This window comes from Chthoniobacterales bacterium (assembly GCA_036569045.1).
Taxonomy (GTDB): Bacteria; Verrucomicrobiota; Verrucomicrobiia; order Chthoniobacterales; family JAATET01; genus JAATET01.
In genome coordinates, this window is record DATCRI010000067.1 from 1 (window position 1) to 54,390 (window position 54,390).

Genomic DNA, 54,390 nt, shown 5'->3' on the forward strand with positions numbered 1-54,390 from the left:
GGTCTGTTGCTCGACCGCCCGCCGACGCCGCTGAACAGCATCGGCGCGGCCGGCCTCGTGATCCTGCTCGGCGACTCGAGCCAGCTCTTCAACTCCGGCTTCCAGCTCTCCTTCGGCGCGGTGACGGCGATTATTTTCTTCGCCCACCCGCTCCGCAGCCGCATCACCGCGCGGTTCGAGCCGGATCCCTTCCTGCCCACGCGTCTCATCGGGCCGCTGCACCACCTTGCGCTGAAGCTCGCCGGCGTGGCGGCCACTCTCGTCGCGGTCTCCTTCGCCGCGTGGCTCGTCTCGCTCCCGCTCACGATCTGGTATTTCCACCTCGTCTCGCTCTCGTCGATTCCCGCGAATCTCTTCGCCGTGCCGCTCTCGAGCGCCGTGCTCGGCCTCGCGGCGATCTCGATCGTGAGCGGCATCGTGTCGCCGTGGCTGGCGACGGTGTTCAATCACGCGAACTTCCTGCTCGCGAAACTGCTCCTCGTCATCGTGCAGGCCTTTGCCGCGATTCCCGGCTCGTCGTTCTACGTCGGCCCGGCCGCGCCTGCCGGCACCTTCGCCACGCTCACCGTGCTCGACGCCGGGGCGGGCGGCAGCGCCGTGCTTCTCGCGGACGGCCTCTCGTGGGTGATCGACCCGGGCGGCGAGTTCTTCGCGGACACGGTGACGATTCCCTTCCTGCGCATGCACGGCGTGAACGCCCTCGACGGACTCGCGCTCACCCACGGCGACGCGAAGCACATCGGCGGCACCGAGCGCCTGCTCGACACCATCCCGCCGCGCGAGGTCCTCGACTCCGGTCTGCCGGACCGCTCGCCGAACCGCAAACGCGTCCTCGCCATACTTGCCGCCCGCGACATTCCGCTCGTTCGCGCGCAGACCGGGCTCACGCTCCCGCTCGCTCCGATCCCCCCGCCCGCGCGCCTCACGGTGCTGTATCCGCCAGCGAATGCGCGCGGCATCTCCGCCGACGACAAGGCCCTCGTTCTCCGCATCGAGGCGGGCGGATTCACCGCGCTGCTCATGTCCGACGCGGGCGTCGCCACCGAGCAATGGCTCCTCGCCCATGCGCCGAAGGAACTCGCCTGCGACCTCCTCGTGATGGGCCGCCACATCTCGGGATTGTCCGGCGATCCCGACTTCCTCCGCGCCGCGAAGCCGCAGGCCCTCATCGCCAGCGTCGCGGACTTTCCGCCGACCGAACGCCTCCGCCCCGGCTGGCCGGAGGCCGTTCACGCCCTCGGCATCGCCCTCTATCGCCAGGATGAAACCGGCGCCGTCACCGTGACCGTGCAGCGCGGGCAATTCACGGCAACACCTTTCCTTGCCACGGGCGGAGCGCCGCGCATGTTTCCCCTCTCGCATGCACCCGATCCTCTCCGTTGAAAATCTCTCGATCCGTCGCGGCGCCGCCACCCTCGTGGAATCCGTCGACTGGGCCGTGCGCCCCGGCGAACATTGGGTGATCCTCGGCGCGAACGGCTCCGGCAAGACGTCGCTTCTCCGCGCTCTCGGCGGCTACCTCACGCCCACCGAAGGCGAGGTTCGCCTGCTCGGTGAGACCTTTGGCGAGGCCGATTGGCGCGAACTCCGCACCCGGCTCGGCTTCGTCAGCGCCAGTATCGCCCAGCTCCTCCACGACGAAGACCCCGCTCTCGAGATCGTCGCCGGCGGCCGGCAGGCGATGGCCGGTTACTGGGGCGAACTCCCCCCGGCCGATCGCACCACCGCCCAGCGCCTCCTGCGGGAGCTCGACGCCGCCGACCTCGCCACGAAGCCCTGGCAAATCCTTTCGCAGGGCGAGCGCCAGCGCGTGCTCATCGCTCGCGCCCTCATGGCAAATCCCGGCCTGCTCCTGCTCGACGAACCCTGCGCCGGACTCGATCCCGTCGCCCGCGAGCGTTTCCTCGCCATCGTCCAGCGCCTCGGTTCCCGCACCCGCGCCGTCCCCCTCGTCCTCGTCACCCACCACGTCGAGGAAATCCTCCCCGTCTTCACCCACGCCCTCATCCTTTGCCATGGCCGCGTCTTCGCCACCGGCCCCGTCGCCAGCGTCATCACCGAGCGCATTCTCTCCGACGCCTTCAAGGCCCCGCTACGGCTCATCCGCCGGCAGGGCCGCTTCCGCATCCAACCCCTTGCGACCGAAGCGTAGTTTTTTCCTTGTCTCGACTCCCGCCCCTCCCAACCGTAAACTGACACAACAATGGAACTCACCCAGCTTACTCCCGCCGCTCTCAGCGAGCTCATCCAGCTCGTCGAAAAGAAACAGAGCCTGCTCGATCAGATCGCCAAGATCGAAGCCGACATGGAAGCCGTCGTCACCGGCAAGGCTCCTAAGACCGCTGTCGCCAGGGCCCCGCGCACTCCGGCCCCGCCGAAAGCCGCGCCCGCTCCCAAGGAAGCCCCCGCCCCGAAAGCCGCCGCCCCCGTCCGCGCCAAACGCGGCGCGTTGAAGGAAGGCATCCTCGCCGCCCTCGAGGCCGCCGGCCCGGAAGGCCTTTCCGTCAGCGAACTCTCGAACAAGCTCGGCGTCGAACCCGCCAACGTCCACGTCTGGTTCTCCACCACCGGCAAGAAGCTCACCGAGATCAGCAAAGTGGCCGCCGGCCGCTACGCCCTTGGCGCCGCCGCCCCCGTTGCCGCTGCCGCCGTCGTTGAAGAAGCTCCCGCCGCCACGCCGGAGCCCGCGCACGAACACGTCGCCGCCGTCCTCGAAGCTCCCGCCGAATCGAAACCCGAAGCCGTCTCGACTCCGGAGCCCGCTCCAGCGGCCCCCGAGCCCATCGTCGAGGAAACGCCGGTGATCGACCCGGTCGTCGAAGAGGCCCCCGTCGCCGAATCCACGATCGAACTCGAGCCCGAGGCCGACGCTCCCGCCCCTGAAGATGTCGAGGATTCCGCCAGCAAGCGCGACGAGCTTCTCCTCTCCTCCGACTAATCGCCGAAATCTCGAACGAGGCCGCCGCGCAAACCGCCGGCGGCCTTTTCCGTTTTCCGAGACCGCGAACTCCCCCGAACCGCCGCCCAAAAAATTTCCTCACGCGGCACGCTTGCAATCGGCGGCGCAGTCCGTATTCTAACCGTCCCTTCCCGAAGGCTGGATAGCTCAGTTGGCAGAGCAGAGGACTGAAAATCCTCGTGTCGGGGGTTCGATTCCCTCTCCAGCCACCACTCTCAACTCTCTGGAGAGTGCCTTAAATACAAGCTCTACAGGCTTTTCACTGTATTTCACCCGTTCCAACAGAAGGCGCACGAAATCGACGAGAAGGGGCTGAATTTATACGCCACTTCTCCGCCCGATTCGAAAATTGTCCGCCCGCGATCGACCGAGCGGCCACCGAGAAAAATCACTCCAGTCGATAACTACCGCGGCCGCGTGTAGCGGCATTGGGGAAATGCCGAGCACCCCAGAAAAATTCCGCCGGCATTTCGGCCGCGCCAGGCGGTTTGCTCCGCCAAGGCTCCGCCGCATTTGAGACATGGCTGCCAGATCCTTTGCAGGCAGGCCAACAGGTTCTCAGATTTCCCGGTGGCCTGATCCAAAGGCGGATGGCTCTCGGGACGGGAAGTTTCGGCTTCATGCGCAACGATGTGCACGAAATCCAGAGCGCGTGAAGCGGGCATGGCCGCCCCGTGGCATGTCGAGTGCTGAATGTTCACCCGACAGCGCGACCCGATGGTCGTGCGGAAAATTCAACACAACCACTCACACATCATGCCCACTGTAAACATTCCGGCCTACAAAAACGGCGACATCCTTGTCGATTACGAGGAGAAGGTCTTCGAAGACGTCAAAGCGAATCCCGGCGAGAAGGCGCTCGTCACGTTTCACGGCCTGGCGATGGAAGGCTCCATCGGCCTCGTGAACACGCTCAACGCCACACGATTGCTCCGCAAGGGCTACGAGACCTCGATCCTGCTTTACGGGCCGGGCGTGACGCTGGGTTTCCAGCGCGGCTTCCCGACGCTCGGCGACGAGGCATTTCCGGGGCATCTCGTCATCAACCAGCGTCTTGCGAAGTTCATGGAGGAGGGCGGCAAGGTCTATGCCTGCCGGTTCGCGGCGCAGGCTCTCTACGGGCAAACGGAGAAGGCGTTCATTCCGGGAATCCGCCCGATCAACCCGCTGGACGTGCTCGACATCGTGCTGCTGCACCAGCGGGCGAATGCCGTGATGATCCATTCCTGGAATCTGTAGGCCGCGGGGGTGTCGCTTCCATGAGCAAGGCCACCATTCGCGCCGCGGCGGTGCAGATCGCCCCGGTGCTCCAGAATCGCGACGGCACCACGGAGAAGATCCTCGACGCCATGTCGAGGGCGGCGGGGCAGGGCGCGCAACTCATTGTCTTTCCGGAGACATTTGTTCCGAGCTACCCGTATTTCTCCTTCGTGCTGCCGGCGGTGCGGATGGGCGCGCCCCATCTCGAGCTTTACGAGCAGGCCGTGGAGGTGCCAGGGCCGGTCACGGAGGCTGTGTCGGCGCAGGCGCGCCGGCTCGGGCTGGTCGTGGTGCTGGGCGTGAACGAGCGCGATCACGGCTCGCTCTTCAACGCGCAGCTTGTCTTCGATGCGGACGGCACGCTCGTGCTCAAGCGCCGAAAGATCACGCCCACGTATCACGAGCGCATGGTCTGGGGACAGGGCGACGGCAGCGGCCTGCGGGCCGTGGAAACGGCGGTGGGGCGCGTGGGCGCGCTGGCATGCTGGGAGCATTACAATCCCCTGGCGCGGTATGCGCTCATGGCCGGGCACGAGGAGATTCATTGCAGCCAGTTTCCCGGGTCCATGGTCGGGCCGATCTTCGCCAGCCAGATGGAGGTGACGATCCGCCATCACGCGCTGGAATCGGGCTGCTTCGTGGTGAACTCCACGGGGTGGCTTACCGACGAGCAGATCGGCGCGATCACGCCGGACCCTTCGCTGCAAAAGGCCCTGCGGGGCGGCTGCCACACGGCGATCGTCTCGCCCGAGGGCGCGCATCTTTGCGAGCCGATCACCGAAGGGGAAGGTATCGCCATTGCCGATCTCGACATGGCGCTCATCACGAAGCGCAAGCGCATGATGGATTCCGTGGGGCATTACGCGCGGCCGGAGCTGCTTTCGCTCGTTGTGGACCGCACGGCCTACGCGCCGGTGAGCGCCGCGCCGGCGGCCGGTGAAATTTTGCCCGGCTTCCCGCCGGCGCAGGGCATCGAAGAACTGGAGGTTTCCAATGGTTGATTTCCCAACAGTGCTGGCCGCGAGGAAGCAGACTCTTCTTTCCGAGCTGCAATCGCGCGGGTTGCGCCTGGAGAGCGGCATCCTGGGCGCGCCCGGGCGGAAAGGCGGTGCCGGCCCGACCGATCACAAGGCGGTAACGGTGCTCGGAACCACGATCATGGCGCCGATTCACACGGACGGCGCGGCGCGGTCGCCGTTCGTCGCGACGGCGCCGGACGCGAAGGGCGTCTCGCGGCTGGAGCAGGACGGAGAGCCGCTCTGCGAGGTGAGTTTTCCGCCCGAGCCGGCGTTCTACGGACTGAGCACGGCGGAAGGCGTGCCGTATTGGCAGATCGCGCAGCTTCACTCCCGTGACACGCTGGCGACCACGGTGCTGCAGACGTGCATTCGCTACGGGAACGCGAGCACGAAGTGCCAGTTCTGCGCGATCGGCGAGTCGCTGCGTGCCGGACGCACGATCGCGCGCAAATCCCCGGCCCAGCTCGCGGAGGTCGCCGCGGCCGCCCAGCGGCTCGACGGCATCCGCAATGTCGTGATGACGACCGGCACGCCGGCCACGGACGATCGCGGCGCGGGCGTGCTCGCCGAGTCTGCGGCGGCGATCAAGGCGGCCACGGGGCTGCCGATCCAGGCCCAATGCGAGCCGCCGGCCGACTTTGCTTGGTTCCAGCGATTGAGCGACGCCGGCGTGGATGCGCTTGGCATGCACCTCGAGGCGTGGGACGAGTCCGTACGCCGGCGGATCATGCCGGGCAAGGCCGAGGTGCCGCGCGCCTTTTACATGGAGGCGTTCGACGCGGCGGTGGAGGTGTTTGGCCGCGGACAGGTGAGCACGTATCTGCTCGCGGGGCTGGGAGATTCCGCCGCGGATCTTCTCGAGGCCGCGAGGGAGTTGATCGCGCGCGGGGTGTATCCCTTCATCGTGCCGTTCGTCCCCGTCACGGGCACGCCGCTGGCGGGTCACCCGCCGCCGAGTCCCGAGTTCATGCGCGCCGTGCTCGCTCCGGTCGGCGAGTGGCTGACCGAAGCAGGCATGACGTCCGACACCGCGAAGGCCGGCTGCACCAAGTGCGCCGCCTGCTCGTCGCTTTCCGCCTTTGAAAATCGCACCGCCTGCGCGGCCTGAACCCGAAAATCACCCACACCATGCCCGAAATTGTTCTGACCATTGAACTCCCCGACGGGAAAGCACTGCCGTGCTACTCGCCGTCCACCATCATCCGCTCGCATTTCCAGGTCGGCGAGACCCTCACCGTCCACGAGTTTGTGCAGCGCAGCCGCGTGGCTTTCGCCGCGGCCTCCGAGCGCGTGCGTGCGCGCTACGGCTTCGCCTGCTCGGCCGCCGCGGGGCAGCTCGCCGAGATCGAGGCGCAATCCTCCCTCTACGCCGGCGACGCCGAGGTGCGCATCCTTTCCATCACCTGAACCCCTGCTTCAACCCACCACCATGACTCCGCGACTTTCCGAGGCGACCCGCCTCGCCCAGCCCGACAACCACTACACCGTCATCATCATCGGCGGAGGCCAGGCCGGCCTCTCGATGAGCTACTGCCTCAAGCAACGCGGCATCGACCATCTCCTCTTCGAGAAGAAGCGGGTCGGCGAGGCGTGGCGCTCCGAGCGCTGGGACACGTTCTGCCTCGTCACGCCGAACTGGCAGTGCGCCCTGCCCGGCTTCGACTACCCGGGCGACGATCCCAAGGGGTTCATGAAGAAGGACGAGATCGTGGCCTACATCGAGGATTACGTGAGATCGTTTTCCCCGCCGGTGCGCGAGGGCGAGGCGGTCTCCCGACTCTGCCAGCTCGGCGATCACGAGTTCGAGGTCACAACGGACAAGGGCGTCTATACGGCCAACCACGTCGTCGTGGCCACGGGCGGCTTTCATCGGCCGGAGATTCCGCGAATGGGCGAGCGCCTGCCCGGCGGGATCGTGCAGATGCACTCGCTTCGTTACACGAATCCCGAGTCGCTGCCGCCCGGCGAAGTCCTCGTGGTCGGCTCCGGCCAATCCGGCTGCCAGATCGTGGAAGACCTCCATTTCACGGGTCGCCGCGTCCACCTCTGCGTCGGCGGGGCGCCCCGAACGGCGCGGCGTTACCGCGGTCGCGATGTCGTGGAATGGCTGCACGACATGGGCTACTACGACAGGCCCGTGCACGAGCATCCCGACCGCGAGAACGTGCGCCTGAAGACGAACCACTACGTGACCGGCCGTGACGGCGGGCGCGACATCGACCTCCGGAAACTCGCGACGGAGGGCGTGCAGCTCTACGGCACCCTCACCGATATCCGCGACGGCAGGCTGCGTTTCGCGCCCGATCTCACGAAGAACCTCGACCATGCCGACGCCGTCGCCGAGAGCATCAAGGATTCCATCGACAAATACATCGCCGCGCAGGGCATCGCCGCGCCCGAAGAGCCCCGCTACACCCCCGCCTGGGCGCCGCCGGCCGATCCCCTCGAGCTCGATCTCGCCGACGCGAACATCAGCGCCGTGATCTGGTGCACGGGCATCCCGACCGACTACCGCTGGGTGGACATCCCGCTCTTCGACGGCAGGGGCTATCCCAGCCACGTTCGCGGCGTGACCTCCGTGCCCGGCGTCTATTTCGTCGGCCTGCCGTGGCAATACACCTGGGGCTCGGGACGGTTCTCCGGCGTCGCCCGCGACGCGTGGCATGTGGCCGACGTGATCACGAACCGCCAGCAGGCGCCGAAAATCGCCAGCGAGCAGGCCCTCAATGTCTGGGCCCTTGGCTCCTGAGGCCGCACCCCATTTGGCATGAACTTTGCGTCAACCACGAAGTGAAGGAGTTTGCACCATGATTCTCGAACGCGTCCCGCCCTACCGTCCCGCGGATTTCGTCTTCAAGGTTGCCCGGTCGCCGCACGAGCTGGCGGGCTACTGGAATCTTCGCCAGGAGGTCTTCTGCGAGGAACAGCACGTCTTCGGCGAGCACGACCGCGACGCGATCGACGAGCGCGCGATCCCCATTATTTGCGCCACGATCATCGCCGGCATGGTGGACGAAGTCGTGGGCGCCGTGCGCATCGACGAGCGCTCGCCGCGCGAGTGGTATGGCAGCCGGCTGTGCGTGAGCAGGCCGTATCGCCGCCTGCTCGAGCTCAGCCCCGGCGTGAGCCTGCGGAATCACCAGCCCGTCTACAAGGGCTTCGGCGCGCTGGGAGCGGGGCTCATCTACAAGGCGGTCTCCCTCGCGAACGCCCTCGGCTGCGACCGCTTCCTCGCCAACGTGCAGGAGCAGAACGCCCGCTTCTTCCAGCGCCTCCACTGGCAGACGCTCGGCGAGCAGATGCTCTTCGGACGGCGGCACATTCACATGGAAGCCCAGCTCGACCGCTATCCGCCAGCGAAGCTCGTCGAGTTCGAGGCGTGTGTCGATGCCCGGGCCAAAGCCGCTTGACGAACTCGTTCGCGCCCTGCGCGCGCACCCGAACGTCCGCGAGAAGCTCCACATCGCCTCCGCCTACGCGCCGGCGCTTTCCGTCGCGGGCTCCGTGGCGGTTGGCGACGACGCGTCCGCGATTCCCGACGGGGACGGCTACCTCCTGCTGGCCGCGGAGGGCATGATGGAGGCATTCATCGAGCGCGATCCGTGGTTTGCGGGGTATTGCGCGGTGATGGTCAATATCAGTGACATCGCCGCCATGGGCGGGCATCCCACCGCCATCGTCGATGTGCTTTGGGCCCACGAAGATTCCGTCGTCGCGCGCGAGATCTGGGCCGGGATGCAGGCGGCCAGCGTCGCCTATGACGTGCCCATCGTGGGCGGGCACACCACGCGCTTTCCAGCGGAACGCACGCCGCTGCTTGCCGCGGCGGTGCTTGGCCGTGCGCGAAAGCTGATCAGCAGCTTCGCCGCACGCCCGGGCGACGACCTGCTCATGGCCGTGGATCTGCGCGCCGCCTACCGCGGGGAAGGGACGCTTTTCTGGAACGCCAGCGTCGGCAGCCCCGCCGGGCGTCTGCGCGGCGATCTCGACCTGCTGCCGGAGCTCGCGGAGGCCGGCCTCGTCACCGCCGGGAAGGATATCAGCAACGGCGGCGTGCCCGGCACGCTCTCCATGTTGCTTGCGACATCACGATGCGGCGCGACGCTCGATCTCGACGCGCTCCCGCAGCCCGATGGCGTGGAACTCGAGCGCTGGCTGCTCTCCTTCCCGAGCTACGGATTCCTGCTGACCGCGGACCCCGCGCATACGAATGCCGTGGCCGAGAAGTTTCGCGAGCGCGGACTCACCTGCGCGCGCATCGGCCGGCTCGACTCCGGCCCGGCCATCCATTTCACGCAAGGCGGAGCGACCGCCGAATTTGTGCGTGTCCACGGGGAGCCATGGCGAAATCCTTGAACATGGCCGAGGTGGCCCGCACGATGGGCGTTTCGGCCTCCACCGTCTCGCGCGCCCTGCGCAACGACCCGCGCATCAGCCCCTCGGTGCGGGAACGAGCGCGGCTGATCGCCGAGGAAATGGGCTATCGCCCGAATCCCCTCGTGAGCGCGCTCATGTCCACGCGCCGGCGGCGCGCCGGAAACGGCGAGGTGGACGTCATCGCTCTCGTCACGCATTACGGCGGCCCGCAGGACTGGCGGGCAAAGGACGTGTGCCGATGGGAGTTCAACGGCATCCAGGCGCGCGCCGACGCGCTTGGGTTTCGCATCGAGATATTCTCGCTCAACGCGTATCGCGGGAATGCGGATCGCCTGGCGGCCACCCTGCGCACGCGCGGCATCCGCGGCGTGTTGCTGGGCTTCGCCCGCGAGGAGGAGGAAATCGCGTTTCCAATGGAGGGATTCGCCGTGGCGGGACTAAGCGCGTATTTTCGGAACATCACCGTCGATCGCGCGAACTTCCACGGCTTCTTCAACGTCCAGCTCGCGCTCGACGAAATCCGCCGCGCCGGCTATCGCCGTCCCGCGCTCGCCGTGCCCGAGTTCAACAATCGCCTCTCGAACAATCTCTGGTCAGGCGCCTTCCTCGACTGGCAGCGCAGCGTGCCGAAGAAGGATCAATGCGCGCCTTTCATCCCCTCGGGAGATGTCGATCCCGCATGCTTCTACGACTGGCTCTATCGCAACAATCCCGACGCCCTGCTCGTTTACAAGCTGCCGCTCCGCAGTCTGCTCGCAAAGAAGAAGATATGGGTGCCTCAGGACATCGGCCTCGCCTACCTCTACCGCACCGCTGACGAAATGGGTGGCGCGGCGGGCATCGATGGCAACCTTTCCGCTGTGGGCGCGGCCGCGCTCGACCTTGTCGTCGAGAAGCTGAATACGAACGCACTCGGCGCGGGTCCCCTCCCGAAGGAAGTGCTCATCAAAGGACGCTGGCAAAGCGGTGACACGCTGCCATTGGTGAAATAACGCCCTCGACGAACAGTCTAAGCCCGTTCCTTTCTGCCGGAAAAATTTTGTAAGGATCTCTCGTCCGGACCGACCAATCGGCGGGATGGCTGAAACGATTGTCAGTGGGTTCTGGATAGGCGTCGCGATCTACGCGGCGCTGGGTATCGGATTTTCGATTCCGTTCGTGCGTCATTGGTCTGGAAAACTGGACCCCTCGGCGAAGGCGGGTTCCCGGGGATTTCGCCTCGCGATCCTCCCGGCCACGGTGGCGCTCTGGCCCCTGCTCCTGCGCAAGGTGTCTCGGCGATCGGGGCCCCCTCTCGACATCGAATGGCCCATCCCGCCGGCGGCTCAGCGACGCCTCCACGGACTCGCCTTTATCCTTATCGCCCTGTTTGTTCCCTTGATCGGCATCGCCGCTCTGAGGTTCCGAGTCGAGCCCCCGTCGTCCCGCATCCCTCTCAACGAGGCCGCAAATTCCACCGAAGTCGCCATCGCCTCCCTCGCGGCAACGAAGCTTCCCATTCGCGCGGAAACCACCCTCGTCGCCGGCCGGCGGACCCTGCGACTGGTCATCTCCCGTCCCCTCGCCGATCCGGTTGTGGCCGTCTATTGGAGCCCGGCCGCCATCGCCGACGGCATCAGTCCCGAGGCGGTTTTTCTTGGCACCATCTGGGGCCCAGCCCGTCTCGCCTTTCCTCTCCCATCCGGAGCCGAGGGCGGCGTCCTGACCTTCATCGCTCTCGCCGGAGAGCAGCGCGTCCTCGAGATCCTTCCCCTTCCCTGACCCATGTCCGTCTCCTACCTCGCCGTCGGCTGGAACCGGCAAAAGCGGCGCTACGACCTCGCCCTCGGGCTGGCCCTGGCCCTCGGCGCGATTGTCTACGCAGCCATCACCTTTCTGCTGCGCCCCGCGACCACGGTCGAAACGTTCGTGATTCGCTTCACCGCCATCGCCGCGCTCGCATTGCTTCATGTCATCCTCGTAATCGGCCCGCTCACCCGACTGGACCGCCGCTTCCTGCCGCTGCTCTACAATCGCCGCCATCTCGGCGTAACGATGTTCCTGCTGGCCCTGGGGCACGGAATCTTCGCCATCGTCCAGTTCCACGCCGGCGGCGATGTGAATCCCCTCGTGAGCGTGCTCACCGCCTGTCGCCGCGATTATCTATCCGGAGACATCGGCCAGTTCCCATTCGAGGCGCTGGGACTCACCGCACTCGTCATCCTGTTCGTCATGGCCGCCACCAGCCACGACTTCTGGTTGAAGAACCTCGGCCCGTCGTTCTGGAAGACGCTCCACATGCTCGTCTATGCGGCGTATGCGCTCATCCTCGCGCACGTCTGTCTCGGTGCATTGCAATCCGAGCGCGCCCCGGCGCTGGCGATTCTGCTCGGCTCCGGCTTCGCGGTCGTTGTCTCGCTCCATCTCGCCGCGTTCGCCCGGGAACGCCGCATCGATCGCCAGCGAATCCTTGCCCGCGACGACGGATTCGTGCCCGTTCTGCGCGCAGATGGCCTCGAGGAAGGCATCGGCAAGGTCGTCATGGCCGGCCATCAGCGCGTCGCGCTCTTTCTTCGCGAAGGCCGCATCTTCGCGCTGTCCAACGTCTGCCGGCACCAGGGCGGTCCGCTCGGCGAAGGCCGCATCGTCAGCGGCTGCCTCACGTGCCCCTGGCATGGTTACCAATACCGCGTCGAAGACGGCTGCAGCCCGCCCCCATTCACCGAGGTCGCGCCGACCTATGCCGTGCGCGTGATCGACGGCGAGATTTTCGTGCAAGCCAAGGCCCTGCCGCCCGGCACGAAGTCCGAAGGCGTCCCCGCCCCGGCGTCCGGCGTGCCATCCGCGCCCCCGGATTTCTATATCGGCTGGCAGGCAAAAGCGGCACCGGCGCAACGTCGCTTCACGCGCGCTGTCGTTGTCGTTCTCCTGCTTTTCGCCGCGGGCGTGGCCAGCATGACCGCGTGGTTCCAGGCTCCCGTGGATGCAGGCATCTTCGAGTTCGGAGTGGTGCGCACTTTCGAAGGCACCCTCCGCGAAACGCCGCTCCCGCTTTTGCAGGTGAATGCGGGCCCCTCCGCCGACGGCATGAACTTCCTCCTCGTGGGCGCGGGAAAATTTGGGCCACCGTCCGTCATCCGCGGCCACGACGGCGATCGCGTGCGCTTTCGCGGCAGCCTGATCTCGCGCAACGGTGTGGCGATGATCGAAATGAACGACCCGGCCTCGTTCACCGTGATCGGTCGCAACGCGGCCCCGCTATCCGTCGAACGCGTCACCCCTCTCGGAATCGGCACGTTCACCGGCGAGCTCGTCGATACGAAGTGCTTCTTCGGCGTCATGCGCCCGGCGGTCGGGAAGGTTCACCGCGCCTGCGCCATTCGCTGTCTGAGCGGCGGCGCCCCTCCGGGGCTGCTCGTGCAGGACGAGGCCGGAAACACCGTCGTCGTCCTGCTTGTCGGGGCGCCCGGCCGATCCCTCGACGTGCCCGTGGATCTCGCGGCTCACGTGCTGGATGTCGAAGGTGCGCTGGAGCTGCACAACGGCACGCCCATCCTCCGCGTGCAATCCTGGAAGCTTCGCAACTAGGCCTTCCGTGCACGAAAAAGCCGCCGCCTGAGAACTCAGGCGGCGGCTTTCGTTTCGACGGAAGCCAGCCGGTTAGTGAACCTTCGGATTCGCGCCCTTCTGGATGGCCTCGAGCTTGACCTCGATGGCGTTGTCCTTCGTCGCGCGGGCGAGCACGTGATACTCCGCGCCGCACGCCTGGCAGCGAACGGTATTCGGAAAGGTCGTGTAGCCCTTGCTGGAGCTGGCGTCTTCCGCGAAGGCGGCGGCGGCGAGCCCGACGATGCCCAAGGCCGCGAGGGTGAGCGCGTTGATGGATTTTTTCATGATGTGTGGATTTCGGTTCGAGATTTTTCGGATTGATGAGACATCAGCTGCCGCGCGGATTGCCCGTTGCGGAGCTGCGCTTGAGCTTGATCTCGAGCGTGTTCTTCTTGCCGACCGTCACGACGACGTCGTTCGGAGCGCCGCAGACGGAACAGCGAACCGGATGCGGCAGCGTCACGGTGTTGATGTTCGTGGTGGCGTCCACCGCGAAGGCGGCGGAGCTGAGGCTGACGAGCGCGATTGCGCCCAGGAAGAGGATTTTCATGGATTACGATGTTGAGTTTGGGTTTCCGCGCGCACTTCACGCGCTTACCCATTAGTCGCAGAGCCGCTTGATTCCTTACGCCGCAGCGCACGGAATCTGCCGAGACAGTCGCAACGCCTTCACGAACCGGGGGCCGCGTTCACAGGCCGGCCCCGCATGATACGACATCGTCGCGGAGCTCCCGGTCACCGAGAGTTCGGTGAAACTCACCGTGCACGCATCGATCCGATGCATGCAGATCGAGAGCGCGCCCTTGGAGGGATGGTGCGAACGATGGAGATCACGCAGCCAGGCCGGGGAAGCTGGCGGCGCCAGCCGCGAGGCCCGCGCACAGGTGAGCGCCCGCACGCGATTCGCCGCCGCCTCGTCGAAGCCGGAGGAAAACCAATGTCGCCGCTCCCAGGAAAACGAGGTCCCTTCCAGATTTCCGCCGCTCGACTTCCACTCGCACAACGCTCGCTCCCGACGGGAAATCACGATCAGACGAAACGGATTCATCGACGCGACAGGGAGCGCTCCAAAATGAGCCTCCGCATCCGCGACTGTCGCCGCCCCGAGCAGGGCCGGGATCACCTCTCCCCGACTGACCGTGCCGGCCCGAAGGCGCTGCGGCTCGGAATACCAGTTGATCAGCGCGAAGGTGAGCCCGACGGCATTGACACCGATCCACGTCCCCCCGCTCCATTCGTGCGGGTAGAGCGCGCGGAAGGCGCCGCATTTCGCAATCCGTGGAGGCAGCGCCGCTCTTCGGGAAAGCTGCTCGTCGCGATTCATCGCGAGATGGAAGCCGTCGCCGGCGGGAAGAAAGGAAACCGTGCACATGGTCGTCAGTCCGCGAGGGGATGGCAGGTGCTCCGCTGCCGGTAGCGGCGAAGTTCCGTCCAGAGCGCGCCGAGGGAATCCGCGCGATGGCCGGCCCGGCGATTGGCGGCGCCGATGGCGAAGACGAGTTCCCATTGCTGAAAGAGCAACCGATAGGCCTCGCCGAGCGACTTGCGCGCGTCGTAGGCACTGGTGGCCTCGGACGCCGCGCCATTGAGCTCGAGAATGGAAAATCCGCCTCCGCTCTGCAGCTCCGCGACGGACTCGAATCGCACATCGTAACGGCCGATGAAAAAACCCGGCAGCGCCCGCGAGATGTCGTCGATGCGCCTCTCGAGGCCCGCGCTCCACAGGTGCATCCCGTCCTGGAAAATGCAGCCCTGCGCGTGATTGCCCGCCTCCACGAGACGCACCGCTTCGCCGAATGCCGGCACGCGCGCCCGTTCGGAAGCGAAACGCCGGAGGTAAACGTCGGCGAGCAGCACGGCCCGCGCGTCCGCAAGAATCAACTCCTCCAGCGTGCGCCGCCCGTCGCCGAAAACCACCGGAAAGATTTTTTCCGTGATGGCGAAGATACGACCCTCGTGCTCGTGCGGCAGCCGGTAATAGAAAATGCCGATTTCCTGCGGCCCGCGAATGTATTCCTGGGCGACGATGGCGACATCCACGGTGGAAAGATACGCCCCGGCGTCCGCCATCGACCGGACGACCTTGAATCCGCTCCCGCGCTGGGCCACATCGGGCTTCAGCACGAACGGAAACGATAGCTGACCCGAGGCCACAAGCGCCTCCAGATGCGCAAGACGTTCCCCACCCTCCGCGAGGAGAAAGCTGTTCGCCGTCCACTCCGGGCTCGTGCGTTGGAGATCCGCCAGCGTCGCGAATTTCGATTCGCCGATCAGTCCGCCCGTGAACATCCCGGGATTCGCGCAGGTCGGAACGTTGAAGCCGCCATATTTCAGAGCGAGGCGGACGTAATTCGCGCCGATCGGCAGATAGAAAAGCCATGCGGGCCAGAACTCCCACTGCACCCAGCGCTGCACGCGGGGCGATCCGAGGCGGCGCCGGAGCACGGAGCCCCAATGCCCCGCGCAGACCGCGAGAAGGCCGAGAGCGATCGCGACGACGCCTCCGACGATCGCTCCATGCGAGCTCCCCGCGAACATCCCGACCGCGGCTCCGAACTGGCGCACGAGCCCAAACACCAGCCCCACCCAAAGCACCGCCAGCGCGGCGGTGATCGCCGTGAACTTCGCGACGGGCATGCGCAACAATCCGGCCGTGGCGAACGTGGGCAGCCGCGATCCGGGAACGAATCGGCACAGCACGAGAGCCCAGCCGCCGAATCGCGCGAACCAGGTCTCGCTTTGCTTGATCTTCTGCGCCGTCTGCGCTTTGCGCAGCCAAAGGCGCTCGAGAATCGGGCGTCCAAAATTGCGCGCGAGCAGGAACAGCCCGAGGTCGCCAAGCCAGATGCCGAGCACGCAGGCCAGGAACGCGGTGTCGGGGGACATCCGGCCGAGCGAAGACAGCGCCGCGCCGCCGAGAGTCGCGGCATCCTCCGACACGAAGGTCAAAAGGAACAGGCCGACGGCGCTGGTCGTGTCGAGATTCATCGACGTCAGGCGGCCAGCCGCTCCTGCTCGTGCTTGATCGTGGAGGGCGCGACGCCGAATCCATCGGGAAGCGTCGCGCCAAGCATCTGCGCCATCACGCCAACGAGCGCGTAATGATGGATGGCGTGGACGATGCCGAACATGATCTCGCGCCCAACGGTCGACTCCGCCGTCGACGATTCGCCCGCAGCGTAGGAGACCTTCGCACGCACCCGGATGGGGCGATCGAGCACCGCCGCATCGAGCGACTCGATCTCGCGCAACTGTCGACGCGTGGCCGCCAGCGCCGCGATCCGGACATTCTCGATGCGAGGGTCCCGCGTGCGGGCGTCGTAGTTGATCTCGTCGGCATCGAGTCCGTCCAGCACGCTGCGGAAATGGTCGAGGCAATGGCGAACATGGCCGCCGATCGAGGCATTGAAGGCAGCCGGAAGTCGGGTCGCGTAGGCGACATCGTCCAGCGCGAGCAGGAGCGCGGAGCCCTGCGCAAGCACTTCGCGGGCGGATTCGAGAAGCGCGTTCATCGGGCGATCAGACTGCCGACGACCGGAATGGAGCGGCGATAAATGAGAAGGAGAATCGCGGAGCAAAGCGCGACGACCAGCGCGAGGCCGAAGAGCAGCCCGTGATCGCCCTGCACCTCGATGCCGAGCACGGTGAGATGGCTCATGATCGCGCCGCCGATCACGCCCAGGGCGAGCGCCGCGCCGAGCCAGGTGAGACCGGGCACGAAGAGAAGAACGGCCGCAATGAGCTCGAAGACGCCGGAGCCAATGCGCCCCCACGGCTCGAGGCCGACCCTGGTGAAGATGTAGACGGATTCCGGCGCGGCCGTGAATTTGAAGAATAGCGTCTGCAGCAGAATGACGGCGGCGACGACGCGACAGATCCAGGCGATGATGATTTCGGGTTTGGTGATGGAGTTCATGGGTTTGGTGATTGGTCGAGGGACGGAGCGATTCCTTACACTCGCGGGCCCGTCATTTTGGGAGCCACCCGCCGGTGGCCTGGATGGGCGCGGGGTCGCCCGCGGCGTGCACCCAGACAGCCACGGAGGAAATCGGAGCCGGTGTTTTCCTCGGCAGGTCGACTGCCGCGGTGAATTCCCCCTCGTGCGGCTCGTGCGGCTCGTGCGGCACCGAGAGGAGCGCGAGGGCGACGAATTCGTGAGCGAGCTTGCGGCCCGCGTTCTCCCCGCGACGCACGTCGACCGCGATGTCGTTGGCCAGCGGCGCAATCTCGGCGACAAGCGGACCGGGGACCTTTCCTGCCGCACGGAAGGTGATCGCGATCCGCCCCGACGGATCGACCGTGGCGCGGAGTCTTCCTTCCCTGGCGGAAGGCAGAACGACGAGGCCTTCCCGCCCGTTGCTCACGAAGGCGGGCGTGTAGATGGTCTCCGCGCGCCAGCGGGCCGCGTAGTTACGCTGGCGCTGCGCGAAGGCTGGCGACGCGAAGCGATCAGGCCAGCCGAGGTCGTCCCAGTAGTTCACGTGGAAGGCGACCGGAACGACCTCCGACCAAAGACCGGGATCCCTGCGAAGGCCGGCCAGACTCTCCTCCGCCGGCGGGCAACTGCTGCATCCCTCGGAGGTGTAGAGCTCCACGAGCGTGGCCCGATCCTCTCCGCTCTCGAAGACGACAGGCCCGGCCATCATCGCGAGGAGCACACCGATCAGCCACATGGCTATTTCCCCTTCTTTTCGACGATCCCGGGCCAGTTCGCGTCGGCCTTCTTCAAGTTGCCCGCGGTATCGGCGCTGAATTTCTCGCGGACATCGAGATCGTATTGGAGAAGCAGGCGCCCATCCACGATCTGGAAGGCCTCCGGGGTGATTCCCGCCGTGGAATTCTTCGAGACCGCGTAGGCGCAGAAGCCGCCGAACTGCGGCTCGTATTTCGCGGGATCCTTGTCGAACGCGGCCTTGTGGTCCGCCGATGCGAAGTAATAGATCGCGCCCTTGTCGGAGCTCTGGAACTTCGCGTCGCCCTTCACGGCCTTGCCGTCGGTGAAGTAGGCGACGGGATCGTAGCCCCTGATGGCGACACCGCTCCAGTTGACGTTGACGAGGTCCTTTGCGAAAGCGGCGGTGGCTAGCGCAAGCAGCACAGCAGTGGTGGTAACGAGACGTTTCATGATGTGGATTTCGAGGGTTTGCGGGTTGGGTTTATTCCGGGGAAATTTTTCAATGCCGCGAGAACTCGCGGAGAAGCCGGGCGTGGCGGCCTGGCCGTGGCCGGGCGATGTTCACGGCGTGCGGTGGCGTCTTCGCGCGCGCAGGCGCGGCGATGGCGAGCGGAATCCTCATCCGAGCCGCTCCAGCAGATGGTCGCCGACGCGCAGGGCGTTCGCGATGATGGTGAGGGCGGGATTCACCGCGCCGCTCGACGGGAAGAAGCTGCCGTCCACGACGTAGAGGTTGTCGACCTCGTGCGCGCGGCAGTTCACGTCGAGGGCGCTTGTCGCGGGATCGAGTCCGAAGCGGATCGTGCCATTCTGGTGCGCGACGCCGGCCAGCGGGATGCGCTGGCCGATGAAGAGGTTTCGCGCGAAGAGGCCCTGATGGCAGTCGTGGCCGTGGTGCGGGCACGAGGTCTGCGCCTGCATGAGGTGCTCGAGCCGCTTGATGAGGCGCTTGTGGCCGGCTTCGTTGTTCGGCTTGTAGGCGAGGACGATGTTCCCGTCGCGGTCGAGGGTGACGCGATTCTCCGGGTCGGGCAGGTCCTCCGACGTCAGCCAGAAATCGAGCGAGTGCCGACCCATGAGGTCGAGCGTCCAGCCAGGAGCGACCGGTGGCGCGCCGGCCTTCAGCGTGTCGCCGTCGAGCTTGCCAACGAACGAGATGTGGCCCATCGGGAATTCGAAGCTGTCGTCCCCAAAATAGAAATCATTCACCGAAAGCGTCTTTTGAAAGACCGTCGGGTTCTCGCATTTCGAGAGCGCGACGAGCACGGAGTTCGTGTGGCCCATGTAGTGGCGACCGACGACGCCGGAGCCGTTTGCAAGGCCCTGCGGGTGTTTGTCGCTCGCGGAGCGCAGGAGCAGCGCAGCGGAATTGATCGCCCCGGCGGAAAGCACGACGACGTCCGCGGAGAAGCGATCCGTTTTTCCGCCACGTTCGACCTCGACGCCCTCGACGACGCGCGCGCTGCCGTTCGTGAAAAGGCGAGTGACCTTCGTGTCGGTGAGCAGCGTGACGTTCGGATGCTCGAGTGCGGGCCGCACGCAGCAGACGTGCGAGTCGGCCTTCGCGTTGACGAGGCACGGATGCCCGTCGCACGTGCTGCAGCGGATGCACGGGCTGGCATGCGGGTTTTTCTCGTCGAGCATGATCCCGAGCGGCGTGTGAAACGGGCGCAATCCCTGCGCCGCGAAATCCTCGCTGAGGAATTGCATCCGCCGCTCATGGCTGACCGGCGCGTAGGGATACGGCGCGCTGCGGTGCGGCTCGGTGGGTTCCTCGCCCGCGACGCCATGCACGTGATAGAGCCGCTCGGCCTGGCTGTAATAGGGCTCGAGGTCGTCGTAGGAGATCGGCCACGCGGGCGAGATACCACCATGATGCGCCAGCTCGCCGAAGTCGCGCTCGCGCAGGCGGAAGAGCGCGGCGCCGTAGAACTTCGTGTTGCCGCCGACGTAGTAGTTCGTGTGCGGGTGGAGCGGCTTGCCGTCCGCGCCGCGCCAGCTTTCCTTCGTGTTGTAACGGCCTTCGAGGTTGACCGCCTTCGTGCTCCAGTTGTCCTTCTCGCGGGGAACGTAAGGGCCGCGCTCGATGAGGAGGATGCGCTTGCCGCTTGGCGCCAGTTTCCAGGCAAGCGTGCCGCCGCCCGCGCCCGTGCCAATGATGATGACGTCGTAGTGCTCCATGCGCCATTCGTCGACGCCTGGAGCGATTCCTTACACGGAACCGCGAGGCGGCGGTGAGTCTGGACGCGCGACGCCGAGCGCCCGGATGCGCGACGCGAGCGTCGTGGGCTTCATGCCGAGGAGGGCCGCCGCGCCGTCCGGGCCAAAAACCCGTCCGCCGGTCTGCGCAAGAGCGGCGGCGATGCTCTCGCGTTCGCGCTGCTTCCATTCGGCGCGTGTGAGCACGGGCGCATCCGCGGAGATTGGAGCGAGGGTTCGAGAGGAGACCGCGGGCGCATCGAATTGCAGCGGGCCGCCCTGCGCGAGGATGACGGCGCGCTCGACGGCATTTTGCAGCTCGCGCACGTTGCCGGGCCAGTCGCGCGCGGCAAGCTGTCGGGCGGCGGCCTGCGTGAATTTCGGAGCGCGGCGATTCATGCGTTTCGCGGCGGTGCGGATGAAGTGATCGGCGAGGCGCGGAATGTCCTCACGGCGCTCGCGCAGCGGCGGGTTTTCGATGGGAAAGACGCTCAGCCGGTAGAACAAATCCTGCCGGAATCGCCCGGCCTCGACCTCGGCCTTCAGGTCCCGGTTTGTCGCGGCGATGATGCGCACGTTGACCTTGCGCGGACGCGGATCGCCCACGCGTTCGATCTCCTGTTCCTGCAGCACGCGCAGCAGCTTCGCCTGCATCGGCAGCGGGACCTCGCCGATCTCGTCGAGGAAGAGCGTGCCGCGATCGGCGAGTTCGAAGCGGCCGGCCTTGTCGCGCACCGCGCCGGTGAACGCGCCCTTCACGTGGCCAAAAAACTCGCTCTCGAACAGCGCCTCCGGCACGGCGCCGCAATTCACCGCGATCATCGTCCGCCCCCGCCGCTCGCTGCGCTCGTGGATGGCGCGCGCGACGAGTTCCTTGCCCGTGCCGCTCTCGCCGGTGACGAGCACGGTCGCGTCGGTCGGCGCGACGAGCTCGACCTGCTGGAGCACCTTGCGCAACGCGGCGCTTTCGCCCACGAGATCGTCCGGCCCGCGGGCGGCGTCCACCTCCTCGCGCAGGTAGCTGTTTTCCTCCTCGAGGCGCTCCTTGAGATAGGCGATCTCCTCGAAGGCGTTCGCGTTCGCGATGCTCACCGCTGCGTGATCGGCAAAGACGCGCAGCCATTCGAAATCCGCCTCGCCCAGCACGGCGCGGTCGAAAAGGCCGAGCACGCCGAGCACCTCGCCGCGAAAGACGAGAGGCTGCGCGGCAAACGTGCGGATCTTTGCGTCGCGGAACCAGTCTGGATCGGCGATCCATTCCTCGTCGCCGCGCAAGTCCGGCAGCAGCAGCGATTGCCCGCTCGCAGCCACGCGGCCGATCTTGCGCCTGCCGAGCGGAAACCGCCGGAATCCGCCGTCCGTGCGCGTGAGATTCACCGCCGGATCGTCGGAGTTTCCCGCGCTGGCGACGAGATGCAGGCACCGCGTCTGGTCGGGACATTCCTCGCGGAATCGGCACCTCGCGCAGAGATCGCCGGCATTCAGCAGCCAGATGCGCACGAGGGCGACGTTCCCGCACTGGGCGATTCCGCTCGTGATCGCCCGCAGCACTTCCGGCAACGTCCGATTCTGCGCCGCCGAGACCATCACGTGGGGAAATGCGGCGACGTTCATTCCGTTTCACTACGAGAACTCGTCCCAATCAGAAACGAGTTTTCGTATTCCACGAAACTTCGTAGCGCCCGCATGGCCCACCATGCGGCGCGTTTTACTCTGGGAAATCCGCATTTTCGGCCGTTGGCACGCCACATGAGATAGAGAGACCCGTCGAAACCATTCGGCGAGAACCTCAAACATCCGAAGACCATGAACCGCATCCATCAGATCGATCCCATCCAATCAACCGGCAAATCGAAGGCTCTCTTCGACGCCGTCCAGTCCCAGCTCGGCTTCGTGCCGAACCTCATGCGCGTCCTCGGCAATTCGCCCGCCGCGCTCGAGGGCTACCTCGGCCTCAACCGCCCCCTCGCCGCGGGCGTGCTCTCCGCCAAATTGCGCGAGCAGATCGCGCTCACCGTCGGCGAGATCAACGGCTGCGACTATTGCCTGAGCGCCCACACGCTGCTCGGCAGCCACGCCGGATTGAGCGCCGGGGACGCCCTCGCCGCGCGCCGCGCCACAGCCGCCGACGAGAAATCCGACGCCGCGCTCAAGCTCGCCCGCGCCGTCACGCTCCAGCGCGGCCACATCGCCGACACCGACCTGCAAGCCGCCCGCAGCGCCGGCCTGAGCGACGCCGAGATCATCGAAGTCGTGCAGCATGTCGCACTGAACATCCTCACGAACTACACGAACAATGTCGCCCGCACGGTGATCGATTTTCCCGCCGTCGAGCCCGCCATGGCCATCGCCGCGTGATCTCCGAAGTTTCCCGAAAAATCCTCATCCCAACAATCATGACCATGAAATCATCTGACCTTGCCCAGCGCCCGCCCCTGCCTCCCTTCACCGAGGAGACGGCACGCCAGAAAGTGCAGCTTGCCGAGGACGCGTGGAACTCGCGCGATCCGGAGCGCATCGCCCTCGCCTACACGCCCGACACGGAATGGCGCAACCGCGTCGAGTTCGTAAACGGCCGCGCGGAAGCCATCGCGCTCCTTCGCCGCAAATGGGCGAAGGAGCACGACTACCGGCTGCGCAAGACGCTCTGGGCCTTCACCGGCAATCGCATCGCCGTGCGCTTCGAATACGAGTGGCACGACGACGCCGGCCAGTGGTGGCGCAGCCACGGCAACGAGAACTGGGAATTCGACGCGCACGGCCTCATGGCTCGCCGCTACGCCAGCATCAACGACCAACCCATCGACGAGTCCGAGCGGAAATTCCGCTGGGCCCGCCCATGAACCTCAACCAGCAACAATCATGAACTCCACCCAAGCCCAAAGGAACGCGCCCGGCCGCTGGCGCGAATACCTCATGTATCCGCGAATTCTCTTCACCATCGTCCTGTGCGCGATCACCCTCGTGCTGCACGTGGCGTTCGGAATCTACGTGTGGCTCTTCGAAAAATAAACGCGCCATGGCCGCCCGATTCATGCAGATCGCGCTCACGCCCGCCGTCCAGGCCGCGCAGGAGCGCTCCTTCGGCAAGCATCAGGAGGTCGCCACCGCGCCCGAGCGGGACGCTTTCACCGAGGACGAGGCCGCGTTCATCGCGAGCCGCGACAGCTTCTACCTCGCCACGACGAACAGCGACGGCTGGCCCTACATCCAGCACCGCGGCGGCCCGCCGGGGTTCCTGAAGGTTCTCGGCCCGCACCAGCTCGGCTTCGCCGATTTCAAAGGCAACCGCCAGCTCCTCAGCACCGGAAACCTCGACGGCAACGACCGCGTCGCGCTCTTCCTCATGGACTACCCGCGCCGCGAACGCCTGAAGATCCTCGGTCACGCCCGCGTGCTCGACGCGCGGGAGGATTCCGCGCTCGCGGACGAGCTCAGCCCCGCCCCGGAGCTGCGCGACAGGGTCGAGCGCCTCTTCCTCATCGACGTCGTCGGCTTCGACTGGAACTGCCCGCAATACATCACGCCGCGCTACACCGCGGCCGAGGTCGCGGAACTCGTCGCGCCGCTGAAGGCCCGCCTCGCCGAGCTCGAGGCCCAGGTCCGCTCCGCGAAAGACGGCGCCTAGCGTTGCCCCGTCTCCCGGCGAATCAGCTCGCCAAACGCGCAGCGGAAGATGCAGCGCTCGCCGTTGTGGTGGTGCAGCTTCGCGCAATACACAGCCCGCCCGCCTGTGAGCGAGGTAAACGTCGCCGCCGAGATCATGAAGGCGCCGAGCAGACAGCCCTCGATGAGGTATTCCGGCCAGTGGTTGCGGAACGAGGAGATCATTTCCCTTCGTCGCGAGGCGGCGGGGTTTCCTTACGCGCGGCGGCCAGCGCGGCCTTGATGCGCGCCGCGCGCTCCTTCGCAAGGCGTGGTCCCGGAGCCCTTTCGCGCAACGTGCGCATCCATCGCCGCATGGCTCGAATCTGTCGCGCGTAGGCCCGGCACCAGCGGCACAGACCGTAGTGGCAGATCAAGGTGAAGCGCTCCCGCGCCGTCAGCCTCCGCTCGAGGGCCTGCGAGGAAAGACGCACGGCCTCCCGGCAGTTCATCCCGTGGAGATCCCAGATCCAGTCGAGAACGCGCTCCCACATCTCAGCGCCACCTCCCGGTCGCGCATCCGGCTCGCCGAGGCGCCGATGTCTGGACACACTTCATCAACAGTGGAGTCGTCCAAAAGCGCGATTCCTTACAGCGCACAGCCCTCGACGCACGCACCGGCAGCCAGAACGAGATCTTCACGCCACGGCGCAGCGGCGACCTGGACGCCGATCGGCAGCCCCGCCGCGGTCTTCGCCACGGGAACCGAAAGTGCGGGCCAGCCGGTGAGATTGTGCAGCATCGTGTGCGCGAATCCAGGAAAGCAGTCATCGTCGAACGAGCGCCCATGCCGGAGCGCAGGAAACGGACAGACCGGCGAAACGAGCACGTCGAACGCCCGTGCCGCCTCCCCCATGCGCCGCCGGAAGGCGCGCCACCGGGCAAGCACGGCTTCGACATCGGTCGCCTTCCCGCGCTCGCAGACGCCGAGCACGATTTCCATGAACGGCGAAATTTCCGTCGTGCCGCTCGCGGCGAGAACCTCGCGGAACGCCTCGCCTCCATCGGCCGTCCACATCGCCAGCGTGAGGTCGAAGGTCTCCTCGACGCCCGGGAGCAGGACGGGTTCGACGCAAGCGCCCGCGGACGCGAGTGCCCGGCATGCTGCGTTCACGACCTCGCCAATCTCGGACGTCGGCGCGGCAAGACCGCCGCTCGTGAAGAACCCGACACGAAGCCCGCCGATCGAGACTTTTCCCGGATCGGGCACCTCGCTCTCCGACAACACGGGCAACAGGAGCACGAGGTCCTCCACGGTGCGCGCCATCGGGCCGAGCTGCGTCGTGAGGTCGGCGGGCGCGCCTGGCGGCACGATGTGGCCGGCCTTGGAAATGCGGCCGTCGGTCGCCTTCAGCCCCGCCGTGCCGCAGAAATGCGACGGCACGCGGATGCTCCCGCCCGTGTCGCTGCCGATGTCGAACGCCGCTCCGCCGGCCGCGAGGATCGCCGCCGCGCCGCCGCTGCTGCCGCCGGGCGTGAGGTTCGCATCGAGAGGATGGTTCACCCGTCCGTGCAGGAGATTCGCGGTCTCGTAGGCCATCGTGAGCTCGGGCGTGGTCGTGCGGCCGAGCAGGATCGCCCCGGCGTCGCGCAGCCGGCGCATCACGGAGGAATCCTCGCGCGGCACGAAATTCCGCCGTCCCTGCGTGCCGCCGGTCGTCACCACACCGGCCACGTTGAGGTTGTCCTTGAGCGTCATCGGCACGCCGTGCAGCGGCCCGAGGAGTTCGCCGCGCGCGATGGCGGCGTCTGCCCGGCGGGCGGCGTCGAGAGCCGCATCCGCCGTGAGCAGGCATACGGCATTGATCGCCGGATTCACTGCCTCGATGCGACGCCGGTGCGCCTCGACGACCTCGACGACGGAAAGTTCCCGATCCCGAATCGCGCGCGCGATCGCCGTCGCCGATTCGAAGATCCCGCCGCTCATTCCTCGCCGCGGAGTTTCCGCTTCATTCGTTCCTTCGCGTCGTCGGGCATCGTGAACGTCTCGAGATTGCTGACGCGTTCGGGGAAGTTGCGGCTGAAGCGGCGGAGCAGATGGAGCTGCTGCTCGTAGCGCTGGCACCAGCAGCAGATGAGGTAGTGAAAGCGGAGCTGGATGCGCGTGCGCAGCGGCAGCGGCCCGTCGAGCGATTGCGAGAGGATGCGCACGACATCGCGGCACTTCGGCGTGTGGCGACCGATGAACTTCACGAGCTGCGTCTCGAGCCAGCTGCGGCGCTTGAGCAGGGAGGGGTTGCCGATGGGCGTGGGATTGTATTCGTCCGCCATCAGTGGCCCTCCGGCGGGTTCTCGCGATCGAACCAGTTCATCTCCAGGCACTCGCGCAGCGCCATCCGCGCGCGGTGGAGCATCACCCAGAGATTGCTCTCGGTGATGGACAGCATGCGGCAGATTTCCTTGCTCGGCACCTCCTCCATCTCGCGCAGCGAAAATACGTCGGCCACGCGCTGGGGCAGCTTGCCCATGCAGTCGCGCATCGTCTGCCAGAACTCGTCCCGGTGCGCGACCTCGTCGGCCTGCTTCCAGTCGTGCGGGCCGCGGTCGTGATTCCAGAAGCCCTGCTCGACGAACTTGTGCGCGCACTCGTCCTTGAGGAATTCCATGTCGGTGAACGTCGTCTCGCGCCCGAGCTTCCGGTAGTGATCGACGATCTTGTTCTTCAAAATGCCCACGAGCCAGCTCCTCTCGGAAGATCGTCCGGCGAAGCGCTCCTGCGTGCGCACGGCCGCGAGCAGCGTGTCCTGCACGAGATCCTCGGCCACTTCCTGGGTGCGCACGCGGACGAACGCGTAGCGAAACAGGCAGTCGCCGTGGTCATCCACCCAGCGGGTGGGGTCGGCAGCGGACGGGTGCGATTCCATGAATTCTCCCTGGACGAAAAGGTTCGCCGGCGCACTTCCTACTCCTCCCGCTCGCGCGTTGGAAAGGCTTTTGTAAGGAATCCCGCGCGGCAGCGACGAATCGGGCGAACTTCCATTTGCCATGACTCCAACCACACCCACCTTCCCCGAGCCCATGCTCCCCAGCTGCCCGGCCCTCAAGCTCCTCAAGGGCCAGCGCGCCCTCGTCACCGGCGCCAGCTCCGGCATCGGCAAGGCCATTGCCATCGCGCTCGGCCAGGCCGGCGCCGATGTCGTCGTGAACTACGTGTCGAATCCCGACGATGCGCAGGCGGTGCTCGACGAGATCGCCCGCTGCGGCTGCGGCCACGGCCGCTCCTACGCGTATCGCGCCGACATTTCCAAGGAGGACGAGGTGCAGGCGATGTTTGCCGACATCGACGCGAAGCTCGGCGGCGTCGACATCCTCGTGAACAACGCCGGCCTGCAAAGCGACGCCGCGTTCGACGAGATGACGCTCGCGCAGTGGAACAAGGTCATCGGCGTGAACCTCACCGGCCAGTTCCTCTGCACGCGCGAGGCCGTGCGGCGCTTCAAGCGGCAGGGCGTGAACCCCAACGTCTCCGTCGCCGCCGGCAAGGTGATCTGCATCAGCTCCGTCCACGAGGTCATTCCGTGGGCCGGCCACGTGAACTACGCAGCATCGAAGGGCGGCGTGATGCTCATGATGAAGAGCGTCGCGCAGGAGGTCGCGCCCTGGCGCATTCGCGTGAACAGCATCGCCCCCGGCGCCATCCGCACGCCGATCAACATGGAGGCCTGGGACACGCCCGAGCACTACAGCGAACTGCTGAAACTGATCCCCTACAAACGCATCGGCGAGCCGCACGAGATCGGTCGCGCCGCGGTGTGGCTCGCCTCCGACGAATCCGACTACGTGCACGGCATCACGCTCTTCGTCGATGGCGGCATGACGCTCTACCCGGGCTTCGAAACGGGCGGCTAGCCGCTCGCGCTCATCACTTTTCCGGTTTAGCCTCGCCTCATGACTCCTCCGAAAATCGTCGCTCTCGCCGGCAGCCTTCGCACCGGATCGTTCAACAAACTCCTCGTGGGCATCGCCGCCGAGTCCGCCCGCGCGGCCGGCGCCGAGGTCACCGTCATCGATCTGCGAGACCTCTCACTGCCCGTGTTCGATCAGGATGTCGAGGACACCACCGGGCTGCCGGATGGCGCAAAGAAATTGAAGGCCCTCCTGCGCGAGAGCGACGGCTTCCTCATCGCCTCGCCGGAATACAACAGCTCGGTGACCGCCGCGCTGAAGAACGCGATCGACTGGGCGTCGCGCGCCGAGACGGACGACGAGCCGCCGCTCGCGGCATTTCGCGGCAAGGCGGCGGCGATCATGGCCGCGTCGCCGGGCGGCCTCGGCGGCATTCGCGGCCTCGTGCACCTGCGCGCGATCCTTGGGAACATCGGCGTCCACGTGCTGCCGGACCAGGTCACCATCTCCTCGGCGCATGAGGTCTTCCAGGGCGGCAAGCTCGTCGACGAGCGCAAGGGCAAGCAGATCGCCGCGCTCGCCACGCAGCTCGTCGAGTTCGCGAAAAAGCACCGCGCGTGATTTCCGCGTAAGGAATCGGCGGCAGGACCGACCAAGAAGCAAATCCACTTTGCTTCCATGGCCCGCAAGACTCCCGCCGCACCCTCCTCCATCGATCTCTCCTGGCGCCGCTGGGGCCCGTATCTCAGCGAGCGCCAGTGGGGCACAGTGCGCGAGGATTACAGCCCGCATGGCAACGCCTGGGAGTATCTCCCCCACGACCACGCCCGCAGCCGCGCCTATCGCTGGGGCGAGGACGGCATCGCCGGCTGGAGCGATCACCACCAGCGCCTCTGCCTCTCGCTCGCACTTTGGAACGGCAGCGACGCGATCCTGAAGGAGCGCCTCTTTGGCCTCACGAACAGCGAGGGCAACCACGGCGAGGACTGCAAGGAGCTCTACTACTACCTCGACGCGACGCCGGAGCAGACCTGGCTGCGGATGCTCTACAAATACCCGCAGCGCGCGTTCCCCTACGCCGATCTCGTCGAGACGAACCGCCGCCGCGGCAGGCACGAGGCCGAATATGAGTTGCTCGACACCGGCGCGTTCGACGAAGACCGCTACTTCGACGTGTTCGTCGACTACGCGAAGCCCGACGCGGACTCCGTGCAGATGCGCGTCACCGTCCACAACCGCGGCCCCGAGGACGCCACGATCCACCTTCTCCCGCAGCTCTGGTTCCGCAACACCTGGTCGTGGAAGCCCGGCCAGCCGCGGCCTCACCTCGCCGCGCGCGACGAGCAATCGATCACCGCGCACCACGCCGACCTCGGCGACTACGAGTTCCTCGTCGAGGGCGCCGACGCCTGGCTCTTCACCGAGAACGAGACGAATACGCGCCGCCTCCACGGCAGCGACGCGAGCGGGTATTTCAAGGACGCCTTTCACGAGGCGATCGTCGACGGTCGCCGCGACGCCGCGAATCCACTCACCGGCACGAAAGCCGCCGCGCACCTCGAGCGCGTCGTGCCCGCCGGCGGCGCGATCACGCTGCGGGCTGTGCTGCGCCCGCGCGGCGAGGGCGACCCCTTCGCGCGCTTCGACGAAATCTTCGCCAAGCGCCTCGCCGAGGCCGATGCCTTTTACGCCCGACTGCAAAAGGACATCGCCGACGCGGACGCCCGCCACGTCCAGCGTCAGGCGCTCGCCGGCATGATCTGGAGCAAGCAGTATTTCTACTACGACGTCCCCGAGTGGCTGCGCGGCGATCCCTCCCAGCCCGCGCCTCCCGCCGAGCGCCGCCACGGCCGCAACGCCGAGTGGCAGCATCTTAACAATGCCGACGTGGTCTCGATGCCCGACAAGTGGGAATACCCGTGGTATGCGGCCTGGGACCTCGCCTTCCACACCATCGCCCTCGCGCTCGTCGACACCGACTTCGCCAAGTCGCAGCTCCTGCTCATGACGCGCGAGTGGTATATGCACCCGAACGGCCAGCTGCCCGCCTATGAGTGGGCGTTTGGCGACGTGAACCCGCCCGTCCACGCGTGGGCCACGTGGCGCGTCTTCGAGATCGAGCGCGAAAAGACCGGTGGCCCCGGCGATCTCGCCTTCCTCGAGCGCGTCTTCCACAAGCTCATGCTGAACTTCACCTGGTGGGTGAATCGCAAGGACGCGCAGGGCCGCAACATCTTCCAGGGCGGCTTCCTCGGCCTCGACAACATCGGCGTCTTCGACCGCAGCGCGCCTCTGCCCACCGGCGGCCACATCAACCAGGCCGACGGCACGAGCTGGATGGCGATGTATTCGCTCAACCTCATGCGCATCGCCCTCGAGCTCGCGCAGCACAACGCCGTCTACGAGGACATCGCCACGAAATTTTTCGAGCACTTCCTCCACATCGCCGAGGCGATGAACGACATCGGTGAAAGCGGCATCGGCCTGTGGTGCGACAGCGACGAGTTCTACTACGACGTCCTCAACTTGCCCGGTGGCCGCATGATCCCGCTGAAGGTCCGCTCCATGGTCGGCCTCATCCCGCTCTACGCCGTCGAGGTGCTCGAGCCCGGGCTGCTCGAGAAAGTTCCCGCCTTCGCCGAGCGGTTGAAGTGGTTCCTCGACTACCGCCCCGACCTCGCTGCGCTCGTCTCCCGCTGGGAGGCGCCCGGCATGGGCGACACGCACCTCCTCTCGCTCCTGCGCGGTCACCGCATGAAGTGCCTGCTCCGGCGCATGCTCGACGAGACGGAATTCCTCTCCGATCACGGCATCCGCGCCGTCTCCAAATTCCACGAGGCGCACCCCTACACCTTCGGCTGCTGCGGGAGCGAAGTCGGTGTGAGCTACCAGCCTGGCGAATCCGACAGCGGCCTCTTCGGCGGCAACTCGAACTGGCGCGGCCCCATCTGGATGCCCGTGAACTACCTGCTCGTCGAATCGCTCCGCCGCTTCCACCGCTATTACGGCGACGATTTCCGGGTCGAATGTCCCACCGGCTCCGGCACTTTCCTCACGCTCGCCGAGGTCGCCGACGAACTCGCCCGGCGACTCGCGAGCTTGTTTCTGCGGAATAAGGACGGCCGCCGCGCGCTCTACCACGGGAACGAACGCATGCAGACCGACCCGCATTTCCGCGACCACGTGCTCTTCCACGAATACTTCCACGGCGACACCGGCCGCGGCGTCGGCGCCTCGCACCAGACCGGCTGGACCGGCCTCGTCGCCAACCTCCTCGCGCCATGAAAACGCTCGCCGCCCCACGTTACGCCACCCGCCTCGCCACCACGCACCGCGAGGTCGAGGCCGCCCTGCGGCTCCGCTACGAAGTCTTCAACCTCGAGCTGAACGAGGGGCTCGAATCCTCCCACGCCACCGGCCAGGACGAGGACGCCTTCGACCCCGTCTGCGACCACCTCCTCGTCACCGACGAGACGACTGGCGCCGTCGTCGGCACCTACCGCATGCAGACCGGCCCCATGGCCCGCCAGCACCTCGGCTACTACAGCGAGCAAGAGTTCGACTTCGCGCCCTACGAGCCCATCCGCCCCGAGCTCGTCGAACTCGGCCGCGCCTGCGTCCACCGCGACCACCGCACGCTCCGCGTCGTCAGCCTCCTCTGGCGCGGCATTGCCGACTACGCCGCCGCTCACCACGCCCGCTACCTCATCGGCTGCAGCTCGCTCACGTCGCAGGACGCCGCCCTCGGCCATGCCACCTTTCACCAGCTCGCGAAGAGCCACCTCGCCGCTCCCGATCTGCGCACGACACCGCTCCCGGAATACACCCTCCCGCCCGCCGAGCCGCCCCCAGCCTGCCCCGCGCCGCCCAAACTCCTCCGCGCCTACCTCAGCCTCGGTGCAAAAATCTGCGGCCCGCCCGCCATCGATCGCGCCTTCCGGACGATCGACTTCCTCACGTTGATGGATTGCCGGGCGCTTCCCGCAATCGTGACCGAGCATTTCCGTCCCGCATGAGCTTCCTTCGCGCTGCGACCCGCCTTCTCCTTCTCACCGGCCTCGTGCTGGCAAGCCTGCCTGCCGGATTTGGAGATCGCCCATCGGCCCAGCGAGCCCGCTGGATGCAGCGCCTCAGCCGGCGCATTCTCCGAGTGCTCGGCGCCACGGTTGAAATCCGCGGCGAAATCCCGTCCCACGGCCTCGTCGTCTCCAACCACCTCGGCTACCTCGACGTCTTCGTCATTGGCTCCGTCGTTCCGGCCATCTTCGTCGCGAAAAGCGACGTCCGCGACTGGCCAGTCGTCGGCCTGCTCTGCCAGCTCGCGGGCACCCTCTTCGTCGACCGCGACCGTCGCCTTTCGGTGAGCGCGAACCTCCCGGCGATCCGCGCCGCGCTGGATTCCGGCCTCCCCGTCGTCATCTTCCCCGAGGGCACGAGCAGCGATGGCGCCACCGTCCTTCCCTTCAAGGCCTCCCTTCTGGGAGCGGGAAAGGGTCACCTCTCGACTCCCGCCGCAATCGCCTACGACCTTCCCGGCGGATCCGTCGCGGACGAGCTTTGCTACTGGCGCGACATGACCTTCGGCCCGCATTTCTGGAACGTTCTCGGCAAGCGCGGCTTCCGCGCCCGCCTGCACTTCGGTCCGCAACGACCGCCCGCCGCAAATCGGAAAATCCTGGCGCAGGAACTCCACGCCGAGATCGCCGTTCTCCGGAACTCGGCAAGGTAGCCGGCGTCGGATTTCCGACCGGGCAACAAAATCGGCGACCTTTTGCCGACGCACCGGCGGCCAAAAGCAACCTTTCAGGCAGGAAACCACCTGCGCTCGGAAAGAAAAGCCCCCTAAAAAAGGCGCTCCGCCAAAAATTTTTCAGAATTTTCCGCAAGTCGGCGAAACCGGTGCGTAATAATGACATACGGTAGCCGCAAGTTTCCACCCCGACTACAAGAAAGCCCCGCCGCAGCCTCCCCCCTTGGGCCGCGTGCGGGGCTTTTCTTGCCCTGATCTTGCGACCGCCGGTGCATTCTGCTTCGAGGCCTGATCTCGGCGGAATAATTACCGCGCCAGCCGGATATCCGCTCCGACGTTCTCGATGCGCTCCTCGAAATACCGTTCGACCCTCCGGGCCAGCTCCGTGGCGCTTTCTCCGGCCTCCGGATGAATGACATCACCGAGATGCAGCCGGAACCGCACCGGCAGGGACGCCCGGTCGAGCAGCGACACTTTCTTCGACAGGTAAAGCCCCTCGCGCTCGATGAGAATGGTCTGGATCGGCGCCCCGGCGTTGCGGGCAATCAGCGCAAAGCCCTTCTTGAACGGGTTCACCGCGCGCGTGCGGGTGCGCGTGCCCTCCGGGAAGATCAGCAGATTCTCTCCCCGCCGAACTTTCTCCAGGCCGCCTCGCACGAGCAATCGGCCGCGGTCGTTCGGAACGAATCCGGCCATCCTCGACATGCCGCCGAAGACGGGATTGAGCGCCAGGTCGGCCCGCATCACGCAAACCGCCCGCGGCAGCACCGCGAGCAGGATGATGGCGTCGATCAGGCTGGGGTGATTGGGCGCAACGATGACCCCGCGCAGGTTTTCCAGCTTCTCCGCGTCCGGAAAATCGACCTGAATTGCGTTCACGCGCCTGGCAAAGCCGAGCCAAAAACGGATAAGTCGCGCGATCAATCGCTGGCCAACGGAGCAGGGAATCCGATCTCCGAAGATCAGGGAAAGCAGCAGGCAGGGCGGGCTGAACGTGACATTGATGAGGAAAAACAGGCCCAGCACGGTCAACTGCCGCAGATATTCGGTGAGCTTTCGCCAGGAAAGCGCGTCGGCAACGACCGGAGCGGTGGTTTCGGCGCGAACCGTGGGCATCTTCCGCGAAGAATAGCTGGGATTGCCCGCCGAAGGAAGCGTCCGTCCGCGGGGGGTGGGGCTGTCGATGGGCACGCTTGAGGATCGTTTCCGCCCGCGATTTGCGGGTGTCGCTGGGCTTGAAAGGCTAGGTCGCCGGTTTTGCGGCGGAATAGGCGGGGGATTCTTCCTTCTCGGGCGCGCGCCACCAGCTGCGCCAGCCTTCGGCGATCTCGAGGCGCGCCCAGGCAAGCAGCGGACGGATCAGCAAGCGGATGTCGCCGGGCGCGAGCGTATAGCCGGCGGCGAGGTGCCGCATGCCGCAATTCATCCGGCCAAAGCGGCCGCGTTCGCGCCGGCTGCGAGCGATCGCCGCAAAGCGACGGTTGTAGGTGCGCATCACGTGGTAGGCCGAATGCGACGTCACGCCGGAGAACGGCGGACAGTGCAGCGCGGCGAGGCCTTCCTTGAAGGGCTTGGCCACCACGCCGATGTAGTAAAGGCCGAGGTCGAGCAGGAAGGCCAGTTTCACGAGGTCGAACTCGCCGATGTATTCGTATTTGTCCTTGTAGAGCGCGGCGAACCACCGCTGGTAGCTCCTCGAGAAATCGCGGTTGTATTTCTTCAATCGCGGCGCCATCGCCTCACCCCGCATCTGCGCGTCGATGAGGTCGACTGCGCTTGTCGAGGTGAAGGAAATCCAGTCCATGCCCGGGCTGTAGAAGGGATCGAGAAACGCCGCCGCATCGCCGACCAGCACATAGCCATCACCGGCATACGTCTCGCTGGAGTAGGCGAGATTCCGGCGCCAGTGGACGTCGCCCTCGATGAGCTCGGCATCGGCAAGCATCTCTCGCGCGACCGGATGCCGGAACAGGAAATCCTTCAGACGCCCGGCCAGATTTCCCTCGCCCTGCGGCCATTCGACAAGGCGCTGATCGAACACGACGCCGACGCTCACATCGCCGCCCTTGAGCGGAATCCACCAGCTCCACCAGCCGTCGCCGACCACGTGATTCGTCGCCGTGTTGCGAAAGCCGTGCGTCGCCGAGGCCCACTCGGGATATTTCGTCGCCAGCTCGAGCCCGTCCCAGTCCTTCACCCCGCGCCACCGGCCCCAGCAGGCCGCCGTCGGATGCTCCGCATTCGTCCGCCACCAACCCTGCTTGCGAGCCAGCAGACAGGCCACCCCGGAGGCATCGACCACCCAGCGGGCCGAGAAGGTCTCCGTCGTCTCGCCGTGGCGGACGGTGACGGATTGCACGCCGCCAGCCTCGAGCACGACGTCCGTGACGTTCGCCGGGCGCAGCAGCGTCGCCCCGGCGTCCACCGCGCGACGCAGGACTTCCTCGTCGAGCACGGAGCGATCGACCTGGAACGACGGCAGCCGCACCTGGTAGCGGGGCCCGATCTCACTCGCCTCGGGCAGCGTGCGGACATCGTCGTTTGCGAACCAGAACCGCAGCCCCTGCTTGGCGAGCTGCGTCTCGTTGAGAAATTGCGTGAGACCGAGCCCGCGGGTGAGAAAATAGCCGCTCACCTCCACCGTGGCCTCACCGACCTTGCGGGTGAAGCGAGGCGATTTCTCCACGATCAAAACGCGCAGAGCGGGATTTTTCCGCAGGAGCAGCATCGCCGCAGAGCCACCGGACAGCGCTCCGCCGATGATAATGACATCATACAGCATGGGCGATCATCGTGCGTCCACTGCGAGATGATTGCCAGAAAGAATCCGTTGCTTCGCCGGTCGATTCCGGCATTTTACCCGTCCCGGCCATGCGCAAATTCCTCCTGATCGCCCCTCTTTGTCTGCTCGGAATGAGCGCCCGCGCGGAGGAGATCCCGGCCGCCGCGATGGCTCCGATCAAGCGCTGGATTGCGCAGCAGGCCGACATTCGCACGCTCTCCGCCGACTTCGTCCAGACCCGCCGCCTGCGCGTGCTGCGCGACCCCGTGGCGCGCCCCGGCCAATTCTGGTTTGCGACACCCGGCAGCTTCCGCTGGCAGCTCGGCAACCCGCCCGAGACGATCGCCCTGCGCCGCAAGGACGCCGTGTATCTGATCTCCGTGAAGGGGCGCAAATTCTCACGGCAGAATCCCGCCGCGATGGCCGCGAAGAGCGGGATGCGGGACATGCCGATGATGGAGTTTCCCATGGCGACGGACTACGCCGACTTTGCGAAGCGCTTCGAGGTGCGCAGCATCAGGGTCGACGGCGGCCTCTGCACGGCGAACATCCTCCCTCGCGACGCCAGTGCGCGCAAATTTCTTCAGAAGGTCGAGGTCGTCTTCGACACGAACACGGGCAACATGCACGCCTTCGAGGTCGCCTTCCGCGACGGCTCCGCCCTGCGCAACGAGTTCTCCAACGTGCAGGTGAATCGCCGGATCGACCCGGAGACCTTCTCGTTCGACCTCACCGGCTACACCGAGATCCGTGGGAAAGATTAAGCTTCTCCTCGCGCTTGTCCTGCTGGCGGTCGTCGGCGTCGGTCTGTCCCGGATCAGCTTCAACGTCGACATCCTGAAGCTTCTGCCGGGCAACCTCACGCAGGTTCGCGGCCTCTCGCTTTTCCTCGAGCATTTCGCGCTGCCGAACGAACTCCTCATCACCGTCGAAGGCGATGACGCGAATGACGTCGAGACGGCCACCACCGCGCTCGCCGCCAAGCTCCGCACCCAGCCCGCGCTGGTGAAGCGCGCCGTCGACACCGCGCCGTGGGAATCCCACCCCGAGGACCTCGCGGAGCTCATCGCCTACCTGCTCCTCAATCAGCCGCCGGCCAGGATCGCGGAACTCACCCACCGCCTCGCGCCCGCCGAGGCCCCGCGAATCGCCCAGGCCGCGGTCGAGACGCTCAGTGAATCGATGGCGCCCGCGGATATTGCGATGCTCGGTTACGATCCCTTTGGCCTTGGCGCCTCGCTCTTCAGCTCTGGCCTCATCCCGGAAGACATGAAGTCGGAATTCTCGTCCGCCGACGGGAAGTTCCGCGTCGTCTACGTCGAGGCGGCGAAGCCGATCGAGAACTACGAGGACGCCATCGAATGGATCGGAAAGATCAGGAAGCTCGCCGAGGAAGGCGTCGCCGGGCAGCCCGTGAAGCTCGGATTCACCGGCCAGCCGGCCTTCGTGGCCGACATTTCCGGCACGATGAAGTGGGACATGATCTCGTCGTCGTGCGTCACGATGCTCGTGATCGGTTTCATCTTCTGGCTGTGCTACCGCCGCGTGAGGCCACTGCTCGACCTGCTGCTCATGCTCGTCATCGTATTCGTCGTCTCGATGGGCATCGCCGGCCTGTTTCTCCATGAACTCACGATCATCGGCGTGGGATTTGCCTCGATCATGATCGGGCTGAGCGTCGACTACGGCTACCTCGTCTATCAAAAATCCCTCCACCAGCAGGGCACCCTGCGCGACCTGCAATGGGACTCGTTCCGGAACATTCTCTGGACCGCCGGCACCACCGCCGCCGCGTTCTTCGCCCTGAACCTCAGCAGCCTGCCGGGGCTTTCCCAGCTCGGGAATCTCGTGGGCATCGGCGTGATCGTCGGCGCGGTCGTGATGATTCTCATTTTCGCGCGCATCACCCAGATGTGGAAGAAATCCGTGCCGGCGCCCACGTTCGTCGAGCGCGCGTTCCACACTCCTGCTTTTCTGCGAGCCGGCGCCTGGGTGACGGGGCTCGTGCTCGTCGCGCTCGCCGTCACGCTCGTGATCAAGGGCCCGCCGCCCGTCGATTCCTCCGCCGGCACGCTGCGCCCCCGACACAGCGGCGCCTACGACGCGATGGACCAGCTCTACGCGAAGCTCGCCGACGACCGCGATCTGCTCAGCCTGCTCGTGACGGGCGCCACCGAGGAGGAAGTCTTTACGCGACTGGAAAAAGCCGACGCCCAGCTCCAGGCCGCCCGGGCGCGTGGTGAGATTCGCAGCTACCACACCGCCCTCCCGCTCTGGCCGCATCTCGCGAACCAGCGCGCGAATCTTCCCGTGCTCGGCGCGCTCGCCGCGGAGGCACCCCGCCTCGAACAAACGCTCGCCGACGCCGGATTCGCGCCGGAGGCCTTCGGTCTTACGCGCGCCATCCTCGATCGATGGGCGACATGGGCAAAACAGACGCCGCCCATCTGGCCGGGCAATGCCGCGAGCCAATGGATCATGCGCCGCGCCGCCAGCCGCACCGCGGGCGAATCCGTCGCGCTCGGCATCGTTCGCGCAACACCGGGCGACGAGGACAAGGTCGTCCGCGAGATTCAGACGGAAGGCGTTTATCTCGTGAGCTGGGGCCAGCTCGGGGCGGAACTCCAGCGCGTGGTGCCCGGCGAATTCCTCAAGCTCATCGGCGGCCTCGTCGGAATCGTGCTCGTGCTGCTGCTCATCGGCTTCCGCAGCCTCCGCGATGTCGGCCTGCTCGTCTTCTCGATGGCGCTCGTTTTCGTGGCCCTCGCCGGCGCGATGCGCGTCTTCGACCTGAGCTGGAATTTCTTCAACATGGCCGCCCTGCTGCTCCTGCTCGGCACAGGCATCGACTACGGCATCCTCATGCTGCTGGCCCTGCGCCGGAACGGCGGGGACGTGCCCGAAGCGCAGCGCACGATCGGCCTCGTGGTCGCCCTGTGCGCGGCGGCGGCTGCCGCGGGATTCGGCACGATCGGCTGGGCAAACAACCGCGGCCTCGCCAGCCTCGGCGTGACCTGCGCACTCGGTCTCGCGCTCGACGCGCTCATCTCGATCTTCCTGCTCCCGGTGCTCTGGCGGATGATCCACCCGGCCCGGCGCGCCTAACGAATCGAGAGTCCGGCGAGGTCCTCCGTGCCGACGAAGTGCTTCGAAAGAAACCGGATCACCCCGCGTCCGTAGGCCGAAGACGTGGTCGCGCCGGAGGCCATGCAGGCAATGTGCGTCTCGACGTGCCTGTGCATGAACCGGCTCAGCCACATGTTCCAGCGCTGCTCGAGCTTCACGCCGGTGTGATACATCGCAAACATGCGGCCATCGTAGTAGAGCTCGATGAGTTCCATCCACGCACCGATGAGTTCGTTCATCTTTGCCGCGTAGACCGCGGGGCGCGTGAGGTTGTCCGCAAGGATCTCCGCCGAATGCAGCGCCAGCCACATGCCGGGCGACAGCATCGGATCGACGAAGCCAAAGGCGTCGCCGACCATTGCCCAGTTCGCGCCGTGGCCGCGCTCCGAGACGAGCTGGTAGTTGGAATACGTCGCCACGTCCGTCACGCGTCGGGCGTCGCCCGCCGCGGCGGCGAGCGAGGGATCGTTGCGGATCGCGGCTTCGAGCCGTTCCTCGGGCGTGGCGCCGAGCCTGGCGATCTCGTCCTTGTTCATCACGATTCCGACCGAAAGCCGGCCGCGCAGCGGAATTCGCCAGCACCAGCCGGCATTCATCCGCCCGATGAGCACCTGCCCGCGCGGCTCCTCGGGCGCGAAGCCCTCGAAATGGGCGAAGTGCGCGACATCCTTGCGCGAACCCAGCTTCGCAGGAATTCCCAGCGCTCGGGCGAACATGCGGCTGCGGCCCGACGCGTCGACGATGAAATCCGGCTGCCGGCCGCCCAGCGATGGCGCGGCGGCGAGTGTTTCCGGAGCGAGGCGCACGCGATCCGGACCGTCGCCTTCAATCTTCGCCTGGTGCACCACGCGCGTGACGCCGGCTTCGATGGCGCGTTCCTCGATCACCCGGTCGAAGCCCGGGCGCGGCACGTTGTAGGAATACGTCGGCAGATGGCAGGCCGCGACGGGCTGAAAGCAGAAGTCGATCTTCTCCTCCGGCGACATCACGAACGACACGCCGGGCTTGTAAACGCCGATCTCCGCGACGCGTTCCTCGACGCCGAGACGCCGCAGCACCGGGATGATCGCCGGGATCAGCGATTCGCCGACGATGAGATCCGGCCGCCGTTCGTTCGTGAACAAGGTGACCTCCATGCCCTTCTCCCGAAGGAACGTTCCGAGCGCCGAGCCCGAGGGGCCGTTGCCGATAATCGCGATGCGTTTCATGACCGTTTGATTTTGCCGCTGGCCGTTAGCGGTATCGCGTCCACAAATCGAAACTCAACCGGAATCTTGTAACGCGCGAGCGCCGCGCGGCAGCACGCGACGACGGACGACAACGTCGGCGGCTGCCCCGGATTCATCGCGACCAGCTCCGCCACGGGCACCGCGCCCGCCTTGGGATGCGGTCGGCCGCTCACCCGGGCGGCGCGAATGTCCGGATGCTCGCAAAGCACCGTCTCGACCTCCTCGGGGAAGCATTTCATGCCCGCGACATTGATCACCGAGTGGCTCCGCCCGACCAGATACAGGCAGCCATCCTCATCGCGACGGCAGAGGTCGCCGGTGCGGAACCAGCCGTCCTCGAGGATATCCGCCTGCGGTCGCCAGGGATCGAGATAGGCGTCGAGCATGCCCGGGCCTCGCACGAAGAGTTCCTCGCCGCGCACGTCCACCTCGAAATCCGGCAGGGGCTTGCCGATCGAGTCCGGCTTTGCGCGGCCCGCCTCGAGATTGAGGATCGGCAGCCCGACTTCGATGATCCCCAGGCCCTGCGAAAGCGGCACGCCGTAGCGGGCCTCGAAGGCCTGCGCGGTCGCCACGGGCAACGCCGCGGCCGTGGAAACCGCAAGTCGCAGCGTCGGCCACGGCAGACCCGACGCCTCAGCGCCGAGCAGTCCGTGATGAAACGGCGCGCCGTAAAGCACCGTGCCGCCATGCTCGCGCGCCGAGGCCAGGATGTCCTCCGCGAGATGCGACGTGACGACGATCGTCGTCGCGCCATGCAGGAGGTAGAGCATGATCGACACCGCGAAGTGATGCGCCATCGGCAGGATCCAGACGACTCGATCGGCCGGCCCGATGCGCAGGCCACGATTGGCCGCGGTCACGCGCGCGAGCAGCGTCTCGTGAGAAATGACGATGCCCTTGCTCCGGGCCGTCGTTCCCGAGCTGAAGCGGATGAAGGCCGGATTCAGCGCCGCCAGCGCGGCCTCGTCGAAGGACGGCGCGGCCGGCGATTCGACCTCGTGCACGCTGCCGTCCGCCTCGACGATCGCGCCGGTCGCGGTGCGCCGGATCACCTCCACCTGCTCCCGCGGGCAAAGCTCGTCCGCGATCGGCACGAGACATTTGCCGGCCCGCACGATGGCCAGCGCGAGCACGATGTGCCCCACGCCGTTCGGGCAACGCAGGCCGACGCGCGCCGCCGGCACGGCCTCGATGGGCTGCGACGCGGTCTCCACCATCTCGATGAGGCGTCCGTAGGAAATTCGCTGGTCACCGCAAATCACGGCGATGGCCTCGCGATCGGCCGTGGCAAAAATGCGTTCAACGATGTTCATGATTTGCGGATGCGTTCGCGATCGGACCGGACGGCGGCCGCATCCACCGACTGACCGGAGGCGTGGAGAGCGGCGGCAATGCCCGCGGCCTCGCCGGTCGCGAGACACGTGCCCATCACCCGAATGGAAGCCTGCGCCTCGTGGCTGCAGGAAAGGCAGCGGCCCGCCACGAAGAAGGCGTCGAGGTCGCGTGCGCGCAGTGCGCCCAGAGGGATGTCGGCGGGACGCCCGTGCTCCGGATAACGCAGGCGCGGGCCGCGGTTCGACTCGCGCAATTCCATCGGCCACGTCGCGCGCGCGATAGCGTCGGGAAAACGCGTTCCGGTTTCGAGGTCGGCCGTCTCGAGTCGACTCCGGCCCACGACGCGGCGGCTTTCGCGAATCCCCACCCGGGCCGGGAACGCCGAAATCGCGCTCGCCGCAAAGCCCTCGACGGAACGCCTCAAGAACTCCGCAAGTCGCCACGCCAATGCGCGCCCCTCAGCCTCGAGCGCGGCAATATCCGCGGCCCGCGTCGGATCGTAGTCCGCCGCGCCCGCCAGATCGATGGTCACATAGGCCTCGCCGCCGCGACCGGTCGCGCGAAGTCCCGTGCCGAGCGCTCCGGCGGGCAGCTCCGTCGAGGCCACCGCGCGAGCAATCTGCACCGAGATCCGGAGGCGACCGTCATCATCCAGCGTGCCCGCATCGACCCCGTGCAGCCCGAAAATGAAGGCAGGCCGTTGCAGGAATTCGGCCGGCGCCTGCTCGAAAGCCGCTCCGGCCAGCGCCGCGAGCGTGCCGTCGCCAGTCGTGTCGACGAGCGCGCGCGGCTTTACCGTGCGACGAGCGCCGCGCGTGGAAATTTCCACCTCGGCTCCCCCATCGCGCACCGCGATCACCTCCGAATGCAGGAGCACCTCGAGATTCCCGGTTTCGAGAACGATTTCATCCGCGAGTCGCGCAAAGCCCGCAGGCTGATGCGGCAGCACGAACACGCGCCCCATGCGAACGGGCGCCACCGCCCCGCCAAGCTCGATCAGCCGCGTGGCGACCTCGGAGGCGAAGCCGGGATTTGCCCATCGCAAACCAGCCTCGTCGGCGAGTTCGTAAAGGCCGCAAAAGGAATGCACGAGGGCAACTGTTCCCATTCCGCCCAGCGCACCGTGGCGCTCGACAAGCAGCGTGCGTGCGCCGCAGCGGGCGGCGGAGACGGCGGCCGCGAGCCCCGCGCTCCCGCCACCGGCCACGAGAACGTCAATCGCCATGGCCAGGGTTTTGTCTCGGGCCACCGAGCAGATCCTCGAGCAGGCGATCGACCATGACGCGGCGTTCGTCGTCGGTGATGGCGCCATCGCGCCACGAGAGCGCCAGGTTCACGCGCTCGCCGCGTTCGCACAGGAAAATGCCGGTGCCGGGCGGCGAGCCGAGGCTCGGCAGGTGGTTTGCGTTCTCGATCTCCGCGCCGGCGAAGCTCGTGAGCTCCGGAGCGAACTGCCCGGTGTGCGAATGGAAGAACGACGAAATCTCGCCGCCAAACTGCATCCGCACGATCGTCATGAAAACCCGCGAAGGCATCCGCATCATCAACTCGAGCAGCGTCGCAAAAGACTCGTCGAGCCGTTCGCGCGTCATCTCGCCGAATTGCTTCTTCAATGCCGCCGCCGCGGCGTCCAGCGTGCCAAGTTCCTCCCGCATCGCGCAGAAGAAAAGGATCGTCATGTGATTGTGAAAGATCGGCCCTCGGCCGCCGCGCTTGCGCATCTGGATCGGCACACTCGCAATGTATCCCTCGGGAACCTTTCCGCGTTTCTCGAAGACGGCCTGATGGGCGCGCGTCGCGCAGGCGAGGTAATACGGCAGCGGGAACAGCGAGCCCGTCATCTGCTCGGCGCGAGCCCGCACGATCGCCGACTCGGCGGGAGTGAGCGGGATCAACTCGTAGCGGCAGTGGCCGGGACGCGGGCGCGGGCCGTTGAGCGAGCGGACGCCGACGCGATCGAGCTTTGCGAGCCGCATCACGGCAGCCTTCGCCCGTTGAAATTTCTGGCCGAAGCTCACCGGCGCCCGAACGGGGTCCGGCGTCTCGCACGACAGATCCTCTCCCTCCGCGAGCCGGCCGAGATCCGCGAGCAGCAGCTCGGCGCCCTTGCCATCCATCAACAAATGCGACCAGGTGAGCGCTACGACGCTCCGGCCGTCACGAAGCTCGAGGACATCGAGTCGCGCGTTGAAGGTGATGCCGTCCTCGACGCACGGCTCGTGCATGCGCTCCTGCAGCGTCGCCATACCGTCCTCGACGGTCACGGCTTCCGGCCCGAGCGCGCCGGGTGATCCCGGCTCGCGCCAGAACCCGATCGGCAGGGGCCGGTCCGGCGGCGGCGGCACTTCCCAATACGCGAGCCACGTGCGCCAGCTCCGTCGCAGACGGCCGGTGAGCAGCGGGTGCTTTTGCACGACGCGACGCGCGGCGACGCGCAGCTTCGCGAGGTCCGGCACCCGATCGAGCTCGAGCAGGGACTGGCTGATGTGCGCCCCCTGACCGGTGCGACGCATGAAGGCATCCATCGCGATCAGAAACGAATCGGGGACGCGCGTCGGAACGCGGGCGATGGACGCGGACTCGCCTTGCGCGGCCATCAGGCGACGGTCGCGATCCGTTCCCTCACCAGACGGGCAAGCTGCCGGACATTCTGAAAATTCGCGCGGCAGATATCGGAATCCGGCACGACGACGCCGAATTTCTCCTCGAGCAGGAGGACGAGCTGCATCATGGCCATGGAGTCGAGTCCGGCCGCATAGAGGTCGGATTCGGCGTCGAACCCGGCGGGGACCTCGAGGATCCGCTCGCCGATGGCGGTCAGGATTTGCTCTTCAAGGTTGGCAGGGTCAGGAAGCGACGACGGTGACATGCGGGTTCCTAATGCATCACCGACAGGACCAGAGTCAAGCCCGCACGGCCCGCAGCAAATCGGCCGATTCGCGCGCGGTTTGCCGCCCCATTTCGACAAGCGCGGGCCACGTTTTGGCCCGGAGGAAGCTCGGCCGTGGCGTGCTCGTGCGCAGGATGATGAGCCGTTTGCCCGCGCGCTCGACGCGGTCGATCTGCGTGCGCACGAGCTCGTCGCACACGAGCTGGTGCGAGAGGCTCACCGCATGCGAGACGTTCATCGCGCCATTCCTTCCCCGCGCGGCCGTCTCACCTTCGTGCGAAATGAGGTGCACGACGATCGTGCCGATTTCCGGGTCGTCAGCCCAATGGCCGAAGGGCACGGGATTCGCAATGCCCCCGTCCCAGTAGCGCTGGCCGGAGATCTCCCGGGCCGTGAAGAGAATGGGAAACGCGCAGGTGGCGACCATGCTCTCGGCCAGCGGCCCGGTCGTTACGATCTCGGAGCGACCGGCCGTGAGATTCGTGAGCGCCAGCGAGAGATGCGGATCGCAATCCTCGATGCGGCGGTCGCCGATGTGCCGGCGCATGAGCGCGACGACGCGATCCGCCCGAATCACGCCGTAATGTCCCGTGCGATTCAGGATCGTGTGGAAGCCGCGCACGAATCCCCGCCACTCGAAAAACGAGCGCCGCAGATCTCGCGAAAGCGTCACGCCGACGATCTCCTCCGGCGTCAATCCCCCGCCATACAGCCCCGCGACGAATCCGCCCGCCGAGGCGCCGCCGATGGCCTCGGGGCGCCCGCAGATCGCCGCAAAGCCCTCCAGGAAGCCGGCATGCGCGTAGTATCCGAGGAACGACGAGTTGAGGCAGAGCGCAAGACCAGGACCGGACATGTGACGCCAGCGCTTACCGTGCTTCGGCCCGGCGCGTCCAGCGGGATCGCGGTTTTTGACTTGCCAGCGGAAGGGCCGGAGCCGCGAATGCAGCGCTTCACCCCATGCCCGCCTTGATCAAGAAATGGCTCCCGCTCGTCCTGCAGACGCTCGTCAGCCTCGCGCTGCTCGGGTGGATCTTTCGCAACGAATCCTTCCGGGCGCAGGCCTGGCACGTGCTGACCTCGGCGAAGCCCGGCTGGCTCGCCGCCGGTCTGGCCGCCGCCGGCCTGGGCAATCTCGTCGGCGCCTTCCGCTGGGGCATTTTTCTGCGCGTGCTCGACATTCCGATCAGCCGCTGGGAAGTGCTTCGACTCTCGTTCATCGGCCTCTTCTTCAATAACTTCCTCGTTGGCGCCGTCGGGGGCGATGCCGTGAAAGTCGTGTGGCTCGGCGCAAAGGGTTACCGCCACTCGAACGCCCTCCTCTCCGTGCTCATGGACCGCATGAGCGGCCTCGGCGCCCTCGTCATTTGCTCCGTCTCGTTCATTCTCTGGCGATTCGACTGGCTCTGCCGCAGCCCCGTCGTCGCGGGCGCGATCACCTTCGTCTTCATCTATCTCGGCAGCGTCGTGCTGCTGCTGTCGGCCACGTTTTTCCTCGCTCACCGCGGCCTCACGCCGAAGTTTCCCAAACACGAACCGACGCGGGAAAAGATTCGCGAGACGTCGCTGGCCTATCTCAAGTTCGTCCAGCAATGGCGCGAAACGCTCGTCGCCTCGGGGCTCTCGGCGATCATTCTGATCACGCACTTCCTCACGTTCTACTTCAGCGCGCGCGCCTTCGAAGCGGATATCCCGCTGCCGGACTTCTTTGCCCTCATGCCGGCGGTGGACATCATTTCCGCCCTGCCGATCAGCCTCGGCGGGCTCGGCGTGCGCGAGCAACTCTTCGTCACCGCGCTCGGGGAACTCTGCGGCATCCCCGCCGCGCAGGCGGTCTCGATCTCCCTCGGCGGCGCGGTCATCACGCTGATGTGCGGACTTGTCGGTCTCGCCTTCCTCCCCTCGTATCGCCGCGCAACCCGGGTCGCGGAGGCATGCTGACCCGGTTTCGCCAGCGCAAACATGCGGTCATGCGCTTCTGGCGCTGGCCAATTCTGTTCTGCTACGCGGAAGGCAAGACCGCACTCGATCCTGCCTATCCCGCGACGTTCGAGATCCTTCGCGAATCCCGCCTGCCCCTGCTCGATCTCGGCTGCGGCATCGGCCTGCTCTCCGCCTTCCTCTGGGCCCGCGGCCATCGCCCCGAGATGCTCGGCATCGACGCCGACGCGAAGAAAATCCGCGTCGCCTCGCGGGCTCTCGCCGGCACCACCGCGCAGTTCCTCGCCGGCGACGCCCGGGAATTTCCGCCGCACTCCGGCAACGTGGTGGCCCTCGACGTCGTCCACTATTTCAACGACGCCGAGCAGCAGGCCTGGCTACGCCGCATCGCGGCCAGCATCGCGCCCGGCGGCGTCGCGATTGTGCGCGCGACGCTTCACGAGCCCGGCTGGCGCTACTCCGCGACAAAGGCCGAGGAATGGCTCATCCACCGCTGCCGCTGGATTCCCTGGGCCGGGTGGAATTTTCCCACCCGGGAGGAAATCTGCGCTCCGTTTCGCGAGGCGGGATTCGTCGAAGACGTCCGCCCGATGTGGGGCTGGACGCCGTTCAACGGCTACCTCTTCACCTTCCGACGCTAGCGCGTGTAGGCCTGGCGCTTGGCGCGGGCGACCTGGAATTCCTCCCAGGTCACGTAGCCATTGTGGTTCGCATCGGCTTCGTCGAACGGCGCCGCCATGCGGTCCTTGATCAGAGCGCTCTTCTTCGCCTCTTCGAGCGAGAGCTTGCCGGTGCCGCTCTGGTTCAGCTTCCTGAAGCCCTCGGCCGTGCCGCCATCGGCGACATATTCCTCCACCGTGATGAAGCCGTCGCCGTTCTTGTCATACATCGCGAAAAGCTGCTCGACCATGAAGTCCTGGTATTCCTCACGGGACACCCGGCCATCGCCGCTCTTGTCCGCCTTCTTGAAGAGCACCTCCACGCTGACCACTTTCGGCTGCGGACTCGCGCAGCCGCCCAGCAAAAGAACTCCGATCAGGCCAGCCGAAGCAAAAGCAAATTTCATAGTGATCGCAGTTGAGCGAAAATCCCCCGTCGCGGTCAAACTCCGACTTTGGACAACGCCGTCTCGTTGGAAATCAGCCGCCCACTTTTTAGCTGAAAAGATTGTCTGGCGTGACACACTCCCGGGCATGTCGCTGTCGCGGACCGTTCCTCTCGCGCTTGCCGCCTCGCTTTTCGCCGTCGCCCCGCTGCAATCCGCCCCGGCCGATCTCAAAACGCTCCGAGAGCAGCTCGCGCTCGCCACCGAGGACAAGGACACCCTCTCCCGCATCGAACTGCTCCGTCGCATCGTCGCCGTCGATCCCGCGGACGCCGCCTCGCATCGGCTGCTTGTCGAACTCTGGCTCGAAATCAAGGACTACGACCTCGCCGAGGCCACTCTCAACGCCTGGCCGGACGCGCCGCCCGACCTCGCCGCCCTCACCCGCGCCGCCGTGCTGCGTTACCGCGACGAAGACGTGCCCGGGGCCGTGCGCGTGCTGCAGGACTACCTCGCCAAATCGCCAAAAGACCTCGCCGCGCACGAGGCGCTCGTCGACGCACTGCTCGCCACGAAGGACTACGCCGCGCAGCTCGCCGCTCTCGACGCCTACATCGCCGTCCAGCGCGACGTGACGAACCTCATCCGTCGGGCAAACACGAAGCTCGCTCTCGACGACTTCACTGGGGCCATCGCGGACGCCCGCGCCGCCGAGGCGCTTGATTCCGAGGCGGACATCGTCAAGCGCAACGTCCCCAGCTTCGAGCGGCTCGAGATCGCCCTCAATTCGCTGCCACCCCTCGACGCCACGCTCGAGAAATCCCCGCGCGATCTCACCGCCCTTATGCAGCGCGCGTGGTGGCTGCGCTACGGCAGCCTGAACGCCCGTTCGCTCGCCGACGCAAACGCCGCCCTCGAGGCCCACCCCGGCTCCGTCGCCGCACTCGTCGCGCGGGAACGCGCCCGCTGGCTGCTCGATCAGGTCGAGTCCACGGCCTCCCGCCGCGACACGCTCGTCGGCGTCACCCGCTCCCATGCGCTCGAGTCGATCGAATCCATCGCCGCTGCCGACCTCGCGCTCCAGAAAAACCCCAGGGACGAAGTCGCTCTCCGTCAGCGCGCCCGCGGGCTGAACGGCGCCGAGCAATACCTCCTCGCCCAGCGCGACGCCGACGCCGCGCTCGCCCTCGACGAGAAGGACGCCGACGCCGCGCTCGAGTTGCTCTACGCGACGTCACTCCTCGGCCAGGATATTACTCCCATCTTCCGGCGCATCGAGATCATCGCGCCGCCGAAGCCCAAGGTCGCCCTCGCGAACGCTTACCTCGCCGACCTCTATTTCCGACAGTCGAACCTCCCGCTCGCGCTCGACTACGCAAACCGCTCGCTGGCCCTCGCCGAGACCGAATACGTCCTCCGCATCAAAGCCGCCGCCCTCCAGCGACTCGGCCGTTCCGACGAAGCCGCCGCCGCCACGAAACGCGCCAACGCCCTGCACCGATGAAACTCCGCCGGCTCGCCCCTCTCCTGCTTGGTCTCGCCGCCCTGGGCATGAACCGTCCGCCGACGCCAACGCCATCCCCCACGCCGGCGGACGCGGCGACCCCCGCCCCGACCGCGACGCCGGCCGCCTTTCCCACGCCACCGCCACCGCTGGTCTTCGGCGAAGACCCGCAGCCTTTCGTCGACGCTCCGGACGCCATCGGCATCGCCGTCGAAGGCGGCGAGGACGAGAACGACGACACGAATAACACGCTCGGTCTCCACACGGAGTTCACGATTCAGTTTCCCGACGCGATGGTGCCGCCCGATCGCATCGACGTGACCGATTCCCAATCGCCGATCTCCATCTGGCCCGACCTCGCGGTGAAATGGGTGTGGCGCACGCAGTCGCAGGGCGAGTGGCGCGTCGACGGCCCGATCATTCCCGGCCAGAGCTACCACCTGCGTCTGCGGGAAGGGCTGACGAATCTCGCCGGCGTCCCCCTCGAGACCGCAAAGTGGGGTTACGAAGTCCGGACCGACTCGTTCACCGTGAGCAGCGAGTTCGACGTGCGCGACGCGTTGAACGCCCAGCCGCAGATCCCGCTCGAATTCAACGTCCCCGTGCGCCTGCACGACGCCGCCGAGGGCATCTGGTTCCAGGATCGCCTTTCCCGCCAGCGTTTCCCCGCCGAGCTGCTGTTGAACCGCGCCGTGAGCGACATCGACGGCGACGTGGTGGACGTCACGACGGCCACGAACGAAACCGCGCCGACGGAGTTCCGGGTCCGCCCGCGCGATCCCCTGCCCGTCGGCCGTTTCTACGACCTCATCGTCGAGAACGTTCATGACTCCTACGCCGGCCGCACGCTACCCTATCCCGAGGTCTTCGCGCTCGGTCGCACGCAGCCTCTCACCATCGACTTCGTCGCCGCGCGCAACTGGCCTACGGACAAGCCGCACATCGAGGTCAAATTCCACGGCTATCTCGGCGACGAGGCTCTTCCCGACAGCCCGCTCACCATCGAGCCGGCCGTGCCGAATCTTCGCTTCCGCAAGGAAGGCGAATCGCTCTTCGCCGACGGCGATTTCGACGTGAGCAAGCGCTACCGCGTCACCATCGCCGCCGGCATCACCGGCGCCAGCGGCTATCCCCTCGCGAAGGCCGAGACATGGGGCGCGACCTTCCATCCGAAGCAGGCCACCCTGCTCTTCCCCGAAGGCACCATCCGCCAGCGCGCCGCGCTCGGCCTCCGCTTCGCCCTGCTCCAGGCAAACACCGGCCCCATCACCTGGCGGCTCGCCCGCGTGCCCCTCGATCGTCTCGACGAGATTCGCGCCGCGCTTCGAGCGGACATTCCCCGGCCCGTGGTCGACCCCCTCCATCTGGAAGTCGTGGGACAGGGCGAGCTTCCCGCCTCCGCCGACGATCTCGAAGTCGTTCGCCCCATCACTTGGCAGCCCGCCGCCGGCCAGCCAGCCCTTTCCGGCCCCTACGTCATCGAGGCCGAGACGAAGGACAGCGCCGGCGCCACGCTCTCGAACCAGGCCCTCATCTTCTTCAACGAGGCTGTCTTCACGCAGAAGAACACGCCCGCCGGCACGATCCTGCGACTCGCCCGGATGTCCGATGCGCAGCCGATCCGCGGAGTGCCGGTCAAGGCCGTCACCGCCCGCCTCGACGAGATCGCCCGCGGCATCAGCGACGAGCACGGCGTCGTCGCCTTCCCCACGACCGCACTCACCGGCGCCGCCTTTTTCCTCACCGATCCGAAGGACGGCTCCGCCCCATCCGTCGACCTCGCGGCTCCCGGCTCTCCGTTCCCGGGCAGCGGCTCGCTTTACGCCTCCGCACCGCCTCCCTGGCGCGGAGCCATCATCACGGATCGCCCGCTTTATCGCCCCGGCGACGACGTGAAATTCAAGGGCTTCCTGCGCCGCAACGACTTCGACGGCCTCGTCGCCCCGGCTGGCGTCGTCGTCAAATGGAAGATCGTCAGCAGCGAGCGCGACGAACGCGTCGCCGAGGGCACGGCCACCGTCAACGAGTTCGGCGGGTGGGATGGCTCGTGGGAAACCCCGCCCCAGGGCAAGCTCGGCGCCTTCCGCATCGTCGCGCAGGTCGGCGAAACACCCGCGGGCGACAACGGCGACTTCCGCGTCGAGGAATTCCGCAACCCCCCGTTCTCCGTGATCTGCGAGGTCGCTCCCGCCACGAAGGCCGGAGAATCCACGATCAACGTTTCGTCCCAGTATTTCCACGGCGCCCCGAATGTCGGCAGCCGCGTGAAATGGACCGCGACATGGCTGAGCGACTCCGACGGCGAGTATTACAACGACCAGGATGCCGAGGGCTTCACCCGCGTGGATCTCTATTCCGAGCACCATCGCACGCCCGTTTTCGAAGTCGAGGTGAGCGGCGAAACCTCCCTCGACGCGAAGGGCCGCGCGACGCTGACAAGCACCGCGCCGTTCCAGGATCCCGGCCTGCGCGCCCGGTCCAACGTCCTCTGGCGCGTCGACGTCACCGGTCCGGATGGCCAGACGATCACCGGCGGCTCGGAGGAAACCGTCGTCATGAACGACGTCACCCTCGGCGTGAAGCCCGACACGACCACCAGCGCGACCGGCATCGCCTTCGACCTCCAGGCGACTCCGCGCGACCCCGCGCAGCCCGCGCCCGCCGAAGTGCACGCGGATCTCTTTCTCGTCCAGACGAAGTCCGTGAAGGAGCGCCTCGCCCCGTTCGTCTACCGCTACCGCAACACCGATGTGTTCGTGCCCGTCGAGCAGAAGAACGTCCCCGCGAACGGCCATCTCGCCTTCACGCCAAAAACGCCCGGCCGATACGTGCTCGTCGTCTCGCCCCTCGCCGGCCAGCCCGGCATTCCCGTTAGCGAGGAAATTTATCTCCAGGGCACTGGCGAAGCCGAGCTGCCCGTGAAGAGCGATCAGTCCCTTGCGATCCAGCCCGTGGCGAAGGACAAGCCCGTGCCCGTGGGCCAGAACGCTGCCTTCGACATCCTCTCGCCGAGCCCCGGCATTGCGTGGGTCACCGTCGAGACCGACCGCATCCTCGAGACCTACACGATCCCGCTGCCCGGGAATTCCACCCGCATCGAGATTCCGGTGAAGCCCAGCTACGCGCCGAATGTGCATGTCGCCGCCTACCTGCTGCGACCCGGCAATTCCGACGAACTCCCCGGGGAAATGTTCGGCGTCACCGCGTTGAAGGTCACCCGTCCCGACGCCGCCATCGACGTCGCCGTGAATGCGGACCGCCCGGAATACCAGCCTCGCCAGCCCGGCACCCTCCACGTGCTCACCTCGGCGGGGGGCCGCCCGCTCGCGAATGCCGAAGTCACGCTCTACGCCGTCGACGATTCCATCCTCGAACTCGGCGGCTGGACGCTGCCCGCGCTCCTCGACACGTTCCTGCCCGACCACCCCTTCAATGTCGTCACGCGCTTCGCCCTCTCGAACTACATCGAGAATTTCAGCGAGGCCGCCCTCACGCAAAAGGGCTTCATCGTTGGCGGCGGCGGCAAGGACGAGTTCGGCAACAGTCAGTTCACCCGGCAGGATTTCCGCCCGCGCATTCTCTGGCTGCCCTCGCTCCGCACCGACGCCCACGGCGAGGCCACCGCGCAATTCACCCCGCCCGACAACCTCACGCGCTTCCGCGTGATCGCCCTCGCGCAAACCCGCGCGAACCAGTTCGGCGCCGGCGACACCACCTTCACCGTTAGCAAGCCCGTCATCGTCGAGCCCGCCCTGCCGCGCTTCCTCCGTCAGGGCGACGAGATCGAGCTTCGCGCCGTTGCCCGCCAGAAGGTCGCCGATACGACCAGCCTCACGATCACCTGCGCGCCCGGCGGCGGCCTCGCGCTCACCGGCCCCGCGCAGGTCACCCGCGACGCGGCAAAGAACGACCCCGCCGTTGCCACGTTTCGCGCCCGCGTGGCTGCGGACGCCACCTCTGCAACGGTGAAATTCTCCGTCGCCTCCGCCGCCGGCAACGACGAGGTCGAGATCTCGCTGCCCGTCGCCGCCAGCACGATCCAGGTGCGCGAGGCCGTCGCCGGCAAGGCCGCCGGTCCCACCTTCGCCCCCGCAAAATTCGTCCCCGCCGCGTGGCTCGCCACGCCCGGCACCGTCGATGTCGCGCTCTCCACCTCACCCGACTTCACCCGTCTGCTCGGCATCCCCTCCGTGCTCGATTACCCCTACGGCTGCTTCGAGCAGAAATCCTCGCGCCTCCTCGTCTACACCACGCTCGCGAAGCTCCTCGCCTTCCTCCCGCAGTCGGAGGAGCGCACCGAAAACTACCGCCGCGTGATCGTCGAATCGCTCCAGGAATTCGAGAAGTCGCTCCTGCCCGACGACACCGTTCCCTACTGGCCCTACGGAACCACCGGCAATGCCTTCGTGACCATCCAGACCGCGTGGGCCGTCGCCCAGGCCGAGCAGGCCGGCTTCGACGTTCCCGAGGGCCTCACCCTCGCGCTGCCCCGCGCCGTTACGGCGATCGCCCTCCGCAAGAGCCGCCTCGAGGTTGCCCCTTCGCTGCGCGCCTTCGCCCTCTTCGCGCTGTCGCAGCTCGGCGACGGACCCGACGACGAAGTGAAGGCCGCCGCGAACGAGCTCTTCCTCGGCCGCGACCGCCTCACCGACGAGGCCCGCGGCTTCCTCGCCCTCGCCTTCCACACCTGGGAAATCGAGCCAGAAAAACAGGCCACGCTCGCTGGCGAAATCCCGCCGAAACCGGAAGTCCGCGACTTCAATCCCGTCACCTTCGCGTCGACCACTCGCGCCGACGCCATCGCGAGCCTCGTGCGCCTCACCCAGCCGGACGCCGATCCCGCCGCCCTCCGCAAGCAGCTCACCCCGCAACTCGACCGCGCTGCCAGCCTCTCCACTCAGGAGAACCTCTGGCTACTCCTCGCCTTCGAAGCGCTCCTCGCAGACAAGCCGCCGGCCCGCCTCGCCGCCACCACGCCACCGCCGGATGCCACATCGGAGAACCGTTCCGCCGCCGTCTGGCTGCAGCGCGATCTCGCCCGGCTGAACGACTTCTCCATCCGCGCGGCCAGGACCGCCGACCTCACCTACTCCCTGTCGGCCCGCCGCACCCTCGCTCCGGCCGAGCAGGTCGCCGTCAGCCAGGGCCTGCGCATCGAGCGCATCGTCAGGAATCTCACCGATCCCGCGCGCACCGGCACCGCCGCCGCGCCGTTCAAGCTCGGCGACCAGATCCTCATTTCCTTCCGCTTCCACGCCGACAAGGCCCAGAGCTACGTCGCCCTCGAGGATGCCCTTCCCGCCGGCCTCGAAGTCGTGAACCCGAACCTCGAGATGATCGGCAAGTTCTACCAGATCCCCGACGAACCCGGCGCGCCCGCCGCCTGGCTCTCGTTCTCGGAAATGCGCGACAAGCAGACGAACCTCTTCTTCGACACCGTCACCGCCGGCTCGCAAAGCTACGCCATCCTTGCCCGCGCCACTGCTGCGGGCACGTTCGCCTGGCCCTCCACGCAGCTCACCCCCATGTATGACGCCCGCTTCTACGCCCGCAGCGCGCCCTCCACATGCGTCGTGACGGAGTGAAACGCCTTTGCCGGCGAGCGCTCCGATGGGGCCTGCCGACGACTGCCGCGCTGGCCCTCGTTGCGTGGGCCGGGCTGGAAATCGCCGTCCGCCGCGCGTCGCTTCCCCAGCCCGGCCCTCCTCCCGCGACGCCCGTCCTGGTCGACATCCACGACCGGCCATTTTCCCGGCCCGGCACCGAGATCGTGCGCGACCAGCGCCCCGTCCCGCTCCGCGATCTCGGCCGCTGGCTTCCCCTCGCCACCGTCGGCATCGAAGACCACCGGTTCTGGCAGCACCACGGCGTGGACTGGCTCGCGACGAGCGGCGCCACTCTCCGAAACCTCCGCAATCTCCGCGTCATCTCCGGCGCATCCACGATCACGCAGCAGACCGTCAAGATCCTCGGCCCCCGCACGCATCGCACCCTCGCGGTGAAGGCTCGCGAAGCCGTCGCCGCCCTTGCGCTCGAGCGAACATGGGGCAAGGACCGCATCCTCGAGACCTACCTCAACCGGATCGACTACGGAAATCGCCGCTTCGGCGCCGAAGCCGCCGCGCAGGCCTATTTCGGCAAGCCCGCGGCCGCCCTTTCCCTCGCAGAATCCATCTTCCTCGCCGGCATTCCCCAATCTCCCACCCGCCTGAATCCC

Annotated in this window: 53 protein-coding genes and 1 tRNA gene; 30 read left to right on the forward strand and 24 right to left on the reverse strand. The window is 66.7% G+C overall.

Annotation, left to right across the window (positions count from 1 at the left end; translation table 11 throughout):
* The 14 genes from VIM61_12780 to VIM61_12845 form a co-directional block, all read left to right on the forward strand.
* Positions 1-1,383 (forward strand): ComEC/Rec2 family competence protein (locus VIM61_12780; protein ID HEY8901280.1); only part of this gene is annotated, 1,383 nt, incomplete at its 5' end.
* Positions 1,361-2,152: an ATP-binding cassette domain-containing protein gene (locus tag VIM61_12785; protein HEY8901281.1), complete on the forward strand. Its 792-nt coding sequence runs from the start codon at positions 1,361-1,363 to the stop codon at positions 2,150-2,152. The genes VIM61_12780 and VIM61_12785, both read left to right, overlap by 23 nt.
* Before the next feature lie 51 nt (positions 2,153-2,203).
* The gene (locus VIM61_12790; protein HEY8901282.1) at positions 2,204-2,938 is read left to right on the forward strand and encodes a hypothetical protein; all 735 of its coding nucleotides are present in this window, start codon (positions 2,204-2,206) and stop codon (positions 2,936-2,938) included.
* Positions 2,939-3,095: 157 nt separating this feature from the next.
* Positions 3,096-3,171: transfer RNA gene (locus VIM61_12795), tRNA-Phe, on the forward strand.
* Positions 3,172-3,715: 544 nt separating this feature from the next.
* A complete protein-coding gene (locus VIM61_12800) occupies positions 3,716-4,198 on the forward strand; it encodes an MSMEG_0572/Sll0783 family nitrogen starvation response protein (GenBank protein HEY8901283.1) in 483 nt (160 codons plus the stop codon).
* Between the two features lie 20 nt (positions 4,199-4,218).
* Complete coding sequence (locus VIM61_12805; GenBank protein HEY8901284.1) at positions 4,219-5,220, forward strand: Nit6803 family nitrilase; 1,002 nt, start codon at positions 4,219-4,221, stop codon at positions 5,218-5,220.
* The gene (locus VIM61_12810; protein ID HEY8901285.1) at positions 5,213-6,346 is read left to right on the forward strand and encodes an MSMEG_0568 family radical SAM protein; all 1,134 of its coding nucleotides are present in this window, start codon (positions 5,213-5,215) and stop codon (positions 6,344-6,346) included. Before VIM61_12805 ends, VIM61_12810 begins: the two co-directional genes overlap by 8 nt.
* A gap of 20 nt (positions 6,347-6,366) precedes the next feature.
* Positions 6,367-6,645 carry an MSMEG_0570 family nitrogen starvation response protein gene (locus VIM61_12815; protein HEY8901286.1) on the forward strand — a complete coding sequence of 93 codons (279 nt, stop codon included), beginning with the start codon at positions 6,367-6,369 and terminating at the stop codon, positions 6,643-6,645.
* Positions 6,646-6,667: 22 nt separating this feature from the next.
* Positions 6,668-7,987 carry an MSMEG_0569 family flavin-dependent oxidoreductase gene (locus VIM61_12820; GenBank protein HEY8901287.1) on the forward strand — a complete coding sequence of 440 codons (1,320 nt, stop codon included), beginning with the start codon at positions 6,668-6,670 and terminating at the stop codon, positions 7,985-7,987.
* Between the two features lie 58 nt (positions 7,988-8,045).
* Positions 8,046-8,648, forward strand: a complete 603-nt coding sequence (locus VIM61_12825) for an MSMEG_0567/Sll0786 family nitrogen starvation N-acetyltransferase (protein HEY8901288.1) — start codon at positions 8,046-8,048, stop codon at positions 8,646-8,648.
* Positions 8,626-9,594: a sll0787 family AIR synthase-like protein gene (locus tag VIM61_12830; protein ID HEY8901289.1), complete on the forward strand. Its 969-nt coding sequence runs from the start codon at positions 8,626-8,628 to the stop codon at positions 9,592-9,594. Before VIM61_12825 ends, VIM61_12830 begins: the two co-directional genes overlap by 23 nt.
* A 2-nt stretch (positions 9,595-9,596) precedes the next feature.
* Entirely contained in the window at positions 9,597-10,607 is a 1,011-nt protein-coding gene (locus VIM61_12835) for a LacI family DNA-binding transcriptional regulator (protein HEY8901290.1), read from the forward strand.
* A gap of 85 nt (positions 10,608-10,692) precedes the next feature.
* Positions 10,693-11,376, forward strand: a complete 684-nt coding sequence (locus VIM61_12840; GenBank protein HEY8901291.1) for a hypothetical protein — start codon at positions 10,693-10,695, stop codon at positions 11,374-11,376.
* A 3-nt stretch (positions 11,377-11,379) separates the two neighbouring features.
* Entirely contained in the window at positions 11,380-13,182 is a 1,803-nt protein-coding gene (locus tag VIM61_12845) for a ferric reductase-like transmembrane domain-containing protein (GenBank protein ID HEY8901292.1), read from the forward strand.
* Positions 13,183-13,254: 72 nt separating this feature from the next.
* On the opposite strand, the gene VIM61_12850 is transcribed toward VIM61_12845, so the two are convergent.
* The 10 genes from VIM61_12850 to VIM61_12895 all read right to left on the reverse strand — a co-directional run bounded on the left by VIM61_12850 (position 13,255) and on the right by VIM61_12895 (position 21,691).
* Positions 13,255-13,488 (reverse strand): hypothetical protein, encoded by a 234-nt coding sequence (locus VIM61_12850; protein HEY8901293.1) that lies wholly within the window; start codon positions 13,486-13,488, stop codon positions 13,255-13,257.
* Between the two features lie 43 nt (positions 13,489-13,531).
* On the reverse strand, positions 13,532-13,753 hold the full coding sequence (locus tag VIM61_12855) for a hypothetical protein (protein HEY8901294.1): 222 nt from the start codon (positions 13,751-13,753) through the stop codon (positions 13,532-13,534).
* Between the two features lie 75 nt (positions 13,754-13,828).
* A complete protein-coding gene (locus tag VIM61_12860; protein ID HEY8901295.1) occupies positions 13,829-14,575 on the reverse strand; it encodes an NRDE family protein in 747 nt (248 codons plus the stop codon).
* Positions 14,576-14,580: 5 nt separating this feature from the next.
* Positions 14,581-16,191 carry a VTT domain-containing protein gene (locus VIM61_12865; protein ID HEY8901296.1) on the reverse strand — a complete coding sequence of 537 codons (1,611 nt, stop codon included), beginning with the start codon at positions 16,189-16,191 and terminating at the stop codon, positions 14,581-14,583.
* 5 nt (positions 16,192-16,196) lie between these two features.
* Positions 16,197-16,715 (reverse strand): DinB family protein, encoded by a 519-nt coding sequence (locus VIM61_12870; GenBank protein HEY8901297.1) that lies wholly within the window; start codon positions 16,713-16,715, stop codon positions 16,197-16,199.
* Positions 16,712-17,119: a hypothetical protein gene (locus tag VIM61_12875; protein ID HEY8901298.1), complete on the reverse strand. Its 408-nt coding sequence runs from the start codon at positions 17,117-17,119 to the stop codon at positions 16,712-16,714. The genes VIM61_12870 and VIM61_12875 overlap by 4 nt, the downstream gene beginning before the upstream one ends.
* 52 nt (positions 17,120-17,171) lie before the next feature.
* On the reverse strand, positions 17,172-17,876 hold the full coding sequence (locus tag VIM61_12880) for a DUF1223 domain-containing protein (GenBank protein ID HEY8901299.1): 705 nt from the start codon (positions 17,874-17,876) through the stop codon (positions 17,172-17,174).
* A gap of 2 nt (positions 17,877-17,878) precedes the next feature.
* Positions 17,879-18,328, reverse strand: coding sequence for a YHS domain-containing (seleno)protein (locus tag VIM61_12885; GenBank protein ID HEY8901300.1), 450 nt, complete (start codon positions 18,326-18,328; stop codon positions 17,879-17,881).
* A 168-nt stretch (positions 18,329-18,496) separates the two neighbouring features.
* The gene (locus VIM61_12890) at positions 18,497-20,059 is read right to left on the reverse strand and encodes a GMC family oxidoreductase (protein HEY8901301.1); all 1,563 of its coding nucleotides are present in this window, start codon (positions 20,057-20,059) and stop codon (positions 18,497-18,499) included.
* A 30-nt stretch (positions 20,060-20,089) separates the two neighbouring features.
* Positions 20,090-21,691, reverse strand: a complete 1,602-nt coding sequence (locus VIM61_12895) for a sigma 54-interacting transcriptional regulator (protein HEY8901302.1) — start codon at positions 21,689-21,691, stop codon at positions 20,090-20,092.
* Between the two features lie 192 nt (positions 21,692-21,883).
* Here VIM61_12895 and VIM61_12900 point away from each other — a divergent pair, with 192 nt between their 5' ends.
* Genes VIM61_12900 through VIM61_12915 form a run of 4 tightly spaced genes read left to right on the forward strand, consistent with a single transcriptional unit; the run spans position 21,884 to position 23,705 of the window.
* Entirely contained in the window at positions 21,884-22,435 is a 552-nt protein-coding gene (locus tag VIM61_12900; protein ID HEY8901303.1) for a carboxymuconolactone decarboxylase family protein, read from the forward strand.
* 44 nt (positions 22,436-22,479) lie between these two features.
* The gene (locus VIM61_12905) at positions 22,480-22,920 is read left to right on the forward strand and encodes a nuclear transport factor 2 family protein (GenBank protein ID HEY8901304.1); all 441 of its coding nucleotides are present in this window, start codon (positions 22,480-22,482) and stop codon (positions 22,918-22,920) included.
* A gap of 19 nt (positions 22,921-22,939) precedes the next feature.
* Complete coding sequence (locus VIM61_12910; GenBank protein HEY8901305.1) at positions 22,940-23,089, forward strand: hypothetical protein; 150 nt, start codon at positions 22,940-22,942, stop codon at positions 23,087-23,089.
* Positions 23,090-23,096: 7 nt separating this feature from the next.
* Positions 23,097-23,705, forward strand: a complete 609-nt coding sequence (locus VIM61_12915; GenBank protein ID HEY8901306.1) for a pyridoxamine 5'-phosphate oxidase family protein — start codon at positions 23,097-23,099, stop codon at positions 23,703-23,705.
* On the opposite strand, the gene VIM61_12920 is transcribed toward VIM61_12915, so the two are convergent.
* The 5 genes from VIM61_12920 to VIM61_12940 are packed head-to-tail and all read right to left on the reverse strand — an operon-like array spanning position 23,702 to position 26,586.
* Complete coding sequence (locus VIM61_12920; protein HEY8901307.1) at positions 23,702-23,908, reverse strand: hypothetical protein; 207 nt, start codon at positions 23,906-23,908, stop codon at positions 23,702-23,704. The two genes, VIM61_12915 and VIM61_12920, sit on opposite strands and share 4 nt — an antisense overlap.
* Positions 23,905-24,273, reverse strand: coding sequence for a hypothetical protein (locus tag VIM61_12925; GenBank protein HEY8901308.1), 369 nt, complete (start codon positions 24,271-24,273; stop codon positions 23,905-23,907). Before VIM61_12925 ends, VIM61_12920 begins: the two co-directional genes overlap by 4 nt.
* A 38-nt stretch (positions 24,274-24,311) precedes the next feature.
* Complete coding sequence (locus VIM61_12930) at positions 24,312-25,649, reverse strand: amidase (GenBank protein ID HEY8901309.1); 1,338 nt, start codon at positions 25,647-25,649, stop codon at positions 24,312-24,314.
* Positions 25,646-25,993, reverse strand: a complete 348-nt coding sequence (locus tag VIM61_12935) for a hypothetical protein (GenBank protein HEY8901310.1) — start codon at positions 25,991-25,993, stop codon at positions 25,646-25,648. Before VIM61_12935 ends, VIM61_12930 begins: the two co-directional genes overlap by 4 nt.
* On the reverse strand, positions 25,993-26,586 hold the full coding sequence (locus VIM61_12940) for a sigma-70 family RNA polymerase sigma factor (protein HEY8901311.1): 594 nt from the start codon (positions 26,584-26,586) through the stop codon (positions 25,993-25,995). Before VIM61_12940 ends, VIM61_12935 begins: the two co-directional genes overlap by 1 nt.
* 121 nt (positions 26,587-26,707) lie before the next feature.
* Here VIM61_12940 and VIM61_12945 point away from each other — a divergent pair, with 121 nt between their 5' ends.
* The 5 genes from VIM61_12945 to VIM61_12965 are packed head-to-tail and all read left to right on the forward strand — an operon-like array spanning position 26,708 to position 32,297.
* Positions 26,708-27,571, forward strand: a complete 864-nt coding sequence (locus tag VIM61_12945) for an SDR family oxidoreductase (GenBank protein HEY8901312.1) — start codon at positions 26,708-26,710, stop codon at positions 27,569-27,571.
* Between the two features lie 39 nt (positions 27,572-27,610).
* Complete coding sequence (locus VIM61_12950) at positions 27,611-28,189, forward strand: NAD(P)H-dependent oxidoreductase (protein HEY8901313.1); 579 nt, start codon at positions 27,611-27,613, stop codon at positions 28,187-28,189.
* A 57-nt stretch (positions 28,190-28,246) separates the two neighbouring features.
* Positions 28,247-30,853 carry a hypothetical protein gene (locus tag VIM61_12955; protein HEY8901314.1) on the forward strand — a complete coding sequence of 869 codons (2,607 nt, stop codon included), beginning with the start codon at positions 28,247-28,249 and terminating at the stop codon, positions 30,851-30,853.
* Positions 30,850-31,584 (forward strand): GNAT family N-acyltransferase, encoded by a 735-nt coding sequence (locus tag VIM61_12960; GenBank protein ID HEY8901315.1) that lies wholly within the window; start codon positions 30,850-30,852, stop codon positions 31,582-31,584. The genes VIM61_12955 and VIM61_12960 overlap by 4 nt, the downstream gene beginning before the upstream one ends.
* Positions 31,581-32,297, forward strand: coding sequence for a lysophospholipid acyltransferase family protein (locus VIM61_12965; GenBank protein HEY8901316.1), 717 nt, complete (start codon positions 31,581-31,583; stop codon positions 32,295-32,297). Before VIM61_12960 ends, VIM61_12965 begins: the two co-directional genes overlap by 4 nt.
* 327 nt (positions 32,298-32,624) lie before the next feature.
* On the opposite strand, the gene VIM61_12970 is transcribed toward VIM61_12965, so the two are convergent.
* Both VIM61_12970 and VIM61_12975 read right to left on the reverse strand, forming a co-directional pair.
* Positions 32,625-33,434 carry a lysophospholipid acyltransferase family protein gene (locus VIM61_12970; protein ID HEY8901317.1) on the reverse strand — a complete coding sequence of 270 codons (810 nt, stop codon included), beginning with the start codon at positions 33,432-33,434 and terminating at the stop codon, positions 32,625-32,627.
* A gap of 127 nt (positions 33,435-33,561) precedes the next feature.
* Positions 33,562-35,100 (reverse strand): NAD(P)/FAD-dependent oxidoreductase, encoded by a 1,539-nt coding sequence (locus VIM61_12975; GenBank protein HEY8901318.1) that lies wholly within the window; start codon positions 35,098-35,100, stop codon positions 33,562-33,564.
* Positions 35,101-35,189: 89 nt separating this feature from the next.
* Here VIM61_12975 and VIM61_12980 point away from each other — a divergent pair, with 89 nt between their 5' ends.
* Together VIM61_12980 and VIM61_12985 are read left to right on the forward strand one after the other, a co-directional pair.
* A complete protein-coding gene (locus VIM61_12980; protein ID HEY8901319.1) occupies positions 35,190-35,864 on the forward strand; it encodes an outer membrane lipoprotein carrier protein LolA in 675 nt (224 codons plus the stop codon).
* Complete coding sequence (locus tag VIM61_12985; protein ID HEY8901320.1) at positions 35,851-38,205, forward strand: MMPL family transporter; 2,355 nt, start codon at positions 35,851-35,853, stop codon at positions 38,203-38,205. Before VIM61_12980 ends, VIM61_12985 begins: the two co-directional genes overlap by 14 nt.
* Here VIM61_12985 and VIM61_12990 read toward each other — a convergent pair.
* Genes VIM61_12990 through VIM61_13015 form a run of 6 tightly spaced genes read right to left on the reverse strand, consistent with a single transcriptional unit; the run spans position 38,202 to position 44,539 of the window.
* Positions 38,202-39,434, reverse strand: a complete 1,233-nt coding sequence (locus VIM61_12990) for a tryptophan 7-halogenase (GenBank protein HEY8901321.1) — start codon at positions 39,432-39,434, stop codon at positions 38,202-38,204. The genes VIM61_12985 and VIM61_12990 overlap by 4 nt on opposite strands.
* Entirely contained in the window at positions 39,431-40,771 is a 1,341-nt protein-coding gene (locus VIM61_12995) for an AMP-binding protein (protein HEY8901322.1), read from the reverse strand. The genes VIM61_12990 and VIM61_12995 overlap by 4 nt, the downstream gene beginning before the upstream one ends.
* The gene (locus VIM61_13000; GenBank protein ID HEY8901323.1) at positions 40,768-42,018 is read right to left on the reverse strand and encodes an FAD-dependent oxidoreductase; all 1,251 of its coding nucleotides are present in this window, start codon (positions 42,016-42,018) and stop codon (positions 40,768-40,770) included. Before VIM61_13000 ends, VIM61_12995 begins: the two co-directional genes overlap by 4 nt.
* Entirely contained in the window at positions 42,008-43,390 is a 1,383-nt protein-coding gene (locus VIM61_13005; GenBank protein ID HEY8901324.1) for a hypothetical protein, read from the reverse strand. Before VIM61_13005 ends, VIM61_13000 begins: the two co-directional genes overlap by 11 nt.
* Positions 43,390-43,662 (reverse strand): phosphopantetheine-binding protein, encoded by a 273-nt coding sequence (locus VIM61_13010; GenBank protein HEY8901325.1) that lies wholly within the window; start codon positions 43,660-43,662, stop codon positions 43,390-43,392. The genes VIM61_13005 and VIM61_13010 overlap by 1 nt, the downstream gene beginning before the upstream one ends.
* A gap of 34 nt (positions 43,663-43,696) precedes the next feature.
* Entirely contained in the window at positions 43,697-44,539 is an 843-nt protein-coding gene (locus tag VIM61_13015) for a patatin-like phospholipase family protein (GenBank protein HEY8901326.1), read from the reverse strand.
* 104 nt (positions 44,540-44,643) lie between these two features.
* Here VIM61_13015 and VIM61_13020 point away from each other — a divergent pair, with 104 nt between their 5' ends.
* Together VIM61_13020 and VIM61_13025 are read left to right on the forward strand one after the other, a co-directional pair.
* Entirely contained in the window at positions 44,644-45,624 is a 981-nt protein-coding gene (locus tag VIM61_13020) for a lysylphosphatidylglycerol synthase transmembrane domain-containing protein (GenBank protein HEY8901327.1), read from the forward strand.
* Positions 45,618-46,265: a class I SAM-dependent methyltransferase gene (locus VIM61_13025; protein ID HEY8901328.1), complete on the forward strand. Its 648-nt coding sequence runs from the start codon at positions 45,618-45,620 to the stop codon at positions 46,263-46,265. Before VIM61_13020 ends, VIM61_13025 begins: the two co-directional genes overlap by 7 nt.
* Here the strand turns inward: VIM61_13025 and VIM61_13030 are convergent.
* The gene (locus tag VIM61_13030) at positions 46,262-46,690 is read right to left on the reverse strand and encodes an EF-hand domain-containing protein (GenBank protein ID HEY8901329.1); all 429 of its coding nucleotides are present in this window, start codon (positions 46,688-46,690) and stop codon (positions 46,262-46,264) included. The genes VIM61_13025 and VIM61_13030 overlap by 4 nt on opposite strands.
* A gap of 127 nt (positions 46,691-46,817) precedes the next feature.
* Here VIM61_13030 and VIM61_13035 point away from each other — a divergent pair, with 127 nt between their 5' ends.
* From VIM61_13035 to VIM61_13045, 3 genes are all read left to right on the forward strand, one after another.
* Positions 46,818-48,173, forward strand: a complete 1,356-nt coding sequence (locus tag VIM61_13035) for a hypothetical protein (GenBank protein ID HEY8901330.1) — start codon at positions 46,818-46,820, stop codon at positions 48,171-48,173.
* On the forward strand, positions 48,170-53,758 hold the full coding sequence (locus VIM61_13040) for an alpha-2-macroglobulin family protein (protein ID HEY8901331.1): 5,589 nt from the start codon (positions 48,170-48,172) through the stop codon (positions 53,756-53,758). Before VIM61_13035 ends, VIM61_13040 begins: the two co-directional genes overlap by 4 nt.
* Positions 53,755-54,390, forward strand: a 636-nt coding sequence (locus VIM61_13045; protein ID HEY8901332.1) for a biosynthetic peptidoglycan transglycosylase, incomplete at its 3' end; no start/stop codon positions are given. The genes VIM61_13040 and VIM61_13045, both read left to right, overlap by 4 nt.

Bases quoted from the DNA above. Each gene is read 5' to 3' on its own strand.
- VIM61_12915 (HEY8901306.1), top strand. From the start codon at position 23,097: ATGGCCGCCCGATTCATGCAGATCGCGCTCACGCCCGCCGTCCAGGCC.
- VIM61_12875 (HEY8901298.1), bottom strand. From the start codon at position 17,119: ATGAACTCCATCACCAAACCCGAAATCATCATCGCCTGGATCTGTCGC.
- VIM61_13035 (HEY8901330.1), top strand. From the start codon at position 46,818: ATGTCGCTGTCGCGGACCGTTCCTCTCGCGCTTGCCGCCTCGCTTTTC.
- VIM61_12950 (HEY8901313.1), top strand. From the start codon at position 27,611: ATGACTCCTCCGAAAATCGTCGCTCTCGCCGGCAGCCTTCGCACCGGA.
- VIM61_12970 (HEY8901317.1), bottom strand. From the start codon at position 33,434: ATGCCCACGGTTCGCGCCGAAACCACCGCTCCGGTCGTTGCCGACGCG.
- VIM61_12800 (HEY8901283.1), top strand. From the start codon at position 3,716: ATGCCCACTGTAAACATTCCGGCCTACAAAAACGGCGACATCCTTGTC.
- VIM61_13025 (HEY8901328.1), top strand. From the start codon at position 45,618: ATGCTGACCCGGTTTCGCCAGCGCAAACATGCGGTCATGCGCTTCTGG.
- VIM61_12990 (HEY8901321.1), bottom strand. From the start codon at position 39,434: ATGAAACGCATCGCGATTATCGGCAACGGCCCCTCGGGCTCGGCGCTC.
- VIM61_12885 (HEY8901300.1), bottom strand. From the start codon at position 18,328: ATGAAACGTCTCGTTACCACCACTGCTGTGCTGCTTGCGCTAGCCACC.
- VIM61_13020 (HEY8901327.1), top strand. From the start codon at position 44,644: ATGCCCGCCTTGATCAAGAAATGGCTCCCGCTCGTCCTGCAGACGCTC.
- VIM61_12825 (HEY8901288.1), top strand. From the start codon at position 8,046: ATGATTCTCGAACGCGTCCCGCCCTACCGTCCCGCGGATTTCGTCTTC.
- VIM61_12855 (HEY8901294.1), bottom strand. From the start codon at position 13,753: ATGAAAATCCTCTTCCTGGGCGCAATCGCGCTCGTCAGCCTCAGCTCC.
- VIM61_12860 (HEY8901295.1), bottom strand. From the start codon at position 14,575: ATGTGCACGGTTTCCTTTCTTCCCGCCGGCGACGGCTTCCATCTCGCG.
- VIM61_12900 (HEY8901303.1), top strand. From the start codon at position 21,884: ATGAACCGCATCCATCAGATCGATCCCATCCAATCAACCGGCAAATCG.
- VIM61_12910 (HEY8901305.1), top strand. From the start codon at position 22,940: ATGAACTCCACCCAAGCCCAAAGGAACGCGCCCGGCCGCTGGCGCGAA.
- VIM61_12975 (HEY8901318.1), bottom strand. From the start codon at position 35,100: ATGCTGTATGATGTCATTATCATCGGCGGAGCGCTGTCCGGTGGCTCT.
- VIM61_13010 (HEY8901325.1), bottom strand. From the start codon at position 43,662: ATGTCACCGTCGTCGCTTCCTGACCCTGCCAACCTTGAAGAGCAAATC.
- VIM61_12905 (HEY8901304.1), top strand. From the start codon at position 22,480: ATGAAATCATCTGACCTTGCCCAGCGCCCGCCCCTGCCTCCCTTCACC.
- VIM61_12945 (HEY8901312.1), top strand. From the start codon at position 26,708: ATGACTCCAACCACACCCACCTTCCCCGAGCCCATGCTCCCCAGCTGC.
- VIM61_12980 (HEY8901319.1), top strand. From the start codon at position 35,190: ATGCGCAAATTCCTCCTGATCGCCCCTCTTTGTCTGCTCGGAATGAGC.
- VIM61_12820 (HEY8901287.1), top strand. From the start codon at position 6,668: ATGACTCCGCGACTTTCCGAGGCGACCCGCCTCGCCCAGCCCGACAAC.
- VIM61_12865 (HEY8901296.1), bottom strand. From the start codon at position 16,191: ATGAATCTCGACACGACCAGCGCCGTCGGCCTGTTCCTTTTGACCTTC.
- VIM61_13005 (HEY8901324.1), bottom strand. From the start codon at position 43,390: ATGGCCGCGCAAGGCGAGTCCGCGTCCATCGCCCGCGTTCCGACGCGC.
- VIM61_12830 (HEY8901289.1), top strand. From the start codon at position 8,626: ATGCCCGGGCCAAAGCCGCTTGACGAACTCGTTCGCGCCCTGCGCGCG.
- VIM61_12835 (HEY8901290.1), top strand. From the start codon at position 9,597: ATGGCCGAGGTGGCCCGCACGATGGGCGTTTCGGCCTCCACCGTCTCG.
- VIM61_12845 (HEY8901292.1), top strand. From the start codon at position 11,380: ATGTCCGTCTCCTACCTCGCCGTCGGCTGGAACCGGCAAAAGCGGCGC.
- VIM61_12850 (HEY8901293.1), bottom strand. From the start codon at position 13,488: ATGAAAAAATCCATCAACGCGCTCACCCTCGCGGCCTTGGGCATCGTC.
- VIM61_12955 (HEY8901314.1), top strand. From the start codon at position 28,247: ATGGCCCGCAAGACTCCCGCCGCACCCTCCTCCATCGATCTCTCCTGG.
- VIM61_12935 (HEY8901310.1), bottom strand. From the start codon at position 25,993: ATGGCGGACGAATACAATCCCACGCCCATCGGCAACCCCTCCCTGCTC.
- VIM61_12810 (HEY8901285.1), top strand. From the start codon at position 5,213: ATGGTTGATTTCCCAACAGTGCTGGCCGCGAGGAAGCAGACTCTTCTT.
- VIM61_12815 (HEY8901286.1), top strand. From the start codon at position 6,367: ATGCCCGAAATTGTTCTGACCATTGAACTCCCCGACGGGAAAGCACTG.
- VIM61_12890 (HEY8901301.1), bottom strand. From the start codon at position 20,059: ATGGAGCACTACGACGTCATCATCATTGGCACGGGCGCGGGCGGCGGC.
- VIM61_12930 (HEY8901309.1), bottom strand. From the start codon at position 25,649: ATGAGCGGCGGGATCTTCGAATCGGCGACGGCGATCGCGCGCGCGATT.
- VIM61_12785 (HEY8901281.1), top strand. From the start codon at position 1,361: ATGCACCCGATCCTCTCCGTTGAAAATCTCTCGATCCGTCGCGGCGCC.
- VIM61_13000 (HEY8901323.1), bottom strand. From the start codon at position 42,018: ATGGCGATTGACGTTCTCGTGGCCGGTGGCGGGAGCGCGGGGCTCGCG.
- VIM61_12895 (HEY8901302.1), bottom strand. From the start codon at position 21,691: ATGAACGTCGCCGCATTTCCCCACGTGATGGTCTCGGCGGCGCAGAAT.
- VIM61_12965 (HEY8901316.1), top strand. From the start codon at position 31,581: ATGAGCTTCCTTCGCGCTGCGACCCGCCTTCTCCTTCTCACCGGCCTC.
- VIM61_12960 (HEY8901315.1), top strand. From the start codon at position 30,850: ATGAAAACGCTCGCCGCCCCACGTTACGCCACCCGCCTCGCCACCACG.
- VIM61_12995 (HEY8901322.1), bottom strand. From the start codon at position 40,771: ATGAACATCGTTGAACGCATTTTTGCCACGGCCGATCGCGAGGCCATC.
- VIM61_12880 (HEY8901299.1), bottom strand. From the start codon at position 17,876: ATGTGGCTGATCGGTGTGCTCCTCGCGATGATGGCCGGGCCTGTCGTC.
- VIM61_12920 (HEY8901307.1), bottom strand. From the start codon at position 23,908: ATGATCTCCTCGTTCCGCAACCACTGGCCGGAATACCTCATCGAGGGC.
- VIM61_12790 (HEY8901282.1), top strand. From the start codon at position 2,204: ATGGAACTCACCCAGCTTACTCCCGCCGCTCTCAGCGAGCTCATCCAG.
- VIM61_13030 (HEY8901329.1), bottom strand. From the start codon at position 46,690: ATGAAATTTGCTTTTGCTTCGGCTGGCCTGATCGGAGTTCTTTTGCTG.
- VIM61_13015 (HEY8901326.1), bottom strand. From the start codon at position 44,539: ATGTCCGGTCCTGGTCTTGCGCTCTGCCTCAACTCGTCGTTCCTCGGA.
- VIM61_12805 (HEY8901284.1), top strand. From the start codon at position 4,219: ATGAGCAAGGCCACCATTCGCGCCGCGGCGGTGCAGATCGCCCCGGTG.
- VIM61_12840 (HEY8901291.1), top strand. From the start codon at position 10,693: ATGGCTGAAACGATTGTCAGTGGGTTCTGGATAGGCGTCGCGATCTAC.
- VIM61_13040 (HEY8901331.1), top strand. From the start codon at position 48,170: ATGAAACTCCGCCGGCTCGCCCCTCTCCTGCTTGGTCTCGCCGCCCTG.
- VIM61_12870 (HEY8901297.1), bottom strand. From the start codon at position 16,715: ATGAACGCGCTTCTCGAATCCGCCCGCGAAGTGCTTGCGCAGGGCTCC.
- VIM61_12940 (HEY8901311.1), bottom strand. From the start codon at position 26,586: ATGGAATCGCACCCGTCCGCTGCCGACCCCACCCGCTGGGTGGATGAC.